Origin of the sequence: Anaerovirgula multivorans (assembly GCF_900188145.1) — a bacterium.
GTDB lineage: Bacteria > Bacillota > Clostridia > Peptostreptococcales > Natronincolaceae > Anaerovirgula > Anaerovirgula multivorans.
Genome location: NZ_FZOJ01000011.1, coordinates 1 through 57,671 on the forward strand (window position 1 = coordinate 1; position 57,671 = coordinate 57,671).

At 36.2% G+C, this 57,671-nt stretch carries 48 protein-coding genes and 1 riboswitch (1 of these 49 running past the window's edge); of the genes, 13 read left to right on the forward strand and 35 right to left on the reverse strand.

From position 1 onward, the window contains the following. Nucleotides 1–147 precede the first annotated feature (147 nt). Nucleotides 148–1,200, reverse strand: a complete 1,053-nt coding sequence (tsaD, locus tag CHB72_RS12320) for a tRNA (adenosine(37)-N6)-threonylcarbamoyltransferase complex transferase subunit TsaD (RefSeq protein WP_089283183.1) — start codon at nucleotides 1,198–1,200, stop codon at nucleotides 148–150. 667 nt (nucleotides 1,201–1,867) lie between these two features. On the opposite strand from tsaD, the gene CHB72_RS26565 reads away from it, so the two are divergent. Continuing rightward, nucleotides 1,868–2,035: a hypothetical protein gene (locus CHB72_RS26565; protein ID WP_176431350.1), complete on the forward strand. Its 168-nt coding sequence runs from the start codon at nucleotides 1,868–1,870 to the stop codon at nucleotides 2,033–2,035. A 19-nt stretch (nucleotides 2,036–2,054) separates the two neighbouring features. Here the strand turns inward: CHB72_RS26565 and CHB72_RS12325 are convergent, their stop codons facing one another. The 7 genes from CHB72_RS12325 to tsaE all read right to left on the reverse strand — a co-directional run bounded on the left by CHB72_RS12325 (nucleotide 2,055) and on the right by tsaE (nucleotide 8,173). After that, nucleotides 2,055–2,753: an ABC transporter ATP-binding protein gene (locus CHB72_RS12325; RefSeq protein WP_089283184.1), complete on the reverse strand. Its 699-nt coding sequence runs from the start codon at nucleotides 2,751–2,753 to the stop codon at nucleotides 2,055–2,057. A 13-nt stretch (nucleotides 2,754–2,766) separates the two neighbouring features. Then, entirely contained in the window at nucleotides 2,767–3,975 is a 1,209-nt protein-coding gene (locus tag CHB72_RS12330; RefSeq protein WP_089283185.1) for an ABC transporter permease, read from the reverse strand. Nucleotides 3,976–4,047: 72 nt separating this feature from the next. Beyond that, nucleotides 4,048–5,253 (reverse strand): ABC transporter permease, encoded by a 1,206-nt coding sequence (locus CHB72_RS12335; RefSeq protein WP_089283186.1) that lies wholly within the window; start codon nucleotides 5,251–5,253, stop codon nucleotides 4,048–4,050. Between the two features lie 33 nt (nucleotides 5,254–5,286). Further along, nucleotides 5,287–6,543: an efflux RND transporter periplasmic adaptor subunit gene (locus tag CHB72_RS12340; protein ID WP_089283187.1), complete on the reverse strand. Its 1,257-nt coding sequence runs from the start codon at nucleotides 6,541–6,543 to the stop codon at nucleotides 5,287–5,289. Between the two features lie 11 nt (nucleotides 6,544–6,554). Continuing rightward, complete coding sequence (gene rimI, locus CHB72_RS12345; protein WP_089283188.1) at nucleotides 6,555–7,001, reverse strand: ribosomal protein S18-alanine N-acetyltransferase; 447 nt, start codon at nucleotides 6,999–7,001, stop codon at nucleotides 6,555–6,557. A gap of 6 nt (nucleotides 7,002–7,007) precedes the next feature. Further along, nucleotides 7,008–7,718: a tRNA (adenosine(37)-N6)-threonylcarbamoyltransferase complex dimerization subunit type 1 TsaB gene (tsaB, locus tag CHB72_RS12350; protein ID WP_089283189.1), complete on the reverse strand. Its 711-nt coding sequence runs from the start codon at nucleotides 7,716–7,718 to the stop codon at nucleotides 7,008–7,010. Continuing rightward, nucleotides 7,718–8,173, reverse strand: coding sequence for a tRNA (adenosine(37)-N6)-threonylcarbamoyltransferase complex ATPase subunit type 1 TsaE (gene tsaE, locus CHB72_RS12355; RefSeq protein ID WP_089283190.1), 456 nt, complete (start codon nucleotides 8,171–8,173; stop codon nucleotides 7,718–7,720). Before tsaE ends, tsaB begins: the two co-directional genes overlap by 1 nt. Before the next feature lie 312 nt (nucleotides 8,174–8,485). Between tsaE and CHB72_RS12360 the strand changes: the two genes are divergently transcribed. The 3 genes from CHB72_RS12360 (at nucleotide 8,486) to CHB72_RS12370 (ending at nucleotide 12,161) form a co-directional block, all read left to right on the forward strand. Beyond that, nucleotides 8,486–9,493: a hypothetical protein gene (locus tag CHB72_RS12360; RefSeq protein ID WP_089283191.1), complete on the forward strand. Its 1,008-nt coding sequence runs from the start codon at nucleotides 8,486–8,488 to the stop codon at nucleotides 9,491–9,493. A gap of 447 nt (nucleotides 9,494–9,940) precedes the next feature. Beyond that, the gene (locus tag CHB72_RS12365; RefSeq protein WP_089283192.1) at nucleotides 9,941–10,300 is read left to right on the forward strand and encodes a BlaI/MecI/CopY family transcriptional regulator; all 360 of its coding nucleotides are present in this window, start codon (nucleotides 9,941–9,943) and stop codon (nucleotides 10,298–10,300) included. Between the two features lie 4 nt (nucleotides 10,301–10,304). After that, nucleotides 10,305–12,161: a M56 family metallopeptidase gene (locus CHB72_RS12370; RefSeq protein ID WP_089283193.1), complete on the forward strand. Its 1,857-nt coding sequence runs from the start codon at nucleotides 10,305–10,307 to the stop codon at nucleotides 12,159–12,161. Between the two features lie 409 nt (nucleotides 12,162–12,570). Here the strand turns inward: CHB72_RS12370 and araD are convergent, their stop codons facing one another. The 6 genes from araD to chvE all read right to left on the reverse strand — a co-directional run bounded on the left by araD (nucleotide 12,571) and on the right by chvE (nucleotide 20,369). Beyond that, complete coding sequence (araD, locus tag CHB72_RS12375) at nucleotides 12,571–13,257, reverse strand: L-ribulose-5-phosphate 4-epimerase (protein WP_089283194.1); 687 nt, start codon at nucleotides 13,255–13,257, stop codon at nucleotides 12,571–12,573. 20 nt (nucleotides 13,258–13,277) lie between these two features. Continuing rightward, nucleotides 13,278–14,669 carry an L-fucose/L-arabinose isomerase family protein gene (locus tag CHB72_RS12380; RefSeq protein ID WP_089283195.1) on the reverse strand — a complete coding sequence of 464 codons (1,392 nt, stop codon included), beginning with the start codon at nucleotides 14,667–14,669 and terminating at the stop codon, nucleotides 13,278–13,280. Between the two features lie 42 nt (nucleotides 14,670–14,711). Continuing rightward, entirely contained in the window at nucleotides 14,712–16,385 is a 1,674-nt protein-coding gene (araB, locus tag CHB72_RS12385) for a ribulokinase (protein WP_089283196.1), read from the reverse strand. Nucleotides 16,386–16,413: 28 nt separating this feature from the next. Continuing rightward, nucleotides 16,414–17,637, reverse strand: a complete 1,224-nt coding sequence (mmsB, locus tag CHB72_RS12390) for a multiple monosaccharide ABC transporter permease (protein ID WP_330397039.1) — start codon at nucleotides 17,635–17,637, stop codon at nucleotides 16,414–16,416. Between the two features lie 18 nt (nucleotides 17,638–17,655). Continuing rightward, entirely contained in the window at nucleotides 17,656–19,176 is a 1,521-nt protein-coding gene (mmsA, locus tag CHB72_RS12395; protein ID WP_089283197.1) for a multiple monosaccharide ABC transporter ATP-binding protein, read from the reverse strand. Between the two features lie 131 nt (nucleotides 19,177–19,307). After that, nucleotides 19,308–20,369, reverse strand: coding sequence for a multiple monosaccharide ABC transporter substrate-binding protein (chvE, locus tag CHB72_RS12400; protein WP_089283198.1), 1,062 nt, complete (start codon nucleotides 20,367–20,369; stop codon nucleotides 19,308–19,310). A gap of 765 nt (nucleotides 20,370–21,134) precedes the next feature. On the opposite strand from chvE, the gene CHB72_RS12405 reads away from it, so the two are divergent. Then, nucleotides 21,135–22,139 carry a LacI family DNA-binding transcriptional regulator gene (locus tag CHB72_RS12405; RefSeq protein WP_089283199.1) on the forward strand — a complete coding sequence of 335 codons (1,005 nt, stop codon included), beginning with the start codon at nucleotides 21,135–21,137 and terminating at the stop codon, nucleotides 22,137–22,139. 93 nt (nucleotides 22,140–22,232) lie between these two features. On the opposite strand, the gene CHB72_RS12410 is transcribed toward CHB72_RS12405, so the two are convergent. Further along, entirely contained in the window at nucleotides 22,233–22,850 is a 618-nt protein-coding gene (locus CHB72_RS12410; protein ID WP_089283200.1) for an ECF transporter S component, read from the reverse strand. A 136-nt stretch (nucleotides 22,851–22,986) separates the two neighbouring features. Beyond that, a riboswitch (FMN riboswitch) is annotated at nucleotides 22,987–23,109 on the reverse strand. Between the two features lie 283 nt (nucleotides 23,110–23,392). Between CHB72_RS12410 and kduD the strand changes: the two genes are divergently transcribed. The 6 genes from kduD to CHB72_RS12440 all read left to right on the forward strand — a co-directional run bounded on the left by kduD (nucleotide 23,393) and on the right by CHB72_RS12440 (nucleotide 29,248). Then, entirely contained in the window at nucleotides 23,393–24,148 is a 756-nt protein-coding gene (kduD, locus tag CHB72_RS12415) for a 2-dehydro-3-deoxy-D-gluconate 5-dehydrogenase KduD (RefSeq protein ID WP_089283201.1), read from the forward strand. A gap of 259 nt (nucleotides 24,149–24,407) precedes the next feature. Then, nucleotides 24,408–25,244: a 5-dehydro-4-deoxy-D-glucuronate isomerase gene (gene kduI, locus CHB72_RS12420; protein ID WP_089283202.1), complete on the forward strand. Its 837-nt coding sequence runs from the start codon at nucleotides 24,408–24,410 to the stop codon at nucleotides 25,242–25,244. Nucleotides 25,245–25,285: 41 nt separating this feature from the next. After that, nucleotides 25,286–25,984 carry a GntR family transcriptional regulator gene (locus tag CHB72_RS12425; protein ID WP_089283203.1) on the forward strand — a complete coding sequence of 233 codons (699 nt, stop codon included), beginning with the start codon at nucleotides 25,286–25,288 and terminating at the stop codon, nucleotides 25,982–25,984. A 45-nt stretch (nucleotides 25,985–26,029) separates the two neighbouring features. Beyond that, complete coding sequence (locus CHB72_RS12430) at nucleotides 26,030–27,070, forward strand: TRAP transporter substrate-binding protein (RefSeq protein ID WP_242975120.1); 1,041 nt, start codon at nucleotides 26,030–26,032, stop codon at nucleotides 27,068–27,070. A 136-nt stretch (nucleotides 27,071–27,206) separates the two neighbouring features. Then, the gene (locus tag CHB72_RS12435) at nucleotides 27,207–27,725 is read left to right on the forward strand and encodes a TRAP transporter small permease (protein WP_089283205.1); all 519 of its coding nucleotides are present in this window, start codon (nucleotides 27,207–27,209) and stop codon (nucleotides 27,723–27,725) included. 215 nt (nucleotides 27,726–27,940) lie between these two features. Then, the gene (locus CHB72_RS12440) at nucleotides 27,941–29,248 is read left to right on the forward strand and encodes a TRAP transporter large permease (RefSeq protein ID WP_089283206.1); all 1,308 of its coding nucleotides are present in this window, start codon (nucleotides 27,941–27,943) and stop codon (nucleotides 29,246–29,248) included. Between the two features lie 84 nt (nucleotides 29,249–29,332). Here the strand turns inward: CHB72_RS12440 and CHB72_RS12445 are convergent, their stop codons facing one another. The 7 genes from CHB72_RS12445 to CHB72_RS12475 all read right to left on the reverse strand — a co-directional run bounded on the left by CHB72_RS12445 (nucleotide 29,333) and on the right by CHB72_RS12475 (nucleotide 39,129). Then, complete coding sequence (locus CHB72_RS12445) at nucleotides 29,333–29,827, reverse strand: hypothetical protein (RefSeq protein ID WP_089283207.1); 495 nt, start codon at nucleotides 29,825–29,827, stop codon at nucleotides 29,333–29,335. An 83-nt stretch (nucleotides 29,828–29,910) separates the two neighbouring features. Next, nucleotides 29,911–31,206, reverse strand: coding sequence for an MFS transporter (locus tag CHB72_RS12450; protein WP_089283208.1), 1,296 nt, complete (start codon nucleotides 31,204–31,206; stop codon nucleotides 29,911–29,913). A gap of 199 nt (nucleotides 31,207–31,405) precedes the next feature. Further along, complete coding sequence (locus CHB72_RS12455) at nucleotides 31,406–33,583, reverse strand: Tex family protein (RefSeq protein ID WP_089283209.1); 2,178 nt, start codon at nucleotides 33,581–33,583, stop codon at nucleotides 31,406–31,408. A gap of 136 nt (nucleotides 33,584–33,719) precedes the next feature. After that, the gene (fliS, locus tag CHB72_RS12460; RefSeq protein ID WP_089283210.1) at nucleotides 33,720–34,193 is read right to left on the reverse strand and encodes a flagellar export chaperone FliS; all 474 of its coding nucleotides are present in this window, start codon (nucleotides 34,191–34,193) and stop codon (nucleotides 33,720–33,722) included. A gap of 173 nt (nucleotides 34,194–34,366) precedes the next feature. Beyond that, nucleotides 34,367–35,980, reverse strand: a complete 1,614-nt coding sequence (locus tag CHB72_RS27760) for a flagellin N-terminal helical domain-containing protein (protein WP_089283211.1) — start codon at nucleotides 35,978–35,980, stop codon at nucleotides 34,367–34,369. A 168-nt stretch (nucleotides 35,981–36,148) separates the two neighbouring features. After that, a complete protein-coding gene (locus CHB72_RS12470) occupies nucleotides 36,149–36,439 on the reverse strand; it encodes an EscU/YscU/HrcU family type III secretion system export apparatus switch protein (RefSeq protein ID WP_089283212.1) in 291 nt (96 codons plus the stop codon). A gap of 14 nt (nucleotides 36,440–36,453) precedes the next feature. Continuing rightward, entirely contained in the window at nucleotides 36,454–39,129 is a 2,676-nt protein-coding gene (locus tag CHB72_RS12475) for a DUF6240 domain-containing protein (RefSeq protein ID WP_089283213.1), read from the reverse strand. A 370-nt stretch (nucleotides 39,130–39,499) separates the two neighbouring features. Between CHB72_RS12475 and CHB72_RS12480 the strand changes: the two genes are divergently transcribed. Next, nucleotides 39,500–39,946, forward strand: a complete 447-nt coding sequence (locus tag CHB72_RS12480; RefSeq protein ID WP_089283214.1) for a YaaR family protein — start codon at nucleotides 39,500–39,502, stop codon at nucleotides 39,944–39,946. Nucleotides 39,947–40,352: 406 nt separating this feature from the next. On the opposite strand, the gene prfB is transcribed toward CHB72_RS12480, so the two are convergent. From prfB to fliD, 7 genes are all read right to left on the reverse strand, one after another. Further along, nucleotides 40,353–41,451 (reverse strand): peptide chain release factor 2 gene (gene prfB / locus CHB72_RS12485; protein ID WP_141131395.1). Its coding sequence is split into 2 segments (ribosomal slippage): nucleotides 40,353–41,375 and nucleotides 41,377–41,451, totalling 1,098 coding nucleotides; the frame shifts between segments, so codons are not numbered across the junction. A 48-nt stretch (nucleotides 41,452–41,499) separates the two neighbouring features. Further along, nucleotides 41,500–44,196 (reverse strand): preprotein translocase subunit SecA, encoded by a 2,697-nt coding sequence (gene secA, locus CHB72_RS12490; RefSeq protein ID WP_089283216.1) that lies wholly within the window; start codon nucleotides 44,194–44,196, stop codon nucleotides 41,500–41,502. A 197-nt stretch (nucleotides 44,197–44,393) separates the two neighbouring features. Then, nucleotides 44,394–44,996 carry a DUF5317 domain-containing protein gene (locus tag CHB72_RS12495; RefSeq protein ID WP_278277839.1) on the reverse strand — a complete coding sequence of 201 codons (603 nt, stop codon included), beginning with the start codon at nucleotides 44,994–44,996 and terminating at the stop codon, nucleotides 44,394–44,396. Between the two features lie 250 nt (nucleotides 44,997–45,246). Next, nucleotides 45,247–45,783, reverse strand: a complete 537-nt coding sequence (gene hpf, locus CHB72_RS12500) for a ribosome hibernation-promoting factor, HPF/YfiA family (protein WP_089283218.1) — start codon at nucleotides 45,781–45,783, stop codon at nucleotides 45,247–45,249. A gap of 855 nt (nucleotides 45,784–46,638) precedes the next feature. After that, nucleotides 46,639–47,118 (reverse strand): flagellar protein FlgN, encoded by a 480-nt coding sequence (locus tag CHB72_RS12505; RefSeq protein WP_089283219.1) that lies wholly within the window; start codon nucleotides 47,116–47,118, stop codon nucleotides 46,639–46,641. An 8-nt stretch (nucleotides 47,119–47,126) separates the two neighbouring features. Beyond that, entirely contained in the window at nucleotides 47,127–47,507 is a 381-nt protein-coding gene (fliS, locus tag CHB72_RS12510) for a flagellar export chaperone FliS (RefSeq protein WP_089283220.1), read from the reverse strand. A 20-nt stretch (nucleotides 47,508–47,527) separates the two neighbouring features. Beyond that, nucleotides 47,528–50,296, reverse strand: coding sequence for a flagellar filament capping protein FliD (fliD, locus tag CHB72_RS12515; RefSeq protein ID WP_089283221.1), 2,769 nt, complete (start codon nucleotides 50,294–50,296; stop codon nucleotides 47,528–47,530). Between the two features lie 194 nt (nucleotides 50,297–50,490). Between fliD and CHB72_RS12520 the strand changes: the two genes are divergently transcribed. Further along, nucleotides 50,491–51,330: an aminotransferase class IV gene (locus CHB72_RS12520; RefSeq protein ID WP_089283222.1), complete on the forward strand. Its 840-nt coding sequence runs from the start codon at nucleotides 50,491–50,493 to the stop codon at nucleotides 51,328–51,330. Nucleotides 51,331–51,391: 61 nt separating this feature from the next. Here CHB72_RS12520 and CHB72_RS12525 read toward each other — a convergent pair whose 3' ends face one another. The 6 genes from CHB72_RS12525 to CHB72_RS12550 form a co-directional block, all read right to left on the reverse strand. Continuing rightward, a complete protein-coding gene (locus CHB72_RS12525; RefSeq protein ID WP_089283223.1) occupies nucleotides 51,392–52,108 on the reverse strand; it encodes an ABC transporter ATP-binding protein in 717 nt (238 codons plus the stop codon). After that, nucleotides 52,101–52,904, reverse strand: a complete 804-nt coding sequence (locus tag CHB72_RS12530; protein WP_089283224.1) for an ABC transporter ATP-binding protein — start codon at nucleotides 52,902–52,904, stop codon at nucleotides 52,101–52,103. Before CHB72_RS12530 ends, CHB72_RS12525 begins: the two co-directional genes overlap by 8 nt. Then, nucleotides 52,904–53,959, reverse strand: a complete 1,056-nt coding sequence (locus tag CHB72_RS12535) for a branched-chain amino acid ABC transporter permease (protein WP_089283225.1) — start codon at nucleotides 53,957–53,959, stop codon at nucleotides 52,904–52,906. The genes CHB72_RS12530 and CHB72_RS12535 overlap by 1 nt, the downstream gene beginning before the upstream one ends. Before the next feature lie 3 nt (nucleotides 53,960–53,962). Further along, nucleotides 53,963–54,856 carry a branched-chain amino acid ABC transporter permease gene (locus tag CHB72_RS12540; protein ID WP_089283226.1) on the reverse strand — a complete coding sequence of 298 codons (894 nt, stop codon included), beginning with the start codon at nucleotides 54,854–54,856 and terminating at the stop codon, nucleotides 53,963–53,965. A gap of 103 nt (nucleotides 54,857–54,959) precedes the next feature. Beyond that, a complete protein-coding gene (locus tag CHB72_RS12545; protein ID WP_089283227.1) occupies nucleotides 54,960–56,150 on the reverse strand; it encodes an ABC transporter substrate-binding protein in 1,191 nt (396 codons plus the stop codon). 856 nt (nucleotides 56,151–57,006) lie between these two features. Continuing rightward, nucleotides 57,007–57,671: the 3' portion of a TRAP transporter large permease gene (locus CHB72_RS12550; protein WP_089283228.1), read on the reverse strand. 583 nt of this gene lie beyond the right edge of the window; 665 of the gene's 1,248 nt are visible here — the last part of the coding sequence; its start codon lies off the right edge, out of view — the gene reads right to left on this strand; its stop codon occupies nucleotides 57,007–57,009.

The window sequence follows — 57,671 nt, forward strand, 5'->3', positions numbered from 1 at the left end:
GCAGTTTTTGAACACACAACAAAAGCTTGAATCCTAGTATTTACAATAGGTTTCAAGCTTTTTATCCTTTTCAACTGTCAAAGACGGGATTATATCATGGGGAGAAGGGGATATTATACAAGTAATGTTATGTAGCTTTCCCATATTTTACAAATATTTCGAATATCTTTCTCCTATTTTCAGATTTGGTACTCCATTTAAATCTAAGGTTGATCGATATCCTCTGATATAATCATAATATCCAACGCATCCAATCATAGCAGCATTATCTGTACATAGTTTTAATGAAGGATACTTTAAGCTCAATCCATGTTTTTCTGCTTCCTGCTGTAACAGACCTCGAAGACTGCTATTGGCAGCTACACCTCCAGCTAAGGTAATCTGCTTTACACTCTTTTCCATAGCACAGGCGATTGTTTTTTCTACCAATATTTCAACAACTGCCTGTTGAAAGCTGGCAGCAACATCTTCAATAGCAATGGGGTTGCCTTTCATTTTTTCCGTGTTAAGATAATTTAATACCGAAGATTTTAATCCACTAAAGCTGAAATCATAGCTTCCCCTTTCTAAATATGCCTTAGGAAAAGCTATGGCTCGCTTGTTCCCCTTTGTCGCTAGTTTGTCAATTTGTGGCCCTCCGGGATAACCTAGCCCTAGTACCCTTGCGATTTTATCAAAGGCTTCTCCTGCAGCATCATCCCTTGTTTTTCCCAATACTTCATATTCTCCATAATCCTTCATATAAACTAAATGGCTATGCCCTCCAGATACAATTAAGCATATGAAGGGCGGCTCTAATTCTTTATGCTGGATAAAGTTGGCATAAATATGCCCTTCTATATGATTCACTCCATTCAAAGGAATTCCTCTCGCAAAAGCGATAGCCTTTGCTGCAGAAAGTCCTACCAGTAGAGCACCTACCAATCCAGGGCCGTAGGTTGCTGCCACATGGGTGATATCTTCAAAGGTAACATTTGCTTCCTCTAAAGCCTCTTTTATTACGGTATTGATACTTTCAATATGCTGCCTGGAGGCCACCTCTGGAACAACGCCTCCAAATTTCTGATGCTGTTCAATCTGCGATGCAATAATATTAGATAAAACGGTTCTACCGTTTTTTAAAACACTTACAGAAGTTTCATCACAGCTGCTTTCTATAGCTAAGGTAATGATATCTTCTTTTGTAAACTGACTGTTCATTTTATTTCTTCCCTCCAACACTATCGAAATATTCTTTATTTCCTAAGATCCTTCACTATTGCTCAGGGTGACAGGCCCAACAACTTTGTACTATTCATACTCCGCATAAAATTTAACAGACATCCATGTCAATAAAATGAGACTTAATTCAAAGGGAGTTTTTACTTTCACTGAATTGTAGCCGAATTTACTTCGAGGATGTAGTGCTTGATCTCCCGCTTTAAGTAGACAACCGAAAGTTTGGTTTCTAACTTTCGTGTTGGTCACTTAGTTTGTTTATCTATAAGCAGATAACCAAAATCTTTGATTTTGTGTTAGTCGCTTAGTTTGTTTATCTAGAAGAAGCGGGAGTCTTAGCAATACACCGAAGGATAAAAATTGAAATATTGATGAATCAAATAATTTCAAGAGTTATCCACAATCACTTCTATCATTTATTTTGAATCTGATATTTAATTTATATTACCCATAATACTACATATTGATTATATACTACCATAACAAATTTTTCATTTGGCATTTTTTGATTTAGTAAATCTTATTGTTTCTGTTCATACTAATTATAAGGTTAAGATTTACTATAAATGGAAGGGCTCTCTAAAACAAATCTCAGATTTCGTTAATCTTAACCTCAATCCTAAGCTGTTTCAAAAAGGAGTCGATTATTATGGCTAGACGACATCGGACTATTTCTCGGAGAAGATCATTATCTCAACGATTAGGCACTGAAAACATTTTATCCAATGGTATGCTTTATCCAATAGCTCCCACAGATATTGCTATTTTTCAAATTGCACGAAACGCGCCTAATGATACTGAAAAGGAAAATCGATAGAAGCATAGCTTCTATCGATTTAATTATTTTCCTTTAATCCTTGTTTCATCGTTTCATCTAGAATAATCTCTCCATCTCGAAAGCCAATAATTCTCTTTGTTTCCTCAGCAATCTCCTGTTCATGGGTTACGATAATAATCGTAACCCCTTCATCATTTAGTTTTTTGAATAGGCCCATTACCTCTTGGGTTGATTTAGAATCTAAATTTCCTGTAGGTTCATCCGCCAAAATAATTGCGGGATTGTTTACTAAGGCTCTAGCAACAGCCACTCTTTGCTTTTGCCCTCCTGATAATTCATTGGGCTTATGATCTACTCGATCCTCTAATCCAACCCGTTTCAGTGCGTCTAACGCTCTTTCTCGTCTTTCTTTTCCCCCAATCCCTGCATACATCATGGGCAGCTCTACATTTTTCAAGGCAGAGGTTCTAGGTAATAGATTAAAGGATTGAAAAACAAAGCCTATTTTACGATTCCTTATTTCTGCCAATTCATTATCCGACAAGTCCTGAATTGTTTCATTATCCAGTATATATAATCCAGCAGTTGCTCTATCCAAACAACCCATAATATTCATAAAAGTGGACTTGCCAGAGCCAGAGGCTCCTGTTATGGCAACAAATTCCCCCTTATTTATTTCTAGATTAACATTTTTCAACGCCTGCACAGCTATGCTGCCATTTTCATATATTTTATCTAAATCCTTAACGGTAATCATCTCAACACCTCATCTATTCATATCTCAAAGCTTCAATTGGATCTAGTTTTGAAGCCTTATTTGCTGGATATACACCAAAAATTACTCCTACTGCTGTTGAAAATAAGAAAGCCATCGTAATTGCTTTTTTTGATACAATAAACGGAAGACCTAGCCACTGGACAATGCCATAACCTATTGTGCCTCCTAGTAACAGTCCCAGTCCACCCCCAAATATAGAGAGAATAATAGCTTCCACTAAGAACTGTAAAAGAATTGTAGCGCGTTTTGCACCAATAGCTTTTCTAACCCCAATTTCTCGAGTTCGTTCCGTCACAGATACCAGCATAATATTCATGATACCAATCCCTCCAACCAAGAGGGATATGGCGGCTATACCTGACACTGTCAATGTTAAAAAGCCTATGCCTTGGCTGACTTGATTAAATTCATTTTCTCGAGTATTTACTCGATACATGCTTTTTTCTTTGTCTCGTCTCTCCAACAAGCTCAGTATTTTGTCTCCCACCCTATCTATATTTAGATTTTCTTGAGCCTGCAGCATCAACCTAGGATATCTATCGGTAAAGCTCATTCTAGTGGCCAGCGTAACTGGCATAAATCCATAAGAATAATCTCCGTTAGCCATATTTAAGATAGCAGAATCCGATAGCTTATCTACCCCAATGATCATTAATTCTACTGTATACCACCCTGTAGTAAGTGTAGCAATTTCACCTATACAATCAATAGAGCCAAATAGGTTTCTAGCTGTTTTTTCATCAATAACCATCACATTTCTTCTTCCCAGCACATCTTCCTCCGTTAAAAAACGTCCTCGAATCAGTTCGATGGTTTCTACTTGGTCATAATGATGATTCACACCTGTCATGTTTATGCTCATTTCCGTATTCCCATGCTTAATCTTCATCCAATTCCTTAATTGTGGTGACACAGCTACTACGTCGGCTTCCATTTTTTCTACAGCAGTTATGTCCTCATCACTGAAATAATCTCGATAAAGGATAGGCCTTTCGGTATTATAGTTAAAACCTACATTTAATTTACCTTTACCATATTTATCAAAGGCGCCAGTCATATCAGCTTGGGCGGCATTCCCTAAAGTAGTGATTACCACAACGGATAAGATCCCAATAACCAAACCCAATATCGTTAGACTAGAACGCATTTTATTTGTCCAAATACTTTGCAGTGCTACCCTAAAAGTTTCTATTAACAACATAAAAATCTTCCCCTTACTCTATTCCGCTTTGCCGAAGCTATTGAATTATTCTTCATTCTGCATTTTACATTTTTACTCATATCTAAGCGCTTCTATAGGATCCATTTTTGCAGCTCTATTGGCAGGATAAACTCCAAAAACAGTTCCGATGATCATAGCCAATAAAGAAGCAAAGGCTACTTCCTTGGCACTAATCAGAGGAGGCATCTTTAATAATAGAGAAGCCCCCATCCCTAAGGCAAACCCCAGGATAATACCTAAGATACCTCCCATAAGAGATATAATAGAAGACTCAGTTAAAAATTGAAGCAGTATGGTACCTCTTTTTGCACCGATAGCCTTTTTAATACCAATTTCCCGTATTCTTTCACTTACAGATACCAACATAATATTCATAATACCAATACCTCCAACCAGCAAAGCAATTCCAGCAATAAAGGCCAATACTGTTGTAATGGTATTGATTACACCATTGATAGTTTGCATCATTTGTTCCAGGTTGAATACCGTATACATATCTTTATTATGATGTATGCGTTCCAGTAGTCTTATTACCTGTCCCTCTACCCTATCCATTTCTCCTTTATTAGCAACCTTTAAATTTACACCATAATATACCGTCTCATTATATACCCTCATAATGGTTGAGATCGGTACATAAATTTGGGCTCTTCCGCCATCCATATTACTGCTAAAGAAATTATCTTCGTATTTGGTGATACCCACCACTTGAAAATCAATAGGTCCTCTGTAGCTATTTAAGGTTATTGTTTCCCCAAGAGCATCAATGGTTCCAAATAGTTCTCTTGCCTCTTTCTCAGAAATTACCACGCTGCTGCTATAGTTCTCCACATCCTTGTCGGTGATAAATCTTCCTTTTATCAGTTCAACATTGGTGATGGCTTGGCTATCAGCATTGGCCCCTACTAAAACCACCTCCATAAGATGATCCTTCACCCGAATAGAAGTCCAATCTTCATAGAGGGGTGAAATGGCTTCTATTCCTTCTATTCTTTTTATAGCTTCTATATCGCCATCCCTAAGAAAATCCCTTTCTTTCATTTCCCCCTGTTTCTGCCAGTTCATATAGATCATTAATCGATTTGTACCAAACTGCTCCATGCTCTTGTTTATCTGATATTTTCCTCCATTACCTATGGCAGAAATAGCTACCACAGCAGCAATACCAATAATGATCCCCAGCATGGTTAAAAAGGATCGCATTTTGTTTGCTATAATGGTGGAAAAAGCTAACCGAATATTTTCAAATAAATTCATAACAATCCTTCCCTATCCTCAATTTCCTTCCTGCTATCTCTCATTTACCATAACCTTCATTCCCTCCTGTAAAAACATAGAAGGACTTAAAACAATCTTATCATTTTCTTCCAATCCAGCAACAACCTCTATTTCAAAGTCAGATTCGATTCCTGTTTGCACTTCCACCTTATGTAAGATATCTTCCTTAACAACAAAAACCATTTTTGCTCCATTTGCCTCAGTCATAATGGAATCAAAGGGAATCACCAATACCCCTTCCTTCTGTTGACTAATGATTTTTGTTTTTACAGAAAAACCTGGCTTTAAAAAATCGTCAGTTTCTACTACCTTGATGGTGACAGGAATCACTGTTTCGTTTGTTTGTCCAGTAGACATGGGTTTTGCTATAGGTGCAATTTTCTCCACGATTCCTTTAAATACTCTTCCTGTTAAAGCATCAGTTTGAATCTCTACCTCCTGGCCTATTTCTACTTTAGCAATATCATATTCACTTACATTAATTTCTATTGTTAAATCCTCTACATTAGAAATAACAAAACCGGGATTTGCTGGGTTGACAAAGCTTCCCTCCTCCAAGTGAATGGTTGTAACAACACCATTGATAGAACTAAAAATCTTGTCTTCTTGTTTTTCTATCCTTCTTTCTATTTCGGCAACCTCAAGCTCTGCAACTGCAATGCTTTTTTTAGTTCTTTCAATATCAAATTCAATCGTATACTGTTTTTCCTGTATTTCTTCATAAGTTTTTACAGTGTCTTCAAAACGTCTCTTACTGTTTATATACTCCTGTTCAGAGAGGGCTCCATGTTCATATAATTCCTTATCTTTATCTAGATCTGTTCTGGCATCCTCCATTTTTCTAAGGGCATTTTCCAGCTCACGAGTGCGATCTGCCTGTTCTTCCTCTTGCATTTTCTCCTGCTTAGCTAAATCGATTTTATACCCCTCTGCAGTTTTCTTTTTAATAGCCAGCAGAATTTCTAAATCGTCACCGTCTAGCAAAGCCAATACCTGACCAGCTGTTACAGAATCTCCTTCCTCTACTAGGATGGATAAAACCTTTGCGCTGTCTTCTGTATAAATCGTTTGTTTCTCTATTTCCTCCAAAACTCCATTGGCAGGGACGGTTACGGTTATTTCTCCTTTTTGAAGAGTCAATACATCTACTTGTACCCCCTGATCCTTCCCCTTCATAGCAGTAACTGTTCCAATAGCAGCTATTATAATGATAACCACTACTACTGCTAAAATGATCATCTTTTTTTTCTTTGATTTCCCCTTTGTCATATTTATTCCTCCTAAATCTCTTTCCACATAATTAAAGCATCTTCTCCGTTATCACTATAATAACCGGGTCTTATACCACAAGTGATAAACCCTAGCTTAGTATACAAATTTTGAGCTATAGTATTAGACTTTCTAACCTCTAATGTCACCCGATAGACATTTTTATTCATTGCTTCTTTAATTAGTGCTTTTGTTATCTCTTCTCCCACCTTCCTTCCTTGAAAATCAGGGTGTATTGCTATATTGGTAATATGACCTTCATCAACAATCAACCACATACCTCCATAACCCACCACCTGCTCCTCTATTAAACCTACAAAATAAAAGGCTAATTTGTTTTTTTTTAGCTCAGCTTCAAAGGCTCCTCTAGTCCATGGGACAGAAAAACATCTCTTCTCTATTTCTACTACAGCTGGTATGTCCTTTATTAACATTTTTCTTACTTCTAATGTCTCCATCCTATGCTAGCTCCCATCCTTCATTCTTTCTTCCCACTGTTTTTCTGCCTGAGACTTTCTCATATAAATCGGTAGTATCTCTGAAGCCTTGTACACTTCCCCCCTTTCAGCTTTTCTCCTAGCCAGTTCCCCAATGGAGGAGGCCCTTGGCATTCTTACAATAGACGGAGGAAACATCGCTAACCCCTTCATTTCCTCCTGAATAAGTCCTTGAAATTTTTCTAAAGCATCTCCAACGAAGACTATTTCCTGACTTCTATCCTTTAAGGTAGCTATCAATTCTTCAATCGGAACTACCTCTTCCTCCATTACCTTTTGTAGCTGCATTTGCTGCCATTGATAGGTTCCCGTATAGACCAAATTCCGTTGAGCATCGATGATGGGACAAATTAGAGCCTTACAATATACGAGATTAAATGCCAATCCCTCTAGGGTGGACACCCCCACCACAGGTTTGTCCAATGCCTGTGCCATGGCCTTTATAGTAGCTAATCCTATTCGGAGACCTGTAAAGGAACCGGGGCCCAAAGCTACACCAAATAGGTCAATTTCCTTTGGAGATAGTTCACAGCTTTCCAAAATCTCTTCTAATATAGGCATCAGTTTTTGCGAATGGGTCTTTTTATGATTTAATATATATTCCCCCATTAATTTTTCATCATCCATGACTGCTGCAGTAGCTACTATAGATGAAGTATCCAATGCTAATATCTTCATTACCTCAACAACTCCTCTAATTGTTTGTCATAAGATTCATTTGTAGCCTCAAAGCAAATCTCTCGTTCCTCTATGCCTATATACTTAATCTCTATTCTTATATAATCCTTTGGCAAAATTTCGCGAATCAATTCTGCCCACTCTATTACACATACGCCATCACCATAAAAGTATTCTTCATAGGGGATATTCTCCATTTCTCCAACATCTTCTATCCGATAAACATCAAAGTGATACAGTGGGATTCTTCCTTCATATTCTTGAAGGATAGTAAATGTAGGACTGGTGACATAATCCTCTACCTCTAGACCCTTAGCAAAAGCCTTAGTAAAGGTGGTTTTCCCAGCTCCCAAATCTCCTATCAGACATATAATATCCCCCGGTTTTACTATCTTTCCTAACTTGCTTCCTAAATCTTCTGTTTCTTTTTCACAGGAAACCTTTATGCATTTCATCTATATACACCTACTTTGTTTATTTTCTCCGTCTATTTCCTGCCTCTGTTTTCTCTCTTTATCAGCTTCACTGCTGCATCCCTCTAAGAGACAGGTCTTATTATCATTATGAAGTATTTCCCAATCATCCATACTCTATTTTAACATAATGGGAATTTTTGTCTATATTACTTTCATAAAATTACAACTTTTTCCTTTTTCGACATTAAAATTATAGTACTTTTGTCTTATTTGCGAGAATGATGTCCTTTTTTGTCGTAAACCCTTCGTATTCTATAGAGAAAATTATACTATTGAAGGGAGTACATAAAGATGAAAAAAACAGTTGCTTTGGTTGTAAGTGGTTCTTTATTATTAGGTTCAGCTGTCTATTCCTTTGGATTAGAAGGTGTGAACAATGAGGGGGAGATGCAAGAAGACCCTATTGTCATCACTGTTAATCTAGAGGATATAGAAGAAGCTGCAGAAGTAAATCTGGATATTATCAACGAATTGATAGGGGAAATAAAAGATTTAGACTTGAATGAAGAAGAGTTAGATGAGCTGATAGACCAGATACTAGAAGAATTAGAAAAAGCGCTGGATCAGGAAGAAAACAGCAAGGATGTTGCTGATGATGAAGATGAGGTAGAAGATGATTTAGAAAATGAAGATGCCCTTGAAAACCTTTATAGAAACTTAGTAAAATATCAAGCTGTTTATGATCAAGTTCCAGATGTTGCAAAGCCTGCTATCATGAAAAATATTCGTAAAATGCAATTGAAAATTTTAAGTTATCAGGTAAAGAGTACCGATGAGTTTCTGCAGGACTTCTCGATTGAAGAACTTGAAGCTTTGCAAGAGAAGATAGAGACTTTACAAGAAGAACTCTTAAATCAAGATTTGACAGACGAGGAGAAAGAAGAGCTTCAGCAACAAATTGAAGAACTAGAGGGTAAAATAAAACAAGGTAAAGAAACCAATGCATTTATTCAACTTATTGAAACCGATGGAAAATGGCAACAGTTGTTAAGAAGACAAATACAACAAGAATTTCTAGCAGAAAAAAAGGAACAAATCCAAATCAATAAGGAAGAAAAACTGGCAATTAAGTCAGAAATAAAAGAAGCACGGGAAGCTATAAAACAAAACAAGAAAGAAGACTCAGTAAATGAGAAAGAAAAGGAAGAAACCTCAGAAGATAAGGATCAATCAGAAAACAAAGTTTCTGTTACGGTAACGGTTGAAGAAAAAGCCACTAAAGGCAATAATACAAATAAAGATAACGGAAATGGTAATAATGCTGGAAATCAAGCTAAAGGGAAAAAAGATAAAAATTAAACTTACAACAAGAGACAGTTTCTATTAGGTAGTTGCGAAATTCATGGCAATCAGTGCTATGATTTGTACCGAATTATTTCCCATTTTACAGGGTTGCCATTTAAAACAATAGAAATAGATGATTTTAATGCCTTCATATGCATCGAATGGGGTACTGCAACATTATTATTAAAAGATTTGTTTAAAGGATAACTGCAAATAAAGCCATAATGCTCTTTAGTGAGTACTATGGCTTTAAATAGTTTTTTATCTTATTGTAACTTCTTTGCAGAATTTTTTCCAATAGAAATATTTCTTTGTAGGACCAATCTTATTTTGCTTAACTTCTACTACATATCATGGTAGTGGAACACTGGAAACTCTCGTCTCTTCCTATATTGACAAAACGGTTTAATGGTGTTAAACTAAAAATAGATTTAACGTCATTAAACCAAAGAGGTGTTTGATATGGTTGAGTACAAATTAGGTGTTATGGAAATGAAGTTTGCGGATTTGATGTGGGATAATGAACCAATTTCCTCCGGTGACTTGGTGAAATTATGTGAACAGGAATTAGGCTGGAAAAAATCTACTACCTATACCATGCTGCGCCGCCTATGCCAGCGCAATATTTTCAAAAATCAAGATGGTTTGGTTTGCTCTATTCTATCTAAGCAAGAGTTTCATGCTTTGCAAAGCGAAAAATTTATTGAAGAAACTTTTGACGGCTCGTTGCCGCAATTTTTAGCAGCATTTTCAACAAGGAAAAAGCTGACTGATAAGGAAATTGACGAATTGGAAAAACTAATACGCCAGAACAGGGGGTGAACCTATGCCGTATTTTATTCAATCGAAAATCCTTGAGACTTTTTTACAAGTCCTCAATATGAGTTTGACCGCGAGCATCATAATTGTTTTCGTGCTGGTTGCACGACTACTTTTAAAAAAGGCACCCAAGATTTTTTCCTATGCTATGTGGAGCGTCGTGTTTTTTCGGCTGCTTTGCCCGATCTCCTTTGAAAGTATGTTTAGCTTGTTGCCGATAAATGCAAGCCCCATTTCGACAAATACTATTTATTCGGAAACACCACAGATAAGCACAGGCATAACGGCTGTTGACAATGCAATCAACCCCATATTGCCCGCCCCTGCAAACGGCGCAAGTGTCAATCCGTTGCAAATAGCGGCAACCATTGGTGAAATCCTCTGGCTTTTGGGGATAGTTGTGCTTTTGACTTATAGTATTATTTCCCTTTTGCGACTACGCAAAAATCTGATAGGCGCAGTAAAGGTGCATGATAACATTTTTCTTGCCGACCACATTGCCTCCCCCTTTGTTATCGGTCTATTTCGTCCAAAAATTTACTTACCATCAACTTTATCGGAGCATGAGCAAAGCTATATTATCCTGCATGAGCAAACCCATATTCGGCGCTTTGACCATGTAATGAAAATTGTGGCGTTTGCAGCTTTGTGTATCCACTGGTTTAATCCGCTTGTTTGGATAGCGTTTACTCTTACTATCAAGGACATGGAAATGTCGTGTGATGAAAGCGTAATGAAACGGCTGGGGGCCAACATTCGAGAGGAATATTCTGCATCGCTTTTAAGCCTTGCATCGGGCAGAAAAATCATTGCCGGTACTCCTCTGGCCTTTGGAGAAGGAGACACGAAAAGCAGGATAAAGAATTTGATATACTACAAAAAGCCTGCCTTGTGGGTCATGCTGGCAGCATTAGTTGCTGTAGCTACAATTTTTATTGCATTTGCATCCAACCCGCAACGTACATCAATGGAATGGGCTAAAACTCTGCGTGTGGAGGACGTTGAAAAAATCGAGCTGGTTGTTATGCCCAGCAGTGAAAATGAGCGGTATCGCTTGTTTGACCGTTCCGAATTTTCCGATGTCGTTGCGCTGGTTAATAAAAGCCGGGGTGGGTATCTTCCAATTCCAGAAAGCCTAGCTGGCGGTTCTATCATGTACTATATCACCACCACAGACGGAGTTCGCCATGAATTTGGCAATAACGGAAACACCTATTTGATGATCGATGGGGACTCTTATGATGCCGGATATAATTGGCTTTCATCGTGGGGCAATGTAAAAGGAAACGCCCCTCTGCCAGAAACCTTTCTCTTTGGCAATGAGAATTTCCTAACCCTTGACGAACTGAAACTCATTGCGCAAAAGGGTGATGCTATTTCTTGGGATGATTTTGCACCCTACGATGGGCGTGATGTTGGCAGCGGACTGTATATTATGCACTATCCAATGGAGCAGCCCTATTATGTTAGAGTTGGTGGGGTGCCAGGGGAACCGCCGATGTATATTCGTCTATGTTCTACCGAGACGGAACAGTATATCGACATTCGGCAGGAAAGCATAGACGAGTTTATCCAAAAATCAGAAACAAGAGTGTTTTCGGATTTGCGCCCCATGCTGATGATTGACGGTGAGTTATATCTGGATACAGGGACGGAAAGCCCGATGGGAGCCGCTGTTGCAGTTGACGGTACAATCCAAACGACAGTTACACAAAGCGCAAAACCAGCAGAAAATGAACAGTCCAATTTCGGATATGTCGGAAGTAGTTATGTTATTGGTGATGATTTCGTTGTAGTCAATATAGACGAAAAATGGTTTGTTTTTGAGAAAGAGAATGAAGATAGTACGAGCACTACACAATAATGCGAATAATTGTTTTTCTGATTTGAGCCGCCCGACGAATAATAAAAAAACCGTTGTTTTGGCGGCTGGCTAAGTGTGCGCCCAAGCATAATATAATAACCTAAACATCGGTTTTGAGAAAATCAAAGCCGCTGTTCTCTACATTTAGAGGGCTTAGATAGTTGCGCCCTTTTTACAATCCGGCGGCTTTGGGATAGGAGGATTTCCATGTATCCAAAGCCGCTTTTTATTGTTCGTGAGGGGCCGTCACCATATCGTGACGGCTTGGCATAGCCAAAGGTGTAATTGTTGAAAATTACACCTTTTTCATTGGTTAATTTGTGTGACTTTATATCATGGTAAAAAAGTCCTGTTTTTTATTCTATTTCCTTTTTTCATTAATAGACAAAAGTTGGAGGATTCTTTTTAGTTATTGTCCATAATATGCATTGATTCCATGTTTTCGCAGAAAATGTTTATCCAACAGCACATCATCTATAATCGGGGTTTTGTCATTTAGAGAAACAGTATGATAAGCCATCTCTGCAATTTTTTCCAAGACTACAGCATTATGTACCGCTTCTTTAGCATCTTTGCCCCAGGCAAAGGGTCCATGATTACAAACCAATACCCCCGGAATATAACTGGGATCTATTTCTCTAAATGTTTCTATAATAAGAGCTGCTGTTTCTTTTTCATAATGAGCTTCAATTTCTTCTTTCTTCATTTTTCTTGTACAGGGAATATCTCCATAAAAATAATCTGCATGGGTAGTGCCTAAAGGGGGAATGCTTTTTCCCATCTGTGCCCATATAGTCGCCCAGGTAGAATGGGTGTGCACGATTCCACCTATGCTAGAAAATGCTTTATATAACATTAAATGAGTAGAGGTATCAGAGGAAGGTTTTAATTCTCCTTCTATTTGGTTCCCCTCTAAATCAACAACTACAAGATCTTCTACCTTCATAGCCTCATAGCTGACACCACTAGGTTTAATTACTACCAGGCCTCTTTCCCTATCAATGCCACTTACATTTCCCCATGTATAAGTAACTAATTCCCGCTGTGGAAGTTCAAGATTAGCTTCCAATACCATTTTTTTTAAATCCCTTTGCATTTAATCCCCTTCCTTTGTCGTTAGACTTCAACATATTCAATATCTAAGACTTCACATAATAACTTCCATCTTCTTCTTTGATCTCCTAAATTTAATACTTGGTGATGGGTGCCTCCATTTTTAAGCCACCCATCCATACAAGCTCTAATTCCAGAATCAGGTTTGAAATGTAAGTAAGGCATTTCAATATTTTCTATTTCTTCTGTATCTAAGATTTCTCCCTTAGAGACAACCAATCTATATTGTTCCCCCTGAATTGCCACCAATGATGCAAGTGTTGCTGTTCCAGGCTCCGCCATAAACACTACAGTAGGAGGATTTTCTAAATTCCCAATTCCCAGTTCTCTATCAATCAAACGAATAGGTCTGTCTTTTCTCGCAATTTTCCAATTTCCTTCTCCCATATGACTCATCAAGGCAGAGTCCTTTTCAAAATCCATAGCATACATTTCCGTAAAATGAGCATCACCTATCAAGATATGTCCCGCCTTCACAAGGCTGGCAGCAATTGTATCGCCCTCTGCTGCATATCCATAGCCTTCTGCCATTAAATTTGAAGCTGCTAGCATATGAATCTGCCTAAATCTCCCATCATCTTGAAAAACATTAAAATATGCCGAAAAAGCATCATATCCTTTTTCTTTTAATAATTTTTTGAATCCAATTTGCATACGTACTGCATATCGATGACTTTCTTCTGTAAGATTAGAATCAATTTGGAAATTCTTTTTGTTTTCTTCAATAATTTCTTCAATTTCTTTTTCTGTAGCTTCTTCCATATAACCATATACTTCGCCAATTCCCACATAGGATGCTTCCGGACCAATTTTCCTTATAAAAGCAGCATCATCCGTCAAAATATCCCCCATAGAAGGCATTCTACCTAAAAGGGCTACCTTGACATTTTTCAAAGCTCTACTGGTTTGAACAGCCTTTCCCCAGTCTTCTACAAAGGATTTAAAATTTTCACTTTTCCAGTCTTCAGAAATAACTGTATATTGTAATCCTCCCCGTAGAATAGCATTTGCTGTATCTTGTGCCCCATGTATTCCTTGATTATAAGTAAGATCTGCCATATCCCATTTTGCACCTACAATTCTTTCCGGCTGCACGTTTGCCAGTAAAATAGGTAGGTTGTTTTCTTGTAAAGCTCGAATAAGTCTTAGCCCCGGGCTATAAGTAAGCATGACAATCATGATTCCATCTAATTCTTTATTATTAAAATCTCCTACGATTTCTTCTATTTCTTGTCTATTTCTAGCTGCTCTAGGAAAATCTATATCCACTACACTCTTTAATTGTTCTACAATCTCTTGAGCATATTTTTCCTGTCTTTCTGTAATTCCAGGATAAGAATTATCATATAGCTCTTGCATAATACCTAATAATCCAATAAGTGGTTTTCTATTCATTTACAATTCCCCCTGCATCATTCATTTAAATTATAATTTTTATTACTGTACTTCCTTCTTAATTTCTTTTAATTTTTTCATTGCATCGTTAGAGCCTCTTCCAAAATAGTCATGTAATTCCTTGTATATTGCATATAACTTTTCATATATGCTTACATTTTCAGGGATAGGGGAGTAATATTTCTCCTTCACTCCTCCCATTTTTTCTGCAGCTGCTTCTATGGTATCGTAGCCTCCTTTATCTTTACCAGCTGCCACAGCCCCAAACATCGCTGCTCCAAGAGCAGGTGTTTGGTCAGAAAGCGCAATTTTAATAGGCATATTGGTTACATCTGCATATATTTGCATCATTAAATCATTTTTCTCCACAATACCTCCAGCAGCATATAATTCTGTTACTGACACTCCATTTTCTCTAAAAGTCTCAATAATCATTTTTGTTCCATAGGCTGTAGCTTCGATTAATGCTCGATATATTTCTTCTGGCTTGGTAAGCAATGTACATCCTATGAGTATCCCCGTAAGATCTACATCTACCAGCACTGACCGATTTCCATTCCACCAATCTAATGCAACCAATCCACTTTCTCCAGCCTTTAATTCTTCTGATTTTTGTTGTAATAAATCAAAAATACTTATTCCCTTCTTTGCCGCTTCCTTCTCATAGGAAGCAGGGATGCAATTTTCAATAAACCATTGAAAGTGATCTCCAACACAGGACTGTCCGGCTTCATAGCCTTTATAGCCTTTGATAATCCCATCTTCTACTACACCACACATACCAGGTACAATTCTTTCTTCCGTACCTAAAAGCACATGACAGGTAGAAGTTCCCATAACCATCAACATCTTACCTGGCTCTGTGATACCTACTGCAGGTACTGCCACATGTGCATCCACATTTCCTACAGCTACCGCTGTCCCCATTTTTAATCCTGTTAGCTCAGCAGCCGCTTTAGTAATCTCTCCAGCTTTTGTTCCTAAAGGATAAATATCTTTACTGAGTTTTTCTTCCACTATATTTTCCATCTTAGGATTTAATGCTTTAAAGAATTCTTTTGAAGGATATCCTTTTTGTTTATGCCAAATTGCTTTATATCCTGCTGTACAACTATTCCTTTTTTCTTTTCCAGTCAGCTGTAAAATAACCCAATCTGTTGCTTCCATAAATCTATCTGTCGCATGATATATACTTTCATCTTCATCTAATACCTGTAATACTTTAGGTATCATCCATTCTGAAGAAATTTTCCCTCCATATAATTTTAGAAATTCTTCATTCCTTTCTTCTGCTATTTTATTCAGTCGATTTGCTTGTTCTTGAGCAGCATGATGTTTCCAAAGTTTCACATAGCTATGGGGCTTTTTTTTGAATTCCTCTTGAATACATAAAGGATCTCCGTTTTTATCAATTGGCAATATGGTGCAGGCAGTAAAGTCAATTCCTAGTCCTATTACATCTTCTGGCTCTACCCTTGCTTCCTGTAAAACTTTAGGAATGGTTTCTTGTAATACCTCCAAATAATCTATTGGATGCTGAAGTGCCCAATCATGTCCTAATCTAGTTATTCCACCAGGTAATACTTCATCCATTACACCATGAGAATATTTTTTTATCGCCGTGGCAACTTCTTTTCCTGTACTAACTTCTACTAGCAAAGCTCTGCCTGACAATGTTCCAAAATCAACACCTATAGTATATTTTCTATTTTCCATACCCGTCCCCCTCAAATACTAGGTTTTGCTATTCTTTTGCACTCTTAGATTTCGTAAAAATATCAAAAGCTACCGCTAGTAATAGTACCAGACCTTTTATGGCCTGCTGCCAATCAATACCTAAACCGATTAAAGACATGCCATTATTCATAACTCCCATGACCAATCCCCCAACAATTGCACCAATGACGGTTCCGATACCACCTGAGGCAGATGCACCTCCAATATATACAGCAGCAATAGCATCTAATTCGAAGCCAGTACCTGCTTTAGGTGTTGCTGCGTTTAATCTAGCCGCAAAAATAAGTCCTGATAGAGCAGCTAGGATTCCCATATTTACATACACCCAAAGTATTGTTTGCTTTGTTTTTATTCCCGATAATTTTGCTGCTTTCTCATTACCTCCTATGGCATAAATATGTCTTCCCGCAACGGTGTTTTGGGTCACAAAGGAATAGATAGCAATTAAAATAAATAATACTATCAAAATATTAGGAATTCCCTCATAGCCAGCAAGAATAAAACAAAATACATTAATCACTATTAGAAGGGCTATCAATTTTGCAATTAAAAATTCTTTCGGTATAACATCAAAGTTGTATTTTATTTGTGCTTTTCTTTCTTTTAATTCCCATAATACATAAAAGATAGATAGAATAATCCCTATCACAATAGTGACAATGTGGTAATTCCCTGTTCCTAAAAAATCAGGGATGAAACCAGAGCTTATTTTTCTAAATTCGTAGGGAAAAGGAGCAATCGACATGCCTTTAAGGGTTACCATTGTTAAACCCCTAAATATGAGCATCCCTCCTAATGTAACAATAAAGGCAGGTATTTTAACATAAGCAATCCAAAACCCTTGCCAAGCGCCTATGAGTCCCCCTATAATGAGACAAATCAATACAGCAGCGGTAACTGAAATATTCATTCTAATCATTAAAATTGCCGATACAGCTCCTATAAAAGCTGCCACAGAACCTACTGATAAATCAATGTTTCCCGTAATAATAACCAATAACATTCCTATGGCCAATATTAAAATATAACTATTTTGTAAAATGATATTCGTAATATTTAATGGTTTTAATAGAATACCATTGGTTAAAATTTGGAAAAGTATAATAATAAATGCCAAGGCGATAATCATGCCATATTGTCGAATATTGTTTCTAAATAGCGTTTTAAAGATTTGAATTTTCGTCTCTTTTTTTGATGGTTTCTCTTCTGATTCCCTTTTTGATATTTCCACTTTTGTCCCTCCTCGCTATTATTTAACAATGCATTTCATGATTTTTTCTTGAGATGCATAATGTCCAGTTAATTCTCCTGTAATTTTACCGGCATTCATTACATAAATTCTGTCACACATTCCTAGTATTTCTGCCAATTCTGAAGAAATAAACAAAATACCCATTCCTTGATTTGCTAATTGATTAATCATTGTATAAATTTCATATTTTGCCCCTACATCTATACCTCGAGTAGGTTCATCCAAAATCAAAATATCAGGCTCAGCAAAAATCCATTTGCTCAAAACTACTTTTTGTTGATTTCCTCCGCTTAAATTAACTGTCTTCTGCAAAATACTAGAACACTTGATATTCATTTTTTCACCATATTTTTCAGCTTCTAGTATCTCTTTATTTTTATTTACTACAAATTTATTAGATATTTTACCTAAACTGGCTAGAACAATATTTCGTTTTATATCATCTTCTAATATTAATCCATAATTTTTTCTATCTTCTGTAACATAAGCTAATCCATTTTCAATGGCTTTACTTATGTTATTTAAGTGTATCTGTTTTCCATCTTTATAAATTTCTCCGCTAATTTTTTTACCATAGGCTTTGCCAAAAATACTCATAGCCAGTTCAGTTCTCCCTGCCCCCATCAATCCTGCAATCCCTACAATTTCCCCCTTTTGTATATGAAAACTAACATTATCAATAACCTTACGCTCATCATTTAGCGGATGATAAACATTCCAATTTTTTACCGAGAATATAACCTCTCCAATATTGGATTTTCTTTTAGGGAAACGATCTACTAATTCTCTCCCCACCATACCTTTAATAATTCTATCTTCTGTCACCTCGTCTTCTTCTTTGTCAAGCGTTTCAATTGTATTACCATCTCGTATAACGGTAATAGCATCTGCTACTTTAGAAACTTCATTTAATTTATGAGAGATGAGAATAGAGGAAATTCCCTGTTCCTTTAATTGTAATAATAAATTTAACAAATTTTCGCTTTCTTCTTCATTTAAAGCCGCAGTAGGTTCATCCAAGATTAATAGTTTTACTTCTTTAGAAAGCGCTTTAGCAATTTCAACTAACTGTTGTTTGCCAACACTAATATTAGCAACAAGCACATTAGGTGATTCCTTTAGTCCTACTTTCTCGAGTAAATCTTTTGCCCTAAAGATTGTATCTCGCCAATTAATTACTCCCCTACTTTGCTGTTCATTTCCTAAAAAAATATTTTCTGCAATTGACAGATAAGAAATCAATGCTAATTCTTGATGAATAATAACGATGCCTGAAGCTTCACTTTCATTAATATCCTTAAATTTACATGTATTTCCTTCAAATAATATTTCTCCAGTATAGGTCCCATAAGGATGTACCCCACTTAATACTTTCATTAAAGTAGATTTTCCTGCTCCATTTTCTCCAACCAATGCATGTATTTCACCTTTTTTCACTCTTAGATTTACATTATCAAGAGCTTTAACACCTGGAAATGTTTTAGTGATATTGCTCATTTCTAAAATAAATTTTGACATTCCATTTCCAACCCCTTATTGTATAATCAACGATTTAGTGATGGTTACATGACACACCATCACTAAATCGTTTTTTATCTAAAACCAATCTTTGAAGCTTCTCTAAGAACATTTTGTTCTAATATTGAAGACTATTGTGTAATCTGATTCTCTGTATAATAACCAACATCTACTAATTCTTCTTTCCAGTTACTAGCATCCACTGAGACTGGCTTCAACAAATAAGAAGGAACAACTTTTACTCCATTATGATAGGTTGTTGTGTCATTTACTTCTGCTTCTTCATTCTTCAAAATACTTTCCACCATTGCAACAGCTTTTTTGGCTAATTCTCTTGTATCTTTAAATACTGTTTGTGTTTGTTCTCCTGCAATGATAGATTTAATAGAAGCTAGTTCCGCATCCTGGCCTGTAACAATAGGCATAGGCTGCCCACTGCCATATCCAACCCCCTTCAAAGAAGATATAACGCCTATACTAATTCCATCATAGGGTGATAACACCGCATCAATTCTATCAGTAGTGTATTCGGCACTCAACAGATTATCCATTCTTGTTTGAGCAACAGAACCATCCCATCGTAAAGTAGCTACTTGCTCAACTTTTGTTTGCCCACTTTTTACAACTAATTTCCCTTCATCTATGTAAGGTTGTAAAACTGACATTGCTCCATCAAAAAAGAAATAAGTATTATTATCGTCCGGTGAACCTGCAAACAACTCTATATTAAATGGACCTTCTTGATTTTTTAAATCTAATGCTTCTTCAATATAACTTGCCTGTAGTACACCTACTTGAAAATTGTCAAAGGTTGCATAATAGCTTACATATTCACTATTTCTAATTAAGCGGTCATAAGTAACAACTTCAATATTAGCATTTTTAGCCCTTTCTAAAACCTCCGTTAATGCTTCTCCATCGATTGGAGCAATAACTAATACTTTAACACCTCTTGTAATCATATTTTCTATTTGCGCTACTTGGTTTTCCACTACATCTTCAGCATACTGTAATTCTGCAGTATATTCTCTTGCCTCAAATTCTTTCACCATATTCTGTCCATCATTGATCCATCTTTCTGACGATTGTGTGGGCATGGAAATTCCCACATCTACACCTTCGCTATTTCCACTACATGCTGTCGTCACAAATAGCACCATACACAGACTTAATACCAATAAAAGCTTTTTCATTGAAACATCCCCTTCTCCCTTATTATTTTTTAGTACATACCTATCACTAATTTTTTCACATTGCTATAATTTCATATATACTTCAAATTTAACTATGCCTTGTGAAAAAATAGTAATTAATACTAATTGTGCAAAAACTCAAGTGTCAACTCAAAATTCAAGTAACCCTCTAGTATTATGTTCTAAGTTATTCTTAGCTTCTATTTGTTAACGTTTTCACCAGTGTCAGTATTTATGCTATTTTGGCTTATTCTTAAAGTCTGTTTGATAATCCAAAATTTTTTTTACTCAAGATTTACTTTATTAAAAACCTGATATATCTGATTTTTTTTAATTTTTTTAACTTTCGAGTAAATTGTATCAAATTTTAAGTAAATATTCAATATATTTTTGTTTTTTAAAGTAAATTTTTTTAACGATAAGCTCTCTATATTTGCTGTTTTTTACCATGTGAAAGTTATGACCCTCATGAAAATATGGGTAATTCATAGTATATCTTTTTTATATAAATATTGTTTCTATTTGAATGCCTGTCTTCTTTAATATTAAATTTCAACACATATACAAAATTTAATACCTTCAGCATTTTTACATTATCTAGATTTTAGTCGTTTGTTTGCTATCTTAAATTATTGATTAATAACGTTTTATATTTAGTAAATTTTTTATTTTTTTAATATTTTTTACTAAATATGTTGTGAGTTTATGCTTTTTTTGATAAAATTATTAATAGTAAAACGATATTAACTGAGAGGATAATGTAAAATGGCCACACTAAAAGATATTTCTAAAATAGTTGGAGTTTCTTGTACTACAATATCACGGGTGTTAAATCATGATGAAACCATTAATGTTTCAGTAGAAACTCAAAAAAAAATTTTTGAAGCTGCTGAAATGTTGTCTTATACCAAACATATTAAACCCAAAAAAACATTAGAAAACAACTTGAAAATTGGCTTAATTCACTGGTTTAACGAACTTCAAGAGTTAAATGATCCTTACTTTATATCAATAAGAATAGGAATAGAAGAAGAGTGTAAAAACAACAATATTAATTTAGTAAAAGTATATAATGATGAGTTTCTAAATGAAAATTTAGTAGGCAATACTTTTGATGGATTAGTGATTTTAGGAAAATTTGATAACCATCGTATCGAAAATTTTAAGCAATATTCCAATCATATCGTGTTTGTACACTCTAACAACCCTAAATTTCAATATGATTCCGTACAAGTGGATTTTAGAGAACTAACAAATGATGTATTGAAGCATTTACTGTCTATAGGTCATGAAAAAATAGGGTTTATTGGTGGTAGAGAAAAAGTTCCTGGAAATAATGAAGAAATTATCGATCATCGTGAAATACAATTTGAAAATTTTCTTAAAGCCAAGGGTATCTATAAACCTCAATATGTTAGAATTGGTAATTATGATGTTAAATATGGATATGTTTTAATGAAAGACCTAATTACAGCAAATATTGATGATCTACCAACGGCGGTATTTATTGCTAGTGATTCCTTAGCAATTGGTGCAATTAGAGCCGTAAATGAAGCAGACTTAAAAATTCCGAAAGATATTTCGATATTTTCTTGTAATGATATTCCTACATCCAAATATACATCCCCTACTTTATCGACTGTAAAAATTTATACAGAGTTTATGGGGCAAATGGCAATTAAATTGCTTCTAGAACAAATTAATGGTACAAGAGATCATTCTATAAGAGTAACCATTCCTCACAAATTAATATTTAGGGAAAGTTGTTGATTTTTTTATGGATAAATACTTTTTCCCAAAAAGAAAAAAATCCTTTTTGTTTTAAGGATTTTTTTCTTTGAAATTTATAGATTATCAGCAGTTCTATTTTTTAAGAACAGGAGATATTTTTTTGTAAATAAGTAGTGTTACGAATGCAATTAATAGTCCTTTAAATACATTGAAGGGAGTAATCCCATAAAGTACTAATGAAGGGATATCTACAATCCTGCTGTTTATAACAGTACCCATTTTTACGATTACATCTATCGGCATCAGTTTTGAGTAGAAGGGAAGAATCAAATAAGTATTAGATAATGCCCCTGCAATCGCCATCACGATAGTTCCTACAATTGTACCAATGATAGCATGTGTTCTGTCTTTCTTTAAGTGATAAATCATAGCTGCTGGTACTACATAGGCAGTTCCTACAATAAAGTTAGATATCTCACCTACCCCACCAGTGGAAGTCTTTGTTATGAAATGTAAAATGTTTTTGATTAGCTGAATTAAAAGTCCTGCCACAGGTCCTAAAGCAAAGGCCCCTATTAAAGCTGGTACATCCGCTAAGTCAATCTTTAAAAACCCCGGAAAAATTGGTAGAGGAAAATGTATAAACATTAATACATAGGAAACTACTGCCAATACCGACATCTTTACTAGATTACTAGTAGTAAAGATTTTTGTTTTCTTAAAGCTGATAGATTTGTCTAAATTTTGCATGAATCATGCCTCCCTGAAATTATAGTTAAAATAGAATTTGAGAGAATACTTTGGTATAGATTCTGTGAAATAACAGCAATCAAAAATGCCTGGAGAATAAGATCCTCAGGCACATGAAAATATCAAAATTTATATTTCACATCTTCTCCCATCCAGACTTTACTGTCGGTACTGGAATTTCACCAGATCAATCGACGAAAACGTCGAGTCGCGGACTTTAACCGCCGGTCGGGAATTTCACCCTGCCCTGAAGAATAAAAACTATTTAGCTTTCTTGCCTTTATTATATACCTTTCTTTACTACTTTGCAAACATAAAATTTGAGGATGTAGTACTTAGATTTTATACAAAAAAACATAGATTTATTACCAAAATCTCTACATAACTTTAAAAATCCTTTCTAATAATCAGAAAAATTTTAAAATATCTGTTGACAGAATATTCATTGGTACTATATACTTATTGTATACATTGTATACAATGTATACAATGTATACGTCCTTAAGGGTAAGAAATTATTGTAAATAAAAAAGGAGGTAAAGATGAATAATTTTTCATTGCAGGGAAAGGTAGCAATCGTTACTGGTTGTAGAACAGGTCTTGGGCAAAGCATTGCAATAAGTCTTGCGGAGGCTGGCGCCGATATCGTAGGTGTAGGTCATGCGCCAATGAATGACACAGAAAAGCAAGTAACAGCTCTTGGCAAACGCTTTCTTTACATAGAAGCAGATTTACTATCAATTGAAGCAGTTGACGACATTGTAACAAAAGCTGTAGATCATTTTGGTAAGATAGATATATTGGTAAACAATGCAGGTATTATTCGACGTGAGGATTCATTGAGTTTTTCAGAAAAAGACTGGGATGATGTTATGAATATCAATCTTAAGACAGTATTTTTCTTAAGTCAAGCTATCGCCAAGCAATTTGTTGCTCAAGAAACAGGAGGAAAAATCATCAATATTGCTTCTATGCTTTCCTTCCAAGGCGGTATTAGAGTGCCTTCCTATACAGCTAGCAAATCTGGCGTCAAGGGAATTACTATGTTGCTGGCAAATGAATGGGCACAACACAATATTAATGTAAATGCAATAGCTCCAGGATACATGGCTACAGATAATACATCTGCCCTTAGAGCAGATGAAAAAAGAAATTCAGAAATATTATCAAGAATACCTGCAAACAGATGGGGAACACCTGAAGATTTAGGTGGAGCAGCAGTTTTCCTAGCATCTAAGGCCTCAGACTATGTTAATGGCTTTACTATTGCAGTTGATGGTGGTTGGCTGGCAAGATAAAACAAAACTTAATTAAGAGGAAGTTTTTATCCCTCTTAATTGTAGCTGAGTTTACTTTGAGGATGTAGTGCTTGATTCCCCGCTTTAAGTAGACAACCAAAAGCAGGTGACCAAAATCTGTGATTTTGTGTCAGTCGCTTTCACACAGTGCAAGTTAGATTTATAACTTTTGTGTTGGTCACTTAGTTTCTTCATCTAGTTAAAGTGGTGGTCTTAGCAATACACCGAAGGATAACGGACTAATAAGGAGAGAATTTTAATGAGTTTAGAAATAAGATATGCAAATCATCCAGAGGATTCTAAGCATTATACAACAGAAGAATTGAGAAAGCATTACTTGATTGAAAAGCTATTTGTAGAAAATGAAGCAGCTTTAACTTATTCTCATATTGACAGAATTATTGCTGGAGGCATTATGCCAGTTGAAAAAGAGATCAAGTTAGGGGCAGGCAAGGAACTGGGTGTCAGCTATTTCTTTGAAAGAAGAGAAGCCGGCATCATCAATATCGGAGGTAAGGGAAAAATAACTTTAGACGGTGAAGAATATCCTTTGAATCATGGTGATGGATTATATATCGGCATGGGATGTAAGGATGTTACTTTTGAATCAGAAGACATCAACCATCCAGCAAAATTTTATTTCAATAGCAGCCCTGCCCATAAAGCTTTCCCTAACAGAATCATCACTTTAGAACAAGCTAACAAAGTAAAACTAGGTGAAAAAGAAAATCTAAATGTAAGGACAATTAATCAATATGTTCATCCAGCTGTATGTGAGAGTTGTCAGTTAGTTATGGGGATGACTATACTCGAACCAGGAAGTGTGTGGAATACAATGCCCTGCCATACTCATGAACGTCGCATGGAGGTCTATATGTATTTTAACATGGAGAAAGAAACAAGAGTATTTCATCTTATGGGTCAACCTCAAGAGACACGACATGTTATTATATCAAATGAACAAGCGATTATCTCCCCTAGCTGGTCAATCCATAGTGGTGTGGGGACAAGTAATTATAGTTTCATTTGGGGTATGTGCGGTGAAAATATAGAGTTTACGGATATGGATCATGTTGCAATGGAGGAAATCCAATAGTAAAATAAAAGAAAAATATTTTACTATAAGGAGTTTTTAATATGTCAAACTACAAGTCTTATGAAGCTACTACAATTTCGGAAGATGTTTATAAAAGCTTAGAGAAGGATATCCTGAATTTAAAAATCAAACCAGGACAGATTTTAACAGAGCAAGAGATATGCGAAAAGTACAATATATCAAGAACCCCCAGTAGGGACGTTCTTCAAAGACTTAAAAATGCTGGATTGGTATTTACTATTCCATATAAAGCAAACTATGTTTCTTTGCTGGATATGGATAGTATCCGTCAGTTCATCTATATGCGGATTGCAATAGAAACAGCTGTTGTTAAAGATGTGATAAAAATTCTTGATGATAAATTGATAGCTGAGCTTGAAGAAAATCTTAAATTACAAGAAACTTTATTGAAATCAGATTTTACCGCAGAACAATTCTATAAAATAGATGGCAGCTTTCATAAAATATGGTTTAACGCAACTGATAAACTCATTGTTTGGGAGCAAATTCAAAAATTACAGGTTCATTACACAAGATTTAGGATGTTAGATATTGTTGCAGTTAAAAATTTCCAAGCCATTTATGAAGATCATAAAAAATTAGTGACTATCATTAAAAGTAAAAATAATGATGAAGTAGAGGTGTTTGTAAGAAAGCATCTCAATAGTGGTATTGTAAGACTTGGAGATAAAATTTACACTGAGTTTGCAGATTACTTTATACATAATAAAAAAAGTTAGTTTAGTAAGGTAAAACTAAATTATACGATGAATGGAGGAAAAAAAATGTTTAAAAAAATCATGTCGATTCTAATAGTAGGTATTATGTTAATTTCATTTGTTGGTTGTTCAAAAACAAATGACACAAGTACAGATGCTGGCACAGATGTTGATGTAGATACTCCTGCGGCAGTTACAACACAGGTACTAAAACTTTCATTTAATCAATCTGAAAACCATCCTCAATATAAAGCATTAGAGACCTTCGGAAAACATTTAGAAGAAGAAACCGGTGGAGCCTATGCCATTGAAATTTCGCCAAATGCATTACTAGGTGATCAAAGAGCGTCTTCAGAACTTGTACAAAGTGGTGCAATTCAAATGGCGGTAGTTGGCAATCCAATCGTTGAAAACTTTAATAAAGATTTTGCAGTAATTGGTTTGCCTTATATTTATGATAGCTTAGAACATCAAAAGGAAGTGTTTACTTCTGGTATATTAAATGAATTATTTGCATCTGTATCCGGTAATGGATTTGAGGTGGTAGGAGCTTTTACAGCAGGCTCTAGAAATGTGTACGCTGATAAGGCAATCGAAAAGCCAGCAGATCTTTCTGGATATAAAATCCGTGTAATGGAATCTGATACCATGAAAAAAATGCTTGACTACATGGGTGGAATAGGTACCCCAATGGCGCAAGGTGAAGTATATACAGCTGTACAACAAGGGGTTCTTGAAGGCGGAGAAAACAATGAAGTAACTTATGTTGACCTTAAACACTATGAGATTGCACCGTATTTCTCCTATACACAACATTTAATGGTACCCGATTTAATTATTATCAATAATAACATCTATGCAGGAATGTCAAATGAAAACAAAGAAATTTTTAATAGACTTATGAATGAAACTATAGAAAATCAGTTTGCAGGCTGGAATGACAGTGTAGAAGATGCTAAAAAAGTTGCCATTGAAAATGGTGCTACATTTGTAGAATTAGATATTAGGCCTTTTCAGGAAAACGTTACACCTCTTCATAATGAAGTAACAGCTTCTTCAGAAAAAACAAAAAAATTATATGATGAAATAAGGACTTTAGCTCAATAATAGCACAGGTATTATAGGGAAGGGAATTTGGCTCATGTGATGAGGAGCCAAATTTCCTCTATCATGTTAAATAAAAAAAATAAGTATGCAAGTTTCTGAAAAAACTAATATTTTAATGGGAGTTAGGAGCTGCAAAATGAAAACAATTAAGAATATATTGGATAGGATTGTTGAGTTTTTTTGTATTGGAATCATGGGTATCATGACAATTCTTGTTACATGGCAGGTTTTTACTAGGTATGTTCTTAATAATCCTAGTACAATAACAGAGCAGTCAGCTCAATATTTATTTGTTTGGTTAGTTTTATATGGGGCCGCATACGTTTTTGGTAAAAGAGATCATATGTCCATTACCTTCATTAAAGACAAAATGCCCTTTAAAATAAAGACTGCTATGGAAATTATCCAAGAAATTGTCATCGCTTTATTCGCCTTAGGCGTCATGGTCTATGGAGGCTATATTTCTTCATTAAGACAAATGGCTCAATTAGATGCGGCATTACAGATTCCAATAGGGATAATATACTCAGCTATTCCAATAAGTGGTGGATTTATTATTTTCTACACAATATATAATATCAAAAGTATTGTGGAGAAGCTAAAACATTCTGATGAGCAAGTAAAAAAGTCTTCCTCTGAAAGATTTATAGGATGACTCCAGATGAACCAACTAAGTGACTAACACAAAAGTTACAAATCAAACTTGCACTCTGTATAAGCGATTGACACAAAATCAAAGATTTTGGTCACCTGCTTATGGTTGTCTACTTATCTTGAAGCCAATTACAGAAATTATTACTTATCCACAATTAAACAAAGTATATAATTTCCTATTGGTTATAAAAAATTATTAAGTTAGGGGTAGAAATTATGGATTTAGCCATTCAGGCTGCAATGATTATGTTTATTTCAGTACCTATATTGTTATTAATTGGCATTCCAATTAGCATTGGTATAGGCATGTCATCAACATTAGCGATGTTATTAGTTTTGCCATTCGAAGGGGCCATGATTACATCGGCACAACGGGTTTTTATAGGAACGAATTCCTTTTCACTTCTTGCAATCCCATTTTTCATTTTGGCAGGGAATATTATGAATAACGGTGGTATAGCCATACGCCTTATTAACTGTGCTAAATTGATTAGCGGAAGATTACCAGGAGCTTTAGCCCAATCAAATATAGTTGCCAATATGCTGTTCGGAGCTATTAGTGGTTCCGGGGTTGCTGCAGCAGCGGCAGTAGGAGGAACAATGGCTCCCCTTGAAGAAGCAGAAGGATATAGCAAGGAATTTAGTTCAGCCGTCAACATTGCATCAGCACCAACAGGGATGCTTATACCGCCTAGTAATACATTAATTGTTTACTCAACCGTTGCCGGAAGCGTATCCATATCCGCTCTTTTTATAGCTGGATACATCCCAGGAATATTGTGGGGGCTTGGTGTCATGATTATCGCAGCCATCATGGCAAAAAAAGAGAACTACATCGCTAAAGAAAGCGTTGCATTTTCCCAAGGTTTAAAAATATTTTTAGATGCCGTCCCTAGTCTTTTATTAATTGTTATTGTAATAGGAGGAATCTTAAAGGGTGTCTTTACAGCCACGGAGGGTTCTGCCATTGCGGTAGTGTATTCTCTTACATTGGCATTTATTTATAAAGAAGTAAAATTGAAGCATTTACCTGATATCTTGTTGAGCTCTGCAAAGATGACTGCCATCGTCATTTTCATGATTGGTGTTTCTTCCATCATGTCTTGGGTAATGGCCTTTACAAATATTCCTCAGAAGATAGCTTCATTACTACTAAGCTTTACAGACAGTCCAATCATCATTCTCATGATTATGAATATATTGATGCTAATTATTGGTACTTTTATGGATCCAACACCCGCTGTTCTTATATTTACACCAATCTTTCTGCCAATTGCCCAAAGCTTTGGAATGCATCCTGTCCAATTTGGTATCATGATTGTATTTAATCTTTGTATAGGAACCATAACACCACCAGTTGGGCCTATCTTATTTACTGGTTGTAAAGTGGGAGGTGTGACTATTGAGCAGGTAATCAGAAGGCTAATCCCTTACTTCACTATAACCGTTCTAATCTTGCTTTTGGTTACATACATTCCAGCTATATCATTAACATTGCCAAAATTATTAGGGCTAATAAAATAATAGAGTATTGTATAAAAAGTAATACCCCAGTTGTATAACAACTAGGGTTTTTTTATAACAGTACATAATCATAGGCATGCGCCTTTATCCTTTTATTTTTCCGTTAATTTTCTGTAAGATCTTTATTTCCTGTTCCAGCGTGAATTTGTATTTATCAGCTAAATAAGTAATGCCAGCTATCACAAATAAATAGGGTGAAAACCAAATTACCCTTAACCATTCCCTTGACATCATTTCCCCCATAGACATCCCAATAATATAAGGTATCATTAATCCTATAAAGCTTTCTAATAGTACCGCCAAAATAAAAGTAACAAAGTTCGATATAACTGCTGCTAAAATCGGTATCTTTACAATCAAGCAAGTCATAAGTACAAAAGATAAATACTGCATAAAAATATGAATTCCAAAATCATAATTTTTTCTAATATAGTAGCACATCATCCCCTGAATGACCCCTGCGATGAACACCCTCTTTTTGTCTGGTCGTATGCCGATTAAAATTAGTCCTAAATAAATCAGAAGCACTGCCTCAGGCATAGCATTCAGGATCACAGCTTTTATAGGCATAGTATCCATTACAAATCTCCTCTTCCCTTATTTTTCTAACCCTTACATTAGACGTTCTCTCCCCTGAAAAGTTTCATAAAATCCTCTTTTTTTTATTTATTTTCTCTATATATATTTTTACAATAGGTTTCCTTCACTAGAAAAATGAACAAAAACCCAATTGTAGAGGCAATAAAGCAATACATAAAAGCCTTCTGATATAATACAGTTGTTTCTAATACTTCTTCATAACGATCGAAAATTCCTCCTAGTAAAGGCGGTATCACTGCTGCACCAAAAAAGCCTCCGATGTTTACAATCGATGTAGAAATCCCTGCAATACCAGGATGATTCACCTCTTTACCACAAGCCCAGCCTAATACAAAGGCAGTGCAGGTAAAACCCATGATAAAAAAGAGAGGATAAAGTATAGCAATAGGTGGCTTTCCTCCTCCCGCAAATACTAAAATGCCCCAGGTAAGCACGTAAATTCCTCCAAAGATTAGCATAGGCAGCTTTCTTCTTTTAATGGCATCCGAGAGCTTTCCAATAGCTATACTTCCTATGGCCATTCCTAAAACCGCTACAGTTGTATAATTTGGTGCAGCTTCCCGTGAGAGACCGTAAACATCTGTCAGATAACTGATGCCCCAGACTCCTGTTAAGGAGGCAAATGCTCCAAAAAAGCCGGCAAAAGTGAAAAAGGGAGGCCAGGTTCTTGGGTTTAGGAGGGCCTTTACAAGACCTTCACCTAAAGGTGGAGCCTTAATCATGCTTTTTTCTCTTCCTTCAATACTTTCTATTGTTGGTAGTCCTATTTCACTGGGGGAATTTCTCACAATAAGATAACATAACACAGCTATTACTAAGCTAACCACTCCAATAGCTATAAACGTACTTCTCCAGGTGAAATATGCCACCATCAAAGCTAAAGGTGTTTGAGCAAAAATTCCTCCTAAATTCCCAACAAAGGAAGTAATCCCTGCCATGGTACCAAATTCTTTTTCAAAAAACCATTGGGATTGTATTTTTAATATAGCAATAAATACTACAGATACCCCTAGTCCAACTAAAAGTCTTCCTAAAAAGGCAATAGTAATATCGGGAGCATATCCAAAAACTATTGAGCCTATTCCTGCCAGCAAGGTGCCAATCGTTACTGTTTTCCTAGCCCCTAAGGAATCTGCTAATATTCCTGAAGGAATCTGCATGATCATATAAGCATAAAAATAAGTAGATCCTAGATTAGCAAAGGTTGTCCCTGTGATTTGAAAGGATTCCACTAGATCCTCCCTTACAACACCTACTGCTAATCTGTGAAAAAAAACGATTGTATAGGCTATCGCCAGAATTCCCCACACTGTCCATCGATAGCTTTTCAACTTCTTTATCTGTTGTGATTGTTCCATAGCTCTCCTCCTTTTCGGGACGACAGGCTCATCTTCCGCCACACATATATTCATTTATAGAAGCTCATATCTATATATAGACATGAGCTTCTAAATTTTAATATACTAAGGGCTACATTTGCAGTCCTTGGCTACGCTTTTCAGACAAGGGCGAAACCGTAGACCGTGTATATTAAAATTTAATTATAAATACGTTTTTCTATACTTGTTTCATACTCAGAGAGATCTTTCCTCTTTCTATGTCCAACCCAATAATTTTTACTTCAACCTCATCTCCAACTGAAACAACATCCATTGGATTTTTAACAAATTTATTGCTCAATTCAGAAACGTGCACTAATCCATCCTGCTTAACACCGATATCAACAAAAGCACCAAAGTCAACAACATTTCTTACTGTACCAGTCATAATCATATCTAATTTTAAATCCTCCATTTTTAAAACGTCACTTCTAAAGATAGGTTTTGGCATTTCCTCCCTCGGATCTCTGCCGGGTTTTTTAATCTCCTGAATGATGTCTTTCAAAGTAGGCAATCCAATCTCTAATTCATCTGCTATTCCCTTCAATGCACTTTCTAAAGAACCTGCTTTCCTATATTGCAATATACCTTCTTCAACATTTCTAAGCTTTCCCCGTTGAATGTCCTCCTTACTATAACCTAGTTTTTCGATTAACTTCATTGTTATTTCGTAAGATTCAGGATGCACGCTAGTATTATCTAATGGGTTTTTTCCATTTGAAATCCTTAAAAAACCTGCACATTGTTGATATACCTTATCCCCTAATCGTTTTACTTTTTTTAGCTGATTTCTGTTGGTAAACCTACCATTTTCTTCTCTATATTGTACTACATTTTTAGCAACGGTAGAGGAGATTCCTGCTACATATTGTAATAAGGAAGGCGTAGCGGTGTTTAAATCCACCCCAACACTATTAACACAGTCTTCCACTACATTCTTTAATGTTTCTCCTAGCTTACCCTGATTTAAATCGTGTTGATACTGTCCTACACCAATACTCTTTGGATCAATTTTTACTAGCTCTGCTAATGGATCCTGTAATCTACGGCCTATAGAAATGGCTCCTCGAATGGATACATCTATATCTGGGTACTCTTCTGTTGCTAGCTTGGATGCCGAATACACAGATGCTCCTGCTTCACTAACAATTGTGTAATACACCTTTTTTTCAATTTCTTTTATTAGTTCTGCCACAAGCAGCTCCGTCTCTCTTGATGCAGTACCATTACCTATAGGGATGATATCTATATTATATTTATCTATTAATTCCTTCAATACTTTTTTAGCCTCTTCAACCTTGTTTTGAGGAGCATTAGGATAAATAGTAGTATAATCCAGCAACTTTCCTGTTTCATCCAATATAGCAATCTTACATCCAGTTCTGTAGCTTGGATCAATGGCTAAAATCCTAACATCCTTAATAGGTGGAATCAAAAGCAGCGGTTTTGTATTTTTGCCAAAAACCTTGATAGCTTCCTCTTCAGCCCTTTCTGTTAATAGGTTTCTAACTTCTCTTTCTATAGAAGGAGCTATCAATCGTTTGTATGCATCCTCAATGGCTTCTTGGAGGAAAGGAAATGTTATAACTTTGCTATTGGATATGATCTGCCCTGTTAAATAGGAGATGATCTCATCATCTGGACTCAATAGCTTTACTTTCAGTTTTTTCTCTTTTTCTCCTCTATTTACAGCCAATATCCTATGGTTAGCAATCTTACTTACTGATTCATTATAATCGTAATACATCTCATAAACTGTCTTATCTTCAAGATCCACTGCTTCACTACTTATTATTCCTTTTCTTAAATTCATGTTTCTAATATTTTCTCTATAATTTGCATTATCGGATATTACTTCAGCGATAATATCCTTTGCCCCATTGATTGCCTCTTCAATAGTAAATACTTCTAAGTCTTCATTGATAAATGGCTCTGCCAACTGCTCTATCGTTCCCTCTTCAATTTCTTGCTTTAGGATTAACTCTGCTAATGGCTCAAGCCCCTTTTCTTTTGCGATTGTCGCTCGTGTCCTTCTTTTAGGTCTAAAAGGTCTATATAAATCTTCAATTTTTTGAAGTACCTTTGCCTTTACTATCTGGTTTTTTAATTCCTCGGTTAACTTGCCCTGCTCTTCAATCAGTCTTATAACCTCTTCTTTTCTTGATTCTAAATTTCGCAAGTATGTAAGCCTCTCATGAAAATCTCTTAGAACTTCATCACTTAGCGTCCCGGTCATTTCCTTTCTGTATCTAGCAATAAAAGGGATGGTGTTGCCTTCATCTATTAATGCAATTGTATTTACCACTTGAAATTCCTTTAACTGGAACTCATCCACTAATTGTTTCGTAATATTCATTCCCTTGCCTCCTCAGTTATTAATAAAAATATTATATCATAATCTAATGACCTTTTTTATTAATATCATTTTTTCTCCACGTAGGTTTTTTAAAAATCAAAATGCACCGCCTTAATCTTCTAAGACGGTGCATATCTTATCCTTTTTTCCATTCCTTTTCGCCGCTGACAACATAGTCATTCAGCTGTCCTTTGCCGTAGGTCATACCGGCTACAATTTTAGGTCCTTCAGAAGATTGTACAGCAGCTTGGCTTCCTTCACGTTCTCCTAGTTCCCTCCAACCTTCATAGATAGGAGTAATCACCTTAATCGCTAGCTGAAGCTTTTCTATATCCTTCTTGTTTTCAGCCTCTGTAATTAACTGATTGAGATATAAATAAACGCTTCTCAAGTTATCTGCCACCTCTGAATCCTCCTGTAGGGTGGATAGTAGTTCCGCTAATATTTCTCTAGCTTTTTGTGTGGAATTGTTTAGTTTTTTATAAGCGTTGATTCTTAAATAATCAAGGCTGTCCTCCAAGGTATCGATTAAACCTTCATATAGGATTGCGACTAATTCCGCTGGATTGGCATTGGCAATACGATTGGCTAAGTATTCTTTTTCTATCAATTTGTAAACCCCCTACTATCTTTGGAATATAATTATGCCGTCTATGATGAATATTGCGTTATAAACTGGCGGTCAAAGACCGCCCCTACATGTTGACAACGCTATATTGTAGGGGTGGTCTTTGACCGCCCGAATTACGCATTCTTTATTTAAGGTGTTCTATCATTTAATAATTAGCTACCCAACAGCTGCAATACTGACTGTGGTCTTTGGTTAGCCTGAGCTAGCATTGCTACACCTGATTGAGTTAAGATGTTAAGTTTTGTAAACTCAGACATCTCTAGTGCCATATCAGCATCTTCGATTCTAGATAAAGCAGCTGTTAGGTTTTCTGCGGTGTTATCTAGGTTAGCAGTTGTGTATTCTAGTCGGTTTTGGATAGCCCCTAAGGAAGATCTTAGACCCGCTAATTTTACAATAGCATTATCATAAACAGTGATGGCAGCGGTAGCCCTATCCTCTTTAGATACATCTAGTGCATACTCAATAACACCCTCAGAAAGACCATCAGTTACATTAGGTGTACCACTTGTAAAAGCGGCTCCCTTTACTCCAGTATTACCATCCGGACTCGCTGAACTTATTCCCAATATCTTGGCACGGATATCTCCTATAGAAAGTCTAAAGCCCTGACCCTGATTAGGTCCTACTTGAAGATTAGTAACAAACTCCTTTGGTGTACCTTCTAAGAAGATAGCTTGTCCTGCAAAGCCCTCCACATCCGCTGTAACAATCAGCCTAGTTGTCTTATTTGCATCTATAGTCATGTTCACGCCATCTATTCCAAGAGCAGCTATTTCCTTAACAAGATCTTCTAAGTCTTTTTCATCTGTAGCATCTTTCGCTATATTAATTGGCCTATTGGAACCAGTGTACGGTCCAACACGGCTGTCAAAGAATTCGATTTTTTCCTTACCAATAGTCATGGTAGATCCCGCTTGTGGAATTTCTTTAAATAAGAAACTTCCTGTAGCATTACCAGCATCCTTTTCTGCCTCACCAGTAGTTCCTAAGTTTACAGTTCCAAATAAATCCGCTGCCAGCGTGCCTGTGATCTCTATCTTACTACCGCCTCCTATAGAAGCACTTCTTATTTCAAGCCTAGCATTATCTGTAATAATAGCTTCTCCCAGATCTCCCATAGCATCATTCAAAACTCCTAATATATTCTCTACCGTTGCATTTCCAGGATCACTGAATTTGTTAAGATTTACCGTTCTCTCTTCTCCATCTATTGTTATCGTAAGGGTTTTGGTGCTTAGATCCGCTATATCGCCAACATATGTATCATCTAACGCCTGATCTCCTACGATTTCAGCGGGTCCTCCTGTAGACATCCTATGTACAGTAGTATTGGAATTGGGAGCTGTATTCCCCTGCAATAGTTTTCTCGTATTAAAATTCGTACCATTGGCGATTCTATTTACCTCCGAGGTCAATTGATTGATTTCATCCTGGATCGCCTGTCTATCTTCATCAGTTACAGCACCATTGGCCGCCTGTACTGATAATTCTCTCATTCTCTGGAACATAGAATGGACTTCATTCATAGCCCCCTCTGCTGTTTGTATTAAAGAAATACCGTCTAGAGTATTTTGAGAAGCCTTTCTTAAGCCCATTACCTGAGCCCTCATCTTTTCTGATATCGCCATTCCAGCTGCATCGTCTGCTGCACGATTTATTTTTTTACCGGAAGAAAGTCTTTCTAGTACCTTACTGGATTTTCCAGTATTGACATTTAATAACCTATGGGCATTTAGTGCAGGAATATTGTGGTTAATTCTCATTTTTTTACCTCCCTTTTTGTCCTTGAAGATTTCTTTAGATTTATTAATATATTTCTATAACATTCATTTATAAAAATCTATATTATATTTATCGACTGGCTACTTCTTTTTCTTTAGTAATTCTACTTAATTCCCCTAGTACTTTTGTCCGATTTTCATAAAGTCCCTTTAGATATCCTTTAACTTCAAGGATTTCTCCTTATCCATTGCCTCTACATAAACCAATATCTGAGCCACCACCTCATAAAGCTCCTGTGGAATCTCTGTCCCCACCTTAAACTGAATTAATTCCTTTACCAGCTTATCATTTTGGTGAATGACAATTTCATTTTCCTCCGCCGCCTTCAAAATGTTTTCTGCAACAGCGCCCTTTCCCGCTGCAATAACCTTGGGGACTGCATCCTCCTCCATGTTGTAACGTAGGGCCACCGCCTTCTTCTCTTGTCTTTCTTCTTCCATTTTATCTCACACCTTTAAATTTTAATGTCTAGGAAGTTTTTTGTTGGTTGTAATAATCCCGTTGTCTCCTCCACCATGGAAAACAGATGGTTTTCCTCCGCTACCTTAAAGGACATCTCTTTTAGTTCATAACCTAGGTTCTTTAACATCTCTTGAATTTGTCTTGTGTTTTCTTCAAAAATTTCCTTGTCCACTTGTTTTTTTACACCTATTTTTAGAACAATTTTTTTATAATTGACATTAGTATAAACGTTGACATTCCCCATATTGTTGGTATCAAAGTTCAAAAGAATAGACATATCATTGGGGTCGATTTTCCTGCCACCCTTTTTCTTATCCATAATATAAATCTGTAAATTCTTTAACTGATTCTCCATCATCACTGGCAGTTGCAACACTGTATCCTCTTTGCTTAATTGACTCTGTAAAACTAGAGCATCCCTTAAGCTTCCACTGCTTTTTTGAAAAGCTTCTCTTTCAGCTTCTCCCAACAGGTGTCCTTTCTCCTCAACCGCCTTCATCCATTTCCCCAGCTGCTGATAGGTTTTTTCAGCATCAAATCTTCCAGCTTTTGTCTCTCCTGTTGCTTCCTTTAAAAATCCCTTCATCTTTGCTTCTAGTTCTCTTAAATCCTGTTTGTCACTTTTTGCCAAGATTTTTAATATTTTATCGGTTTCCACCGCTATCTGCTGTTTGTTATTCACAAATAGGCTTAACTTATTTACCTCTTTTAAATCTGTTGGTATGGCATTCTTTACCAAAAGGGATAAAAGGCTATCCTTTTCCCCGCCTATACTACCGATATTTTGTATAATTCCCTTTATGTCCTCAAATCTTTTATTAATATCCATTCTATTGACAGGATTCTCGTCAATATAACTGGAGAGCTTTGCCAATTCTATTTCCTCAATGGTTGCTCCCTTTTGAGCCAATTGCGTCACCATATAAGAGGAGAGGTTCTCTCTAATGTTTTCCACATGACTATTAATTTCATATAGTCCTAGTAGATTCCCTCTATTTAATGGTATGTTGCTTTTAAGTAGAGCCCTTGCCGCCTCTATATCCATGATGCTTCCCCTAACCCCCAAAGCTTCTGCATTTTTTACAACATAGTTTTCAATTGCTGCTCTTTGGGGATTTTCTGTCACTCTTTCACTGTTTTCCATCATTTGGTGACTGTGAAGCAGTCCATTAAGGGTATTGGGATACCGATTGCCAATATGTCGGGCAATGCTGTCAAAGTCAAGGGTTTTAAGTTGTTGCAAAGTTTGAAGAGTTTTTACATGCTGTTGATATATTGTCTTCATGCTGCTGTCTAATTCTTGTATATCAAAGGTGCTGTTACTTCCCTTTTCTGTAAGGAGTTGAAGATTGCTTAATTTGAAATCTGCCCCCTTCTTGATCAACTGTAGCAGTTGCTTCTCATCTATATTTTGAAGATTTTTTATAGTATCCAGGATGTTGTTAATCTTCTCCTCTTGAAAAAGCTTATCCTTTACTTCATAATTTCCTTCCAATTCAATGTTTTCCTTTATATGTTGCACCAAGGATAAAATATTTTCCCTTTCTATCTGTACCCCAGATCTTAGTAATTGAGCAGCTCGTTCATGGTTTAACAAAAGGTTCAACTCTCTTACAGCATTCTTAATTTCCTCTACCTTCTCCATATTTTCTGGAGATACTTCCATTCCATTTCTAATCAGCTCTTTAGCAAGTCTGACATTTTCTTCCGTCACCTCTATATCAGAGGCTGTCAGTAATGCCTTGATCTGTTCCTCCATCCCCTTTAGTTCTCTCTCACTGATGGTGTCTATGGCATGGTTCATGGTTTCATAAGCTTGATTTGCAAATTGACTTATTTTTTCCTCCACAGCAATCACATTTTTGGTAATGGCATTTTTCATTTTATATAGGTGGTCTATGGAGGCTTCAATCTTGTTTTTTAAGGAATCAATAATGGTATCCTCCTGAATATCCTGTAGATTTTCAAGCTTAGCAAAAATGTTATTGATTTTTTCCACATTGCCTTTGGTAATCTCTACTCCCGCCTTATGCAATGCTTTAATCACATCGGTAAAGTCCTTTCCCATTTTATTGCCATAAAGCTGAGAAGCAGTTTTTTCAGCTTCCTCTAATGTCATATTTTTCTTTTTACTAAATAACTTAAAAAAAGAAAATCCTTCTTTTTCCCCTTTGGTCTTCTCCACCATATCCGCCAATTTCTCTAATGATTCTTCTTCAATGTCCACATTCTTTTTTATCAGTTTAATGGCTGTATCATAGTCTAATCCCTTAATTACCTTGTCTAGACTGGCTTTAGAGTCCATAAATAGTTGGACATTTTCTTTTGTTGCAATCACTCCATACTTCTCAAGTGTATTGGCAACTCCATCCTTTTCATGACCCGAAGCCACGTTTGAATTTTTTCCCAACTCTTGATTTGGATTTTTTTCTTGAATTAGCTTTGATTGGAGGATATATTTTTTATCGATAGCTACAGTATCTCCTACTTCACCTTTAATACTGCCCTTCAACTGGGCTTCTATGATCTTGTTTCCGCCAATACTTAATTTTATCATATTGTCATTTTTTTCCACTAAGGTGCCTCGAATTTTGAAAGAGGAGGTGTTTCCTCCATAAAGTTGTTGTGGAATCCCTGTTGTCACTCTTTGAAAAATATTGTTATTCATCATCCCACCTCCTTTGACTTCTACTTAACTTATCGTCATAAGTGGAAGGTTTCTTTAATGAGATATTCCAATGTTTATTCAAGGAGGCTAAAACTATTATTTTTTGATTGATTTCTCAAGATATTTTCAAAATTGCCGATAATATATATAACCCTATGAGCTTGTAGATTTTAATGCACTACGCTCTACATTGCAATCCTTTGCTTATGTCTTTTAGCCAAAGGAAAACCTTAGGCCGAATGTATTTAAATTAAAAATAGGGATATGTATTGATAATATTATGAACCAGTGGATTCTAGGATAGAATAATTTATCATTTTGTTGTAGAATAGAGGTAGTATATTTATGTTCTTGCATTGGAGGATAGGTTATGAGTAAGATTGATGCTATACATATGAATGACATTATGAGTATGGTAGAACCTCAAAATAGAAAATCAGAGGTAAAGCGGGAACAGTTTATCTCTAAATTTGAAACAATTCAATCCCAGCATGTTAGAGAGCATCTTGAAGATCTCTATGGTAGGATTACCGAGCAAGCTGAGAAAATTGGGGAAAAAATGCATCTCAATGAAATTGTTAAATACAAAAAGCTGGTGCGAGAATTTTTAGATGTAGCCACAAAAAACTCCCACAAATTTTCCAAACAAAATTTTCTAGATCGAAGAGGTCGTCATCGAGTTTATTGTGTTGTGAAAAATGTTGATAGAGAGCTGGAGTCACTGACAAAAGACTTTTTAGACCAAGAGGTAGACCGTATTGACATTATCAAAAGACTAGATGATATCCGAGGAATGCTATTGGATATATTGATGTAATAAAATACAGACTGTTCAAAAGCCCTCAGATTCAAGGTATGAAAAAAACAGCGACCGCAGCGTATATAGAAATACGTAAGGGTGCTGTTTTTTTGAAATAACGAAGAAGATGAGAGTTTTTCAACAAAATCCAGACTGTTCAAAAGCCTTCAGATTCGAGGCGCAAGAAAATCCAGCGACCGCAGCGTATATAGAAATACGTAAGGGTGCTGTTTTTTTGAAATAACGAAGAAGATGAGAGTTTTTCAACAAAATCCAGACTGTTCAAAAGCCTTCAGATTCGAGGCGCAAGAAAATCCAGCGACCGCAGCGTATATAGAAATACGTAAGGGTGCTGGATTTTCGAAGCAACGAAGAAGATGGAGGTTTTTCAACAGTCTGAAAGCCTGCAAAAGTAGGCTTTTTTTTATTCTAAGCTCCTTAAATACCCGTTAATAAACACATCCAAATCTCCATCCATAACGCCTTGTATATTTCCAACCTCTACATTAGTACGATGATCCTTCACCAAATTATAGGGATTAAAAACATAGGAGCGGATTTGGCTACCCCAGGCAATCTGACTGTATTCTCCTTGAATATCTTCTATTTTTTCTTTATGTTCCAATTCCTTCAATTCTATAAGCTTTGCCTTCAGCATCTTCATAGCAACCTCCCTATTAAAATGCTGAGACCTTTCATTCTGACACTGAACCACTACACCAGTAGGTATATGGGTAATCCGAACAGCTGAATCAGTTTTGTTTACATGCTGCCCGCCAGCTCCACTAGCTCTATAGGTATCAATTTTCAAATCTGTCGGATTAATATCTACCGCTACAGTTTCGTCCATTTCTGGCATAACATCCACCGATGCAAAGGAGGTATGGCGTTTTCCTGAGGAATCAAAGGGAGAAATCCTCACCAGACGGTGTACTCCCTTCTCCGCCTTCAAATAGCCATAGGCGTTTAATCCTTCAACTAATAGGGTCACATTTTTTATTCCTGCCTCTGGATCCTGCAGTATATCCAGGAGTTTCACCCTATAATCCTTACCCTCTGCCCAACGGGTATACATACGCCACAGCATTTTCGCCCAGTCTTGAGCATCTAATCCACCCGTACCAGCGTGTATAGATAAAATAGAATTGTTCTTATCATATTCTCCCTTAAGAAGGGTTTGAATTTTCATTTCAGAGACATTACTTTCTAATGATTTAACCCCATCGATTAACTCATCTTCAAAGGAATTGTCTCCTTCCTCTATAAAGGATACGATGGTGTCTAGTTCCTCATAGGTTTTTACTAACTCTTCATAATTCTCTATCTTATCCTTCATTTCCTTAGACTTCTTCAAAATTTCTTGGGCTTTTTGAGGGTCATTCCAAAAGCTTTCCTCTCCCATTTTTGCCTCGTATTCATCAACGATATTTTTTAAGCTTTCAACGTCAAAGAGAAACCCTCAGTTCATCAATCTCCTCTTGAAGCCTTGAAAGCTGCTGTTTATAGATATCTAAGTTTAACATCTACCATCACCTCGGTTATCCCACTGTGTGAAAGTGATTGACACCAAATCAAAGATTTGAGTCATCTACTTTTCCGCAGCATTTTTTATACTTTTTACCACTGCCGCAGGGGCAAGGTTCATTTCTGCCTGCTTCCTCTTTTTTTACAACTGTTTTTCCCTTGGTATCATCATCGTCACCATGGGTAGCGGCTATCGGCTCTGCCACCCTTCTTCTTTGAACCTTTACTTCCTTTTCAATATTAAAGAGATATCGTACTGTATCTTCTTGGATCTTATTAATCATCTCCTGGAACATATCATAGCCCTCTACTTGATACGCTCTTACAGGATCCACCTGTCCAATAGCTCTTAAACCAATACCCTGTCTTAATTGATCCATAGCATCGATATGATCCATCCATTTACTATCTATTACCTGTAACATGATGACTCTTTCGATTTCTCGCATTCTCTCCTCACCAATTTCTTCCTCTTTTTGGTTATAGAGTTTTTCAGCCACCTGTATAATTTCATCCTTTAGGGATTCTAATGTCAGATCTTCAACCTTATCAAAGCCTAAAACATCCTTTGGTAGGAAGATGTTAGATAGGTTCTCTTCTAATCCCTTTAAATCCCAATCTTCTGGATACTGTGCATCAGCGGTATAAATAGCGATAGCACCCTCTATTATAGTATCAATCATATTAAAGATATGATCCCGCATATTTTCTCCTGCTAATACCTTTTTACGTTCTGCATAAACAACTTCTCTTTGTTTATTCATGACATCGTCATATTGTAATACATGCTTACGAATACCAAAGTTTCTACCTTCTACCCGTTTTTGTGCATTTTCTATGGATCTGGAAAGAAGCTTATGCTCAATCGCTTCGTCCTCTTGAAGTCCCATCTTTTCTATGAAGCCCTGCATTTTATCTCCACCAAAGAGACGCATTAAGTCATCCTCAAGGGAAATAAAAAATCTGCTGGAGCCAGGGTCTCCTTGACGTCCTGCACGACCCCTTAACTGATTATCAATCCTTCGGGATTCATGTCTTTCTGTTCCAATAATATGCAATCCTCCTGCATCAACGACTTCCTTATGCTCCTTATCGGTTTCCACTTTATATTTTTTATGAAGCTCATCGTAATCTTTTCTAGCCGCTAATATATCATCATTGTCGGTATCAGCAAAGCTGGTAACCTCTGCTATCACGTCATCATCATATCCTTTGCGCTTCAATTCCTGCTTTGCCAAGAATTCTGGATTTCCTCCTAATAGAATATCAGTACCCCTTCCAGCCATATTGGTAGCAATCGTAACAGCACCTTTTCGTCCTGCTTGGGCCACGATTTCCGCTTCTCTTTCATGGTGCTTAGCATTTAATACTTCATGGGGAACACCTTTTCTCTTTAAGAGCTTTGACAATTCCTCTGATTTTTGAATAGATATAGTACCTACCAATATCGGTTGACCCTTCTGATGATTTTCTTGAATTTCATTGGCTAGAGCCATGAATTTCCCATTCTCTGTTTGATACACAGCATCAGGATAGTCCTCACGAACTACTGGCTTATTCGTAGGAATTTCAACAACATCCATGTTGTAAATAGAAATAAATTCTTCTTCCTCTGTTTTTGCTGTTCCAGTCATCCCTGATAATTTATTATACATTCTAAAGTAGTTCTGGAAGGTGATGGTAGCCAATGTTTTAGATTCTCTTTGAACCTCTAAGCCTTCTTTAGCTTCTATTGCCTGATGTAATCCATCACTGTATCGACGACCAAACATCAGTCGGCCGGTAAAGTCATCTACAATAACGACTTCCCCTTCCTTTACCACATAATCCTTATCTAGCTTCATTAAATTTTGAGCCTTTAAGGCTTGATTAATATGATGGGATATTTCCATATTATTTAGGTCTGAAAGATTCTCTATCCCAAAGGCTCGTTCTGCCTTTTGAACTCCATCTTCTGTTAGAGTAACGGAATTTGCCTTTTCATCTATGGTGAATTCTGCTTCCTTTTTTAAGGTTCTTACAAATTGGTCTACGATAAAATACATCTTCGTGGATTTTTCCCCTTGACCTGAGATGATAAGAGGTGTTCTGGCTTCATCGATTAAAATACTATCTACCTCATCCACGATGGCATAGTTTAATTCTCTCTGTGCCCGATCATCCTTGTAGATTACCATATTGTCTCTCAAATAATCAAATCCAAATTCATTGTTGGTACCATAGGTGATATCACTGTTATAGGCTTCTTTTCTTTCTCCTTGGCTTAGTCCATGAACAATCACACCAACAGATAAGCCTAAAAAATGATAAACCTTTCCCATCCATTCTCTATCTCTTTTAGCAAGATAATCATTGACGGTTACTACATGAACCCCTTTACCAGCAACAGCATTTAGATATACTGGTAGTGTAGCCATTAGGGTTTTACCTTCTCCAGTTTTCATCTCAGCAATTCTACCTTGATGTAAAACCATACCTCCATAAAGCTGTACCCTGTAATGTTTCATTCCCAGCACTCTAAAGGAAGCTTCCCTGACGGTGGCAAAGGCTTCTGGTAAAATATCATCTAGTGTTTCCCCCTGCTGAAGTCGTTCTCTAAATTCAGAGGTTTTTTGTCTAAGCTCACTATCACTTAGTTTTGAATACACTGCATCTAAAGCTTCTATTTTTTCAATATCCTTATCCAGTCTCTTCAGTTCTCGCTCACTATAGGTGCCGAAAACCTTTTCAAATAGCTTTTTCAATTATTTCACCCCGTTATGTATAATAATTTTCTAATCGTTGTATGCAAATTATAGCTGTCTAAAGATTTTATGAGGTTTTTCTTAACCGCAACCTTAGTCTTATGTCATCTGTCTATCATATTATTCTATCATTTATCTATTTTTAACACAATAACATAAAAAAATCTCCCGTTTTAAGGAGATTTTGTTAGTTTCCATTATTTAAATACCCTGCTTTTATGATCAAATCGAATGATTTTAGAGGTTCTGTTATAGATAGAAGGGGTCATCATATTTTGTATAAGAAAAAAAATACCAATTACCATTAATAAATCTCCTACGCTAAATATTTGCTTTAATGGGTACATAGCCGGCATAGATAATCTTTTTCCTAAGTAGCTGGTATAAAGTCCAGCTTCTTCGAGAGGTATGTATTGAGGCAATGCCTCCATCCTAATGGAATTCAACATATTTTGAAAGCCATTTCGCTCTAAGATCCCCATATCCACCGGCATACTGCCTCCGTTTAACATGATTGCTGCAAAATTAGTTATTGCACCAATCATAATAAACCACATGCATTTGAATTGCATATTAAGAAATAACGCCAGAAACAAAAGTACGTAGGATAATACATATAAAATCATTCTATATTGGATAACAAAGGGATGACCTAGAGATATCATAATAGATATTCCTAACTGTAACGCAAAAGATAAAAAGATGATCCACGAAAATTTAAAAAGAGAAGTACCTAATCGTTTAAACTTGCCCCCTCTGAATCTCCCTACAAGAATTCCTAAAATAATGCCTTCTAACACCAAGCGATCACGACCCTTCAGAATTTAACATATTTCTACCTATATTTCTTTTTTCTATAAATAAATGCTTTTTCCTGCAAGTTTTTAAATAAAAAAGTCCTCTTTTTAAAGATTTAATAGGTTGACTTTTTTGAAACCAATAATGCAAATTTTAAATTGTCAAAATAAATTTAGAATCTTTATAATTTCCTATTGGTTATAAAAAAATAGAACAGTAGAAAAATCTACTGTTCTATGATATATATATCTATTAATCAAACTCAGGTTCTATTAAACCATAGTTCCCATCTTTTCTTTTATAAACGACATTGACTTCATCAGTATCGGCATTAGCAAATACGAAAAAGTTATGTCCGATTAATTCCATTTGCAAAACAGCTTCTTCAGAACCCATTGGCTTTAAAGCAAATTTCTTGGTTTTAACAAGTTTAGGCTCGAAATTTTGTTCATCATCAAGGATATTAATGTTTTCAAATCGAATCGTCTCATAATTATTTATTCGGTTTTTCTCCATTTTTGTCTTATGCTTACTTAGTTGCTTAATCAACTTATCTACTACCTTATCAATAGAAGTATACATGTCGTGGGTAGATTCCTCTGCCCTTAAAATAGAACCATTAATAGGAATTGTGACCTCAATAATTTGTCTAGATTTCTCCACCGTTAGGGTGGCCTGCGCTTCAGCTCCTTCATTAAAGTATTTGTCTAGCTTAGAGATTTTAGATTCTACTGTCTCCTTTAAGGCTTCGGTTACTTCTATGTTTTTTCCACTTACTATAACCTTCATATCTCCAGCTCCTTTCCCCATCTATAATATTTAAGCTAAACCCTGCAGCTTAAAATGATAACAACGCTTTAGCTAAAGATGTATTTGTATCTATAGTTACCCAGCAATAGTGCTTGTCAAACAAATCTTTTTTCTGAGAAATTAAAGAAATTTGTTTTAAATTAGTATATGAATTTGTCTGCCAAAATAGTCAGTATATTTCAATCCTTTTCTTTTATGAAAACTCTTAATTTTGTGGATATGTTTATGAGTTTTTTGTGGACAATGTGTATAACCTTGTTGATAACCTTAATTTCAATAGGATGGCTGTGTGAATATTTATGTGAATAATTGGGGACAAGTTTGATATATATTTATAATTACATATTTATCATTTATTATACAAATTTTCTATTTTTTCTATAACTTTATTAATTGAACTATTTACAGAAAACACGGTTTTTTCATACAATACTCTCTGCAGAAAATTTTTTGCAATAAAAAAAGCCTCGACAAATTGTCAAAGCTTTCTAAATAGCGAATATAGTACAGCAGAAGCTGACCTGGTCTTTGCCCCCACACTCGCCTGCTGGAAGGTTTGCTTTGGGTTCACCATCACTACTACTCCTCTCGGCACTACTCCGGCAGGACTTACCTCTAAGCCGCACCATGCTCAATAGCGATTTTTACTATCTTACGTGGGTCCTTTTGCCTGCGACTGGCTTGGACTTGCAACCACAGACCTTCAATTGTATAGTCTATATTCTATTCTATTATACATGATACCACCTTTCTTCTCAATAGCATCTTTTATACTATTTATTCCCATTACGATAATCAAGGGGGCAGGTACATTGATTATTTATCTTATTCTTATTACTTTTTCTTATCAAAAAAGATTGAATAAGTTTCTCTGTATGAGCTGTTATATCCTTCAAAGGCCTTTCTACCTGTTTTAATTGTTTTTAAGTTCTCCTTTGCCTTTGTAATATTTTTCTTTATTTTTTGTGTGTTTTCTTGATCTAGTTCCTGTATTTTTTTGACTACTTCTAAAATTCTGTTGATTTTTTTCTTCAATTCTTCAACACCAGGTAGTTTTTCTGGGTCTATTTCCTGAAGCTCCTTTATCCCAAGATCCTTTTTTAGAATATCATATTTTTCAATAAATTCCTTGTCTAAAAGATCGATCTTGTCCATTATTTTTTGTTTCTGTTGGATAAGATTGTCCATTACCTCCCAATCTTCCTTTTCTAAGGCCCTATGTTGCTCTCCAGTGATTTTTAGCAAGTTCTCCATCAATACAAATTTTGCATCACTAAGTCGTTGAAGATAATTGATGATTTCTTCTATTTTCATTGAATCACCTATTTCTTAGTTTTAACTATTTTCATAGCTTCCTTCCAAGTATCTCTAAGCTCTGTAACCATCCCTATAACTTCATCTAATACAGCTGTATCCTTTTTAATATTAGCATCCAATAAACTTTCCAGTATATAGACATAGAGTGCCCTAAGGTTTTGGGATATATCATACTGCATGTCCAAAGAAACATTTAGTTCCTGAATAATATCCTGCACCCTTGTGATTGCTTCATGAGCTTTTGAAATGTTTTTTTGTTCTATATAAATTTTGCCCTGATGAGCAAATTTTAAAGCTCCATTATAGAGTAATAATGTTAAATTTTCTGGTGAAGCTGTCATTACGTCATTTTGTTTGTATTGATTATATGGATTTTGTATTGCCATCATCATTACCCCCTATTTCTTTACTGTCCTGATCCCAGCTGTGACGTCATCCAAGAACCCTGGTTTTGCATCTGCGACAAAGCCTTTTCTAAAGCGGTATACTGCTGCCAGTAGCGATTTTCCTTTCTAGTTAACATGTCTTGCTCTCTAACAATTCTACTATTAAGACTTTTCAAATCCCTATCCAGTAAACTAATGGAAGACTGATCGCTTACAAAGTCAAGTAAGATATTAGAACGGACATTTCTTAAAAGACTGGCATCATCTCCTGGTCCCGATTGACGGATAACCTCCTTCATGCCGTTGATCATACCATCATAGATCCTTTGAACTAGTCCTGAATCCTGCATCTTCTCTTTGTCCTCTAGACCACTGGCAGGGCTTTTGAATAATAGATCTACTACACCATCTGGGTCTTCGCTTATGGCTTTTCTAAGTTTTTCTTCATCGATGACTAATTTCCCACCATCTTGATAGGCTCCTGTGGTGATACCTATTTGCGTAATATGATTAAAGCTACCTGATACATTTTCAACCTTCTCGTATAAACTGCTTCTCATGTCCTGTAGCATTCGTGTTAAAGCAGGATCATTTCTTAATAATCCACTTTTTGCCTTTTCCTCCCATAATTCAATATCCTTTTCTGACATAGCTGCTTTTTCTTCATCTGATAATGGTTGGAAGTCTCTATAGGTTTTTTCGGTTGTTAGTCCATTGACCATGTCAATTAATGCATTATATTCTTCAACAAAGCCTTTTACTTTGTCTACAACGCTGTCTACGTCGGTGTCTACTCTTATAGTAGCTGTAGTATCTGCCTTTTGAAGCTGTAGATTGATTCCGAAGACAGTAAAATCGTTAGTGGATTTTTCTACAGTCTCTCCATTGAATTTAATCACTGCATCTTGACCTGTTTGAGAGGTCATCTTTTCACCTGTCGGTAATCCTAAGACATCAGAAGCATATGTTCCCAAAACTTCTGCTTCACTGGCACCAGTAAGTTCTAGCTGTAGCTTGCCATCTACATTGGAGGCCGTTACTTTACCTCCTGTCTGCTCAGTAATGGCGGCTGCTAAATCATCTAAGCTGCCTTCTGAAAAGTTGATCTCTACATTTTGACCATCAACTTTAATAGTAAAATCATCGCTCGCTTCTTTTTCTATTTTATTAACTATATCTCCCTCTGAAGTACCAACAATGGGTCCAATATCTAGCTTCAAGGCATCTCTAAGATAGTTAGAAGGCTCATCAGGAGGCACAGTAGTAATCTCTCCAAGTAACACTTTAGTATTCCCATTGATATTGAGAGTTAATCGATTATTATCTGATGTTGTCACCTCAATCATGTCTGGAGTAATTCCTTCATCTTGAAGTTGCTGATTAATTTTACCTGCCAAATCTTCAAACTTAGTATTTTCTCCAATAGTTATAGTATGCACATGTCCATTAATTTCCATTGTAAAGGATCCAGCAGCCACATAATTAGCCTCAATGGTGTCTGTACTGGCAACGGATTCTGTGATTTCTCCAGCAGGAATATTTAGGTAGTTTTGAGCATAATCTCCAGCCACTATCTCTACAGTCTCCACTGTCTCTTCAGCCTTAGTTAATACCAAACCTCCATCTGCATTAATAGAAGCACTGACAACACCATTTAACTCCATATTAATAGCCTCTTCTAAATGCCCTAATGTCCAATTTTTTTCTACTTCTATGATATGTTCCGTCCCTGCCACATTAATAGCAAAGGATCCTGTTTGAAGGTATTTTGCCGTCACAGTTCCTCCAGTAGCACTTCTATTAATAGGACCTTCCTGAAGCTTTAAAATGTCTGTTGCGCCAGGAACGCCATCTTCTTTCACGATTTCTACTGTAGCATCGTTGATAGCCATAATTGTCAACTTTCCATTGTTCACTGAGGCTCTTACATACCCCTTAAACTCGTCACTTTCATTGACCCTAGCTGCAAATGCTTCTAAAGTCTCTCCTTTAATTATATCGATGAATTTTTCTTCTCCGTCAATCTTTACTTTAAATTCTCCATTTTGCGGAATAACATCTATTGCCTCATCGCTCTGAATTAATCCATTACCTAGTTTAAATATTTCCTCAGCAAAGTTTCCTGTAACATCCTCTACAGTAATAAAATTACTACTACCAGTTTCTCTCGTGGAGATTAACATTTTATTTAATCCTGCATCATAAGTAGCTCTGATTCCTAGATTTTTGTCACTATCTCCTGCTTTAGCATTGTTTAGCTGGTTCACTAAATTATTGATAGACATACCTTTCTTTATAGTAATATCTTGGCTACCGGCTTTAGTCGTCACTCTAAAAGTAACATTTTGATCATCTTTAAGGATATCATTTTCCTTAAACTTTAAGTTTTCATCCAGCCAACCATTCAAACTTTCACTTGAGATGCTAGCTACTTCAGCTAATTGCTCTACTTCAATCTCATAGGTTCCTGCCATAGCATTGGCATTGGCTGTTGCTTTTACAGCGCTCTCATTACTAGAGGTAGCACTTTTTACCCAATTTAAGTTGGTTAAACTATTGGACAATAGCGTACCTGTGCTGGTGCTGGTGGTCAGACCAAGAGTTTTGCGAGTATCTAAAATGAAATTCGCCATTGTACGATTGATATTAAAAAATGTATCCTGTCTCCACTTTAACTTTTGCTCCTTTTGTAAGTATTTATCTAGTCGAATTCTTTCCGTCTTCATTAAAGTCTGGATAATTGACTCTGTGTCTAAACCAGAGGCTAATCCACCAATTCTCATAACCATAATTCCACTCCTCCCCTAAATTCTCCTACAATTGCTTACTTTCTATTTTCTATTCCTATAAGCACCTTGTAGGAATTTTCATCATACTTCTTATACTAACTATATCGGAAGGTTTGTCATAAAAGTTTAATGTTTTTCCTTTTCACTTTAGCATTTCGATGATAAAATTATCTTAATAGATGGAGGTGTCATTTATGAAGGGAAGTCATAAAGAGGTACATCAAGACTATTTTCTAATAAACAATAGAATTATTCCTGCTGAAGAGTTTCATCCTAGCGACATTACTAAAACAACTTCAGTATATGAAGTAATTCGTATTATTGATGGTATCCCCTTATTTTTGGAAGAACATCTGGAAAGATTAAATAAATCCTTTAAACTTTTAGGCTTTGATTTTTCCATCGTTGAAGAGGATATGGAAAAGCAAATCTGCAAATTAATTAAGATCAATCAATGCCATAACTATAACGTTAAGTTGATTGTTAACAATCTTCATACCCCAACTCCTAACGTATTTCTTTTCTTTATTCAAAGCAACTATCCAGAGGAAGCTCAATATGAGAAGGGGGTACATGCTATACTTTATCATGGAGAAAGAGAAAATCCTAATGCTAAAGTTGTTTTAAAGGATTTTCGCCAAAGGGTGGAGGAAGCCATTAGGGAGTCTCACGGCTTTGAGGCGATTTTAGTAAATCAACATCATCAGATTACTGAAGGTAGTCGGTCAAATATCTTTGTAGTAAAGGGTAATCATCTTTGTACCGCCCCTGCGGAAAAGGTGCTTATGGGCGTTACAAGAAATCGTATTATTGCCTTGTGCAAAACCTTAGGACTTACAATAGAAGAAACGCCTCTATCTGTAGATTTCTTAAAGTCTGCCGATGGCATTTTTATGACCGGTACTTCTCCCAAGGTACTACCAATCGCTACCGTAGATGACATTCACTATAACTCAGCAGCAAATCCTATCATACTTGAAGTGCGGAAAGCTTATGACGATTTGATAGAAAACTATATTAGAACAAAATCTTAAAGGGTGGACAGAAACGTCCACCCCTACTACTATCTTAATCTTTACAACACATCAACACATGCTAGCCATGAACACTTTCACCAAGATATGCTTTTTTCACTTCTTCATTCGTTAATAATTCTTTACCTGTACCCTCTATAGTAATCAGCCCTGTCTCCATAACATAGGCTTGATGAGCGATTTTTAAGGATACATTGGCATTTTGCTCAATAAGAAGAATGGTTACTCCCTGTTTATGAATTTCTTCAATAATATTGAATATTTCCTTCACAATTAATGGCGCCAAACCTAGGGATGGCTCATCCATCATCAGCAGCTTTGGTCTAGACATCAATGCCCTTCCTACCGCCAGCATCTGCTGCTCTCCGCCAGATAAAGTTCCTGCCAACTGCCAGGTTCTTTCCTTTAATCGTGGAAATAGGCTATAAACCCACTCTAAATCCTCTTTAACATTCTTTTCATCTTTTCTATAGAAAGCTCCTATTTTTAAATTTTCCAGCACGGTTAAGTTAGGAAAAACTCTTCTGCCTTCAGGTACAAGGGTAATACCTTTTTTTACCAAATCCTTCGTTTGTACCTTAGCTAAATTCTCACCATGATAAGTAATCATTCCTGATTCTGGCTTTACTAAGCCTACAATGGAACGTAGGGTTGTACTTTTCCCTGCTCCATTGGCACCGATTAGAGCAACAATTTTTCCTTCTTCTACCTCTAAGCTAATACCCTTTAAAGCCTGAATCCCTCCGTAAGAAACCTTCAAATCCTGTATCTTAAGCATCCTCGCTCACCCCCAGATAGGCTTCGACTACTCTTTGATTGTTTTGAATTTCATAGGGGTTACCCTCAGCAATAGTAATACCATAATCCAACACATAAATTCTATCGGATATATCCATAACCACCTGCATATGATGCTCTATCAAGAAAATGGTTAAATCAAAATCCTCTCGGATTTGTCTTATAAATCCTGTTAAATCGTTGGTTTCCTTTGGATTCATTCCAGCTGCTGGCTCATCCAATAAAAGCAGCTGTGGATTGGTTGCCAAAGCTCTAGCAATCTCCAGTTTCCTCTGTAAGCCATAAGGAAGACTGGTGGCCTTTTCATCCTTTTGATCCAGCAATCCTACTTTTTCCAATAGCATATAGGACTTTTCCAAAATCTCTTTTTCTTCCCTTTTATATTTTGGCTGCCATAGTTTATCTAAAAAATCCGGATACATTTTTCCACCCACCGCTTGAAGTAAATTGGCCTTTAAATGTAAATGATTGGCTATAAATACATTGTCCAATACGCTTAACTCTTTAAATAAACGGATATTTTGAAAGGTTCTAGCCATCCCCCGCTTAGTAATATCATGGGATTTTAATCCTGTAATTTCTTGATTATTAAAAAATATTTGTCCCTCTGTTGGTCGATACACACCGGTAATCATATTAAAGGCAGTCGTTTTACCGGCACCATTGGGTCCAATTAAGGCGACAATTTCTCCTTTATTAATTTCTAAATTAAATTCTTTTACAGCTGTTAAACCACCAAATCTCATGGTGATATGATCTGTTTTTAATAATGTCATTATTGTCCTACCCCCTTTTTACTAAAGGGTCTTCTGTTAAAGAAGTTGAAAAATTTATCCCAGCCAAATTCCTTAGTACCCATTAAACCATTTCTAAAGAAAATAACTACAATCATTAATAGGGTTGAGAATACTACCATCCTCAGTCCTGCAATCCCTTCAAACTTAATAAAGCCAAGGTTAATGGACTCATCCAAGACTCTTAGATATTCCAAACCAGATGTTACAACAAATGCAGAAATCACTGTTCCCGTAACACTTCCCATTCCACCTAAAACAATAATAAGCAAAACATTGAAGGTTAAGATAAATCTAAACATCATAGGGTTAATAGCGCCTAATAGATTACCTAATAAACCGCCTCCAATACCGGCGAAAAAGGCACCAATGACAAAGGACATTACCTTATGTTGAAATAGATTAATCCCCATGCTTTCTGCAGCAATCTCATCTTCTCTAATGGCTTTAAAGGCCTTTCCATAGCTGCTATTAATCAAGGCAATCATGACTACCAACGTAAAAATCATGGTTCCAAAGCTCCACCAGAGATTCGTAAAGTTTGGTATGGATTTTAAACCTAGTGGCCCATTGGTAATATTTTGGGTATTGGTAAAGATAATACGAATAATCTCTGAAAAGCCTAATGTTGCAATCGCTAAGTAGTCTCCCTTTAATCTAAGGGTGGGTGCTCCAATTAAGAAGGCCACAAAAGCAGATAACAATCCTCCAAGTAACAATGCCATAAAGAAGGGCATTGTGATATTCGCTAAAGGAGCTGCAATCGGCTCTAGAAAAAAGGTAGCTGCTTTGCTTTCTGGCGTCATGGTCAATAGCGCCGTAGTATAGGCCCCCACCGCCATAAAACCAGCATGTCCCAATGAAAATAATCCTGTAAATCCATTAATTAAGTTCATGCTGAGGCCTAATATAACATAAATCGCACATAGGTTTAAAATACGCTTCTGATAGGAATCAAAGCTACCATCGGCATACCATATAAACAAGGCCAACAAAGCAATACATGAGATGGTCAATATTATATTTCTCTTCTTCATCGTCTACACCTTCTCCGAAATTTTTTCTCCCATAATACCTGTAGGTTTGATAAGTAGAATCACTATCAACAATACAAAAGCAAAGGCATCACGGTAACCAGTTAAGTTTGGTAAAAAGGCAATCAACATAATTTCTCCTACCCCTAAAATAAAACCTCCTATTACCGCACCTGTAATATTGCCAATTCCCCCTACAACAGCAGCAATAAAACATTTTAAGCCAGGCATAACCCCCATTACTGGATGAATTTGAGGAAATTTCGCACCCCACATAATTCCTCCAATAGCCGCTAAGATGGATCCTATTCCAAAGGTAATTGTTATGGTTCTATTCACATCCACTCCCATTAATCTAGCGGTCTCATGATCTTTAGATACAGCCCGCATCGCCATACCTGTCTTTGTCTTATGAACCAAGAATAATAGTGTATATAAAAGGATAATGGTTACTACTGGAATAATTAATGTTAATCTTTGAAGAGATACAGCGCCGATTTGCATCACGCCTGTTAACAGTCTTACGTTAGGAAAAGCCTTTGGCCTGCCGCCAAAAAGTACGATGGCCAAATTTTGTATAAAGAAAGAAGCACCAATGGCTGATACCATGATGGTGATTCTCGGAGATTCCCTTAAAGGCTTATAGGCAGCTCTCTCCACAAGCATACCTAATGCTGCCGTCATCAGAATAGCTACGGCAAAAGAAATATACCAAGGCATACTAAAAACAGTAACTCCGTAAAAAGCAAAATAAAGGGACATTGTAAAAATTTCCCCATGGGCAAAGTTAATCAATCGCAGTATTCCGTAAACCATTGTATAACCAATAGCAATAAGTGCATATAAGCTTCCAAGTGATATACCATTCGTCAAATATTGCATAAATAAATCAAAAGTCATATGTCCACCACCTAATTAGAATTTACATACTAATTCCCCTAGTATATTACATAATTACGCTTCCCTCCAAAAAGAGGGAAGCGTACTATTTTAAATTGCCTGTCTAATAAGGTTCTATCGTATCTAGGTAAGTAAATTCACCATCTTTAACGGTTTTGATAACTGCACTCTTAACAGCATCACCATTAACATCTAATGTAATGATACCAGCAGCTCCTTCAAACCCTTGAGTTTTAGCAATTTCTTGTGTGATTGCAACAGGGTCTGTTGAGTTAGCTCTAGTAATAGCATCTAGGATTAAGATGTAGGCATCGTATCCAAGCGCTGTAACAGCAGCAGGTTCTCTGTTGTATTTGCTTCTGTAAGTATCTAAGAATTTTTCAGACTCTTTTGTAATAGGTGTTTCAGATGTAAAGAAGGTTGAGAATACAGCCCCTTCTACAAACTCTTGCCCAATATCTATAAACTCAGGTGTTTCCCAAGTATCTCCACCGATGATAGGAACATCAATTCCTAATTGTCTAGCTTGTTGGATTACCAACGCTGACTCAGTAAAGTTACCAGGTGCAAAAATAACGTCTGGATTCTTAGAACTGATATTTAATAGCTGTGAGGAGAAATCTTGATCTCCAGTATTATAGTTGGCAACTTCAATAATAGAGTCTTCATCACTGGTTAATTCTCTAAATGAATCAGTAAAGAATTTAGCTAAGCCAACAGCATAATCATTAGAAACCTCTTGAATAATGGCTGCCTTTTTAGCACCAAGGTTGTTAAATGCATAGTTTGCCATTACTGTCCCTTGAAAAGGATCAATAAAGCATACTCTGAAATAATACTCATTTCCTTGAGTGACTAGTGGGTTTGTAGCTGATGCAGCAACTGCTGGTATTCTAGCATCTCTAACAATATCTCCAGCCGCTATTGAATACCCACTTCCCCAGCTTCCGATAATAGCTGTAACCTTATCTCTTTCTACAAGTCTTGCTGCAGCACTGGCCGCTTCAACAACGTCAGATTTGTTGTCAGCAATAACTAATTCAACTTTTTTACCTAATACTTCTGGATATAATTCATTTGCTAGTCTCACACCTTCTACTTCTAACGCTCCACCAGCGGCGTTAGCCCCAGTAATTGGCTCAAATACACCAATTCTGATTACTTCATCATCGTCTGCAACCTCTTCTGGTGTCTCATCTGCTGGTGCTTCAGCTGGTGCATTACTGCTGCAGCCTGTTAGTCCTAGTGATAAAACTAGAAGCATCACTAACAAAATAGATAACCACTTCTTCACATAAATTCCCCCTTAAATTTTAATGTGTGTTTCATGATTCATCTTCTTTTTTATATGAACTCTCTAGCCTTAGCTAAAGAACTCAGCTCATAATGATATATTATGAGATCTTGTACAAATATATGTTTTAAAAAACTGTTTTCTAGCAATGGACAAATGTCTACCTCGTGTTAATATTAACATTATAATATAAATTCTGGAAATTTACAAAACTTTTTTAGGACAACTCTTTTTTGTTTTCTTCTACAGTTTAAAAAACAAAGATTAGCATCTGTGTTCTGTGGTATAATCATAGTAACTAATCATCTTATTTATATGGATGTGGAGAGGAGCAAGCCCTATGAAATTTGTCCTAACAGAGAAAGTAAAGAAATATCTAGAAAAAAAATCTATCGATAGCTTAGTAATAGATACTGTAGACTTGAAAAATTGTTGAATTGCTCCTAGCTTACCGTCAGTTTTGGCGGGTAAACCCAGCAAAAGCCAAGAGAAATTTGACATCCATGAAGTAGACGGAGTAAAGCTATATGTCAATAAAAGCATCCCTTTTAATAGTGAAAGTATTTCTATAAAAATAAGAAGGTTTTTCTTTGTTCACGAGCTCTATGTGGATGCAGTAGATCTGATGTACTAAAAAAAGCATCTTCGATGCTTTCGCTAGGAAACCCTAGGTTTCCTTCGACGACAGCAAAGCTGTCTGAGCACCTTCCTGAAGGCGGGCAGGGGATTTCATCCCCTACAACCCCTATTTTTATATACTAGGAAAGTTCTACTTTCCTAGTATATAAAAATAGCTATGCAGGCAAGTTTTTACTTGCCGCATAGCTTTTAAATTTCACTAATTTTAAAAATCATTTTAGAAAAATAATGGTATATATACAATCAACAATAGCACTGCCAACAACCCTAACATGAAGGGCAAAATAGACCTTGTGATTTTTTCAATCGGCAGCCCTGTTACAGTACTGGCTACATAAAGATTAATGGCTACTGGCGGTGTAATCATACCAATCGCTAAGCCCACTACAATAATCAAACCAAAGTGAATTAAATCGATACCTAACCCACTCACTAAAGGTAAAAATACTGGCGTTAATATAATCAACGCAGAAGCGGTTTCCATAAATACTCCTGCTATAACAATCACCAGTGTAATTAAAAGCATAATCACATACTTGTTGCTGGATAGAGATAATACTGCATTGGCAATAGCTGTAGGAACACTGTAATAAGCTAGTACCCAACTCAAAATACTAGAGGTAGCAATAATAAACATAACCACCGCCATTGTCATAGCAGACCTGCAAATAATATGAAATACATCCTTCCATTTCATATCCTTATAAATAAATAGGGCTACAAACAAGGAATAGTTCACCGCTATAACCGCTGCTTCTGATGGAGTGAAAAATCCTGTAAATATTCCTCCTAATATAATGACTGGCGTTAATATTCCCCAAATAGCTTCTTTAAAGGTTTTTACTACATTTGCTATTGAGAAGGCAGAGCCTCTGGGATAAT

Bases quoted from the DNA above. Each gene is read 5' to 3' on its own strand.
- tsaD (WP_089283183.1), bottom strand. From the start codon at position 1,200: ATGAACAGTCAGTTTACAAAAGAAGATATCATTACCTTAGCTATAGAA.
- CHB72_RS26565 (WP_176431350.1), top strand. From the start codon at position 1,868: ATGGCTAGACGACATCGGACTATTTCTCGGAGAAGATCATTATCTCAA.
- CHB72_RS12325 (WP_089283184.1), bottom strand. From the start codon at position 2,753: ATGATTACCGTTAAGGATTTAGATAAAATATATGAAAATGGCAGCATA.
- CHB72_RS12330 (WP_089283185.1), bottom strand. From the start codon at position 3,975: ATGTTGTTAATAGAAACTTTTAGGGTAGCACTGCAAAGTATTTGGACA.
- CHB72_RS12335 (WP_089283186.1), bottom strand. From the start codon at position 5,253: ATGAATTTATTTGAAAATATTCGGTTAGCTTTTTCCACCATTATAGCA.
- CHB72_RS12340 (WP_089283187.1), bottom strand. From the start codon at position 6,543: ATGACAAAGGGGAAATCAAAGAAAAAAAAGATGATCATTTTAGCAGTA.
- rimI (WP_089283188.1), bottom strand. From the start codon at position 7,001: ATGGAGACATTAGAAGTAAGAAAAATGTTAATAAAGGACATACCAGCT.
- tsaB (WP_089283189.1), bottom strand. From the start codon at position 7,718: ATGAAGATATTAGCATTGGATACTTCATCTATAGTAGCTACTGCAGCA.
- tsaE (WP_089283190.1), bottom strand. From the start codon at position 8,173: ATGAAATGCATAAAGGTTTCCTGTGAAAAAGAAACAGAAGATTTAGGA.
- CHB72_RS12360 (WP_089283191.1), top strand. From the start codon at position 8,486: ATGAAAAAAACAGTTGCTTTGGTTGTAAGTGGTTCTTTATTATTAGGT.
- CHB72_RS12365 (WP_089283192.1), top strand. From the start codon at position 9,941: ATGGTTGAGTACAAATTAGGTGTTATGGAAATGAAGTTTGCGGATTTG.
- CHB72_RS12370 (WP_089283193.1), top strand. From the start codon at position 10,305: ATGCCGTATTTTATTCAATCGAAAATCCTTGAGACTTTTTTACAAGTC.
- araD (WP_089283194.1), bottom strand. From the start codon at position 13,257: ATGCAAAGGGATTTAAAAAAAATGGTATTGGAAGCTAATCTTGAACTT.
- CHB72_RS12380 (WP_089283195.1), bottom strand. From the start codon at position 14,669: ATGAATAGAAAACCACTTATTGGATTATTAGGTATTATGCAAGAGCTA.
- araB (WP_089283196.1), bottom strand. From the start codon at position 16,385: ATGGAAAATAGAAAATATACTATAGGTGTTGATTTTGGAACATTGTCA.
- mmsA (WP_089283197.1), bottom strand. From the start codon at position 19,176: ATGTCAAAATTTATTTTAGAAATGAGCAATATCACTAAAACATTTCCA.
- chvE (WP_089283198.1), bottom strand. From the start codon at position 20,369: ATGAAAAAGCTTTTATTGGTATTAAGTCTGTGTATGGTGCTATTTGTG.
- CHB72_RS12405 (WP_089283199.1), top strand. From the start codon at position 21,135: ATGGCCACACTAAAAGATATTTCTAAAATAGTTGGAGTTTCTTGTACT.
- CHB72_RS12410 (WP_089283200.1), bottom strand. From the start codon at position 22,850: ATGCAAAATTTAGACAAATCTATCAGCTTTAAGAAAACAAAAATCTTT.
- kduD (WP_089283201.1), top strand. From the start codon at position 23,393: ATGAATAATTTTTCATTGCAGGGAAAGGTAGCAATCGTTACTGGTTGT.
- kduI (WP_089283202.1), top strand. From the start codon at position 24,408: ATGAGTTTAGAAATAAGATATGCAAATCATCCAGAGGATTCTAAGCAT.
- CHB72_RS12425 (WP_089283203.1), top strand. From the start codon at position 25,286: ATGTCAAACTACAAGTCTTATGAAGCTACTACAATTTCGGAAGATGTT.
- CHB72_RS12430 (WP_242975120.1), top strand. From the start codon at position 26,030: ATGTTTAAAAAAATCATGTCGATTCTAATAGTAGGTATTATGTTAATT.
- CHB72_RS12435 (WP_089283205.1), top strand. From the start codon at position 27,207: ATGAAAACAATTAAGAATATATTGGATAGGATTGTTGAGTTTTTTTGT.
- CHB72_RS12440 (WP_089283206.1), top strand. From the start codon at position 27,941: ATGGATTTAGCCATTCAGGCTGCAATGATTATGTTTATTTCAGTACCT.
- CHB72_RS12445 (WP_089283207.1), bottom strand. From the start codon at position 29,827: ATGGATACTATGCCTATAAAAGCTGTGATCCTGAATGCTATGCCTGAG.
- CHB72_RS12450 (WP_089283208.1), bottom strand. From the start codon at position 31,206: ATGGAACAATCACAACAGATAAAGAAGTTGAAAAGCTATCGATGGACA.
- CHB72_RS12455 (WP_089283209.1), bottom strand. From the start codon at position 33,583: ATGAATATTACGAAACAATTAGTGGATGAGTTCCAGTTAAAGGAATTT.
- CHB72_RS27760 (WP_089283211.1), bottom strand. From the start codon at position 35,980: ATGAGAATTAACCACAATATTCCTGCACTAAATGCCCATAGGTTATTA.
- CHB72_RS12470 (WP_089283212.1), bottom strand. From the start codon at position 36,439: ATGGAAGAAGAAAGACAAGAGAAGAAGGCGGTGGCCCTACGTTACAAC.
- CHB72_RS12475 (WP_089283213.1), bottom strand. From the start codon at position 39,129: ATGAATAACAATATTTTTCAAAGAGTGACAACAGGGATTCCACAACAA.
- CHB72_RS12480 (WP_089283214.1), top strand. From the start codon at position 39,500: ATGAGTAAGATTGATGCTATACATATGAATGACATTATGAGTATGGTA.
- hpf (WP_089283218.1), bottom strand. From the start codon at position 45,783: ATGAAGGTTATAGTAAGTGGAAAAAACATAGAAGTAACCGAAGCCTTA.
- CHB72_RS12505 (WP_089283219.1), bottom strand. From the start codon at position 47,118: ATGAAAATAGAAGAAATCATCAATTATCTTCAACGACTTAGTGATGCA.
- fliS (WP_089283220.1), bottom strand. From the start codon at position 47,507: ATGGCAATACAAAATCCATATAATCAATACAAACAAAATGACGTAATG.
- fliD (WP_089283221.1), bottom strand. From the start codon at position 50,296: ATGGTTATGAGAATTGGTGGATTAGCCTCTGGTTTAGACACAGAGTCA.
- CHB72_RS12520 (WP_089283222.1), top strand. From the start codon at position 50,491: ATGAAGGGAAGTCATAAAGAGGTACATCAAGACTATTTTCTAATAAAC.
- CHB72_RS12525 (WP_089283223.1), bottom strand. From the start codon at position 52,108: ATGCTTAAGATACAGGATTTGAAGGTTTCTTACGGAGGGATTCAGGCT.
- CHB72_RS12530 (WP_089283224.1), bottom strand. From the start codon at position 52,904: ATGACATTATTAAAAACAGATCATATCACCATGAGATTTGGTGGTTTA.
- CHB72_RS12535 (WP_089283225.1), bottom strand. From the start codon at position 53,959: ATGAAGAAGAGAAATATAATATTGACCATCTCATGTATTGCTTTGTTG.
- CHB72_RS12540 (WP_089283226.1), bottom strand. From the start codon at position 54,856: ATGACTTTTGATTTATTTATGCAATATTTGACGAATGGTATATCACTT.